We start from the raw sequence: 53,987 nt of genomic DNA on the forward strand, positions 1-53,987 counted from the left end.
CACTTTAGGATGGGAAGTTTTGATAAACGCTTCGGAGTTTCCGGTACAGTCGGAAAGTTCCAGCCAGATAATCGGGATTTTATTGAGCTGCGTCACCCCCTCTTCTACAACCTCCTCAAACTGAGGGTGCAGATGCATCGATGCGGTGATCATCGATACCCATCGGTTAAATTCGCGACTCATTTCAAATGATTCCAGCGCCTCGTGAAAATTCTCTACATTCAATTGATTGCGCGGATGGAGGCGGTTGTATTTTTCGATCCGTGCGCGCACTTTTTCGAGTTCCGCCGCTTGCGCCGCCGCTTCTTTTTCAGCACGCAAACGCGCTGCTTCTGCCGGATCGACAGGGGTTGCGGAGATGATCGCACACACATCCTGTTTACACCGTCCGCAGGTTCGCCCCGCTTTTGAGAACTCTTTGAGATCGGCGAACGAGGTGACGGCATTTTCGCGGATGATATCGACCAGTTCCAGCTCATGTACCCCTTCGCAGCTGCAAATGAGTTTCCCGTATTCTGACATCAGACGATTCGAGTAGAGATACGCCGCATCGATCGGCGAATCGGTTTCGATCAGGCGTTTGAGGGCGAGCAGGTCGATATTGGTATTGATCCCGATAAAGCGTTTGAGCCGATCATGATTGACGATGTACTGATCGATCCGATCCCCGTGAGAAATCAGGATATTTTCGTTCTCTTTGTCATTCGGATCAAAATCGGTCGCCGTAACGTCGGCAAACAAAAACGATCCCACTTTGAGTCCGTCGATAGAGACCTCTTCGGTGAAAATCCGATCTTCGCCGAAAAGGTTGGCAATAGCGACATCGGCCTCGATCGTACACTCTTTAACCCGTCCGGCGACGAATCCTCCCTCCCGCAATTGCGCCGCCTCGCCGACGCAATAGATGTTTTCATCGGACGTGCACATCCGCGCATCGACTAAAATCCCTCGGTCACATTCAAGTGTACCGCGTGCAAACGGGATATTCGGATCGATCCCGACTCCGAAAATCACAAACGGATCGTCGATTTCGCCCCCTTTAGTAACGATTTTGGAGATTCGGTTGCCCTGTATTTCTTTGTCCGTAATCTGGTCGTTAAACTGGATACGCACCCGCGGATCGGCTTCAAATATCCCCTGTATCAGTGCCAACCCCTCGCGGCTGATCGAAGCGGAATAGAGGTAGCTCTTCCGTACCAACAACGTGATACTCTTCGGAGCATCGCTGCGCATGAGGGTATCGAGCAGTTCGAGTGCGATCGGTCCCGCTCCGACGATCACGACGTTTTTGCCGATCATCCCCTGCGCGATCTGTTCACAATCTTTTTGGCTTCTGAACGTCGCGGCATTTTCGATGCCGGAGATGTCAAACAACGATTTCGGTCGCGAACCGGTCGCGATGATCAATTTGTCATAATGGTATGCGGCGTTCTCACTGAAAATCCGCTTTTGCTCCGTATCAATCGAATCGATTTTTTGGTTCAGTTCCAGTCTGACTTTCGGATGGAGCTCCAGCTCAATCGAATCGACGCAATTGCAGTCTTCCACCAGTTTGCACAGGTGGATCCGGTCATACGGAGGATGCTCTTCATCCGAAACGATCACGACCTCGGAAGTGCCGTCGCGTTCCATAAGAGTATTGGCAATATACACGGCGGCTATCCCGCCCCCTACGATTACGATTCGCACGTTTTACTCCTCACTCTTGTTTTGGATTTTGGCGGACGCTTTGGCCGCTTTATACGCTTCGCGGCTGGCTTTACATGCCGCTTCCCACTCAAACCACTCTGTATTGACCCCGTCTTCTTTGAATGCCGCAGACTGTTTCGTCTCGCTGTGCCACAATGCTTCATCGGGTTTGGGGCAGGCACGTACGCATTCGCCGCAGTAGATACAGACCCATGGATTATAGCGGTACTCTTTCTCTCCTTCGGGGTGCTGATAGAATACGATCGCCCCCGGCGGACACACTTTTTCGCATTTGTCGCAAAAGATACACGCCTCTTTGTCGTATTCGATCAATCCGCGATACCCCTGCGGCAGTGTTATATCCCGCGCAGGATAGTCGATCGTACGGATCGGTTTGAAGAGATTTTTAAACGCTTCGAGGAGTGCTTTTAGCATCGGTTCTCCCTACTTCGCCGTACACGACATGCACGGATCGAACGAGGCGAGGATAGCAGGGGCATCGGCATATTCGGAACCTTTAAATACCTCCATCATCGCAGGGATTCCCGAAAACGTCGGTGTTTTGATCCGTACTCTCTCGAGCATATTGCCGCCGTTGCCCCGCACCAGATAAAACAGCTCGCCGCGCGGCGCTTCGACACGGACCAGAGCTTCCCCTTTCGGTTTTCCCTTGGTCTTCTCCTGTATCTCACCTGCGGGGAGGTTATCCGCGATGTTGCGGCACATATCGATAGAGTTGACGATTTCACGCAGACGGACAAAATTACGGGCGTGAATATCTCCGCCCGATTCGAGGATCATTTTGTATCCTATCTCTTCATACGGGAAATCATTCGTCTCGGCACGCACGTCCGTCGCCAGACCTGTTGCACGGGCCAACGGACCCAGAGCATTATAGCTATAGGCCTCTTCGAGGCTCAACACCCCTACCCCTTTATATTTGAGCGAGAGCGACCAGTTGCTCTCAAACAAGACCATCAATGCATCGATTTTTTCGGAGAGTGCGGTAAGATTGTGACGAATCAGATCGGCCAGTTCAGGGGTCAAATCACGGTTCACCCCGCCGATGGCGATAAAATCGAACTGGACGCGGTTGCCGCTGATCGCTTCTTGAACATCCATAATCAATTCGCGATCTCCCATTATCTGCATAAAAAGCGCTTCAAAACCGGCATTTTCCGCCGTATGAGCCAGACACAGCATATGCGAATGGATACGGTCGAGTTCCACCATCAGCATCCGCAGGTATTTGATCCGATCATTAGCCTCGTATCCCAGCAATTTTTCGGCGGCGAGGGTATAGGAGAGAGAATGGGTAATAGCGCATAACCCGCAGACACGGGCGACGACATATCCCACCTGCTTGAACTCAAAATTTCGGGTACAGGCAAGCTCTACCCCACGGTGGACGAACCCCACATCGGCATCGACTCCGACAATCTTTTCGTTTTCACACTCGAATTTAAATCGAATCGGCTCGAGCAGGGAAATATGCTGAGAGCCCAGCGGAATATGAACCGTCTTTTTCATGATTCACCCCTTAGCGGATGTTCCAGAGAGTCCTTATCCAAATACAGTCCCCTTTCGGTCCCCTCGATCTTTAGTCCAAACATATCGACGATCTCCCGCTCACTCATAAATGCCGATGGGATCAGACTCACGATGGAAGGGACAGGAGTCTCATAATCGCTCTGCGTGTTATAAATCACGATATCGTCTTTGGCACCGTATCGTGAAAAGATCCATTGCAACTCAATTTTACCTTCTCCCAAATCGATCCCGTTTACAGTCAAGAAATGCCATTGACGTGCGTCGTAGAAAGCATTGATATCTTCCGCCAATGTTGATAATGTCGTCTCAATTTTCATCATGATCTACCCTTTGTGCCATAGAGAGGCGGCTGAGTTTGTGCCCGATCGTCGTGATCGAACCGAACAGTTTAAACGGTTTCTCGATCTCTTTGCTTTTACGCTCTAAAATCTCAATCGCCGACACCAGTGCATCGATAATGAGCTGAGGAGTCGAGGCACACCCCGGGACATAAACATCCACGGGAATATAACGGTCTATTCCGTCCTCGACATTGTACATTCCCCGAAATACTCCGCCCGTTGTCGTGCACGAACCTACCGCAACGACCACTTTGGGCTCGGGAATTTGGGAGTACAGTTCTACCAGACGCTCGCGGGAACGGTAGGTGACCGGCCCCGTCACCAAAAAGATATCCGATTGCTTCGGATTCCCCGTATTGATTACCCCAAAACGTTCCAAATCGAATTTCGGTCCCAGTGCCGCAAGAATCTCGATATCGCACCCGTTGCAGCTGCCGGCATTATAATGCAAAATCCACGGCGATTTTTTCCGAAAAGAGGTGAAAAACTTCATACGAGCATCCATAACAAATTGACGATAGCCAGCGGCAAGGCAATCGTATAGATCAGCTTGATCATCTGCGGCGGACGGACACGGGCCGTCGCATTATCGACCAGATTGACCATAAAAAACACCCCCGCCACCAGTACGGCTCCGAGCCACGCCGATGTTCCTCCGAACACAAACACAAAGCTGTAGATAAAAAGGTATTCGAGGAAACGGGACATATAAAGGAATTCATAAAATACCCCGCTGTACTCGATCTCTACTCCGCCGACGATCTCCTGATGAGCCTCGCCGACATCGAACGGCGATTTTTTCACTTTGATCGGAACGATCATCGCCAATGCGGCAAACAGCAGCGGCATCTGGATCAGATATCCCTCCCCCTGGAGAATCCGGGAAATTTCAAAACTTCCGCTGCAAAGATAAAACCCCACCGCAACCAACAGTAAAATCGGCTCATACGCGATCAGCATCAGCAACTCCCGATTCGCCCCCACGTGCGAATAAACCGACCGAACACTGTAACCGGCCAGTACCAGCATCATCTGGGCAAAAAGGTGGAGAAAAACGATGTATATCAGATTCCATCCCAGAAAAATCGCCGCCACGGTAAACCACAAAATCAGAAAATGGGCCACCGCCAACAGTGCGTGGGGAGCATGAATGATCAACGTACGTTTATCGAGAAGTTTAAACATATCGTAAAACGGCTGCAATAGCGGAGGCCCTTTGCGGCGTTGCATCCGGGCACGAAGCACCCGTTCTCCCCCGTACACTAATCCCCCGAAAACCGGGGCCAACGCAATCCATAACCAGATCATGAGAACGCCCCCACAAAAGCTACACCTACAAACAACAGACCGAAACTCCAATAAATGATCTGTTTGATCCGGGCTGAGGGTTCATAATAGACCAGTGCCGCGTCAAACGGTTCTTTTTCCCCGCAGTGGTACGGCTGTATCCGATCATACCGATCCATTTTTCGGATAAATCTCGGCAATAATAAGATCACGACCAACGGTAATAAAAACAGCATCAAAGCCGAATCGTCCTGTAGCAGCATAAACCATGCCGCCGTCAACACAGCTAAAATACTCAAGGCCATCATCGGAAACCGGAATCCGAGGGGAAGAATCTCTGTTTCTCTCTCTTCCACATCCGAGGAGTTTGAAATCAAAGCCGACGAAACTTTAAAATAGAGAAGAACCAGCAATGCACTCCCGATAATAATCCCGAGCAATACAATTAACAGTATCGGACGCTCCCGCAACAATGACGAAACGGATTCGATCGCAAACATTTTCCCCATAAAAAGACCGAACGGAGGGAGAGTCAGTGAAATAAATCCGAACATGACATAGCCAATCGTTTCAGGTGCGCGATGCGCTATCCCCGCCATATCTTCAACATTTTTGAGATGATAACGCTTTTCCAATACCCCCGCCGCCAAAAACAATAATGCTTTAGACAGAGCATGAAACACCATTAATACCGTTGCCAATGCCATGCTTTCCGTTGTTCCGATGGCTGCCAGTGCCATCATCAATCCCAACAGTGCCACCGTCGAATACCCCAATATCTCTTTGAACACCGATCGAGACAGCGCGAGATACGAGGCAGTAATAAAGACCAATGCTCCGATCGCCGAAAACGTATCACCCAGCGTTGTCTCAGCCCATGCCGGGGCCAGTTTCAAAATCAGATACGGAGCAATTTTCACCATCGTCGCCGAATGGAGCATCGCACTCACCGGTGTCGGTGCGACCATCGCCCCTAGCAGCCATCCGTCAAACGGAATCGAGGCCCCTTTAACCAAGGCCGCCATACTAAGCAATGCAACACTCAGTAACAACATCCCGCCGCTGTTTTGGACCAGTGCATCCAGCATCACCGTATCGAATCCGTATATCGATACAAGCGTTCCCAGCAAAATCACCACTCCTCCGATCTGATTCATCCAAAGGGCTCTAAGTGCATTGGTACGGCTGATCTCATCGTCTCGAAACGCTATCAGCAGATACGATGCCAGTGTCGTCATCTCGAACAGAAAGAAAAACAGCAAAAGCGAATTGGCACAGACTATCGCATTCATGACCGAGAGAAACAGCATCAATCCGATCGTCAAAAGACGCTTTTTAAACGGACTCGCCGATTCTTCTTCCATATAGCGGACGGAGTAAAAAACAATGATTCCGCCGACGATATTAATGATTAAAAACATCATTTTAGACAAGTCATCGACAATCATCTCTGCCGCACCCGCAGAAGGGGCTATCGATTCTGCCCAGCCGTACAACACCAACTGCAATAGAGAAAGGAAGATGATTAAGCGGTTTTTATATGCAATCCCCTGATAAAGGAAATAGAACAACAATACGACATCGGCGATGACGACCAGTATCTTAAGCCCATCGGAAAAATAAAAAGGGATATTCTCTGGAGAAACAAATAAAGAGATGGATACCAGACTCCCCACACCGAGGGCTATCGCACACAATAGATAAATGATTCTAGCGTATGGAGTTATTGCTAAAAAAGCGGCTGCTAAGATCGGTAAGAAAATAAGGGTTTGTACCATCTATTATGCACCCCTTTAAGGAGCTGATTTTGAAGATTATAACACATGATTAACATAGAAAAGTTACAAAATATTTTAAATTTAGATGCCTAATTTCTTAATCTTACCTATGCTAGATATCAAGGAGAGAATATGGAGATTTGATATAAAGAGATTTATGAAAACTTCATGATCGAAACATTGAGATACAGAAAGTGCTATTGCAAAATTCGGATTTTAAAAATCAAAGATTTTATTTTGAAGAAGATGGTGGCGGGGGGGACTACCACTACTAACTTATTTTAGGGATTTATTCAACTTCATCAAAAATAATACCCCTAAAAATACCCCTAAAAATCATTGCTTATGGAGTATTTTCCACTCTTTTTGCTTCCGATCGTCTTGATGGCTGAAACCTCGAAACATAAGGTTTTCAGCATCAAAAAAAGTTGAGAAAGTGTAACTATTATGCACTTAAGATTCAACTTATCGAATCAAATATGAAGCACTATTTTTGACTAATATTTTTTTCATACTTCGCAACAAACATATTCGGAAATTCGATATGTATGCGCGTATGTTCTTCACGATCACTGCTGACAAAAGAAGCGGATGCAATAAATAGGATGAAAAAAAGGATTTTGTGTTTCTTACGAAATTCATGATTCATTGTATATTTTCCTCATAATAATTTTTAGGTTGTGAATGCCGAATGCGGCAAAACGTAAAAACGGTTTATTGATTTCTAAAAATCAGGATGAGGAATGAATTAAGGGCGTGAAGTGAGGGTTTTGTAATAGGTAACTTGTGTGAGGATATTTTCGGTAATAAACTGACAGTTATGATCGAATTTGGTAAGTGCCGATCGTAATTTGATGAGTAAAGCTTTCCCTTGCTTTGCTATATTGAGTTTATCGATGATTCGATTCGCTTCTTTTGCACGAAGCAATAAATCTCTTGCCTCTCGATAATAGCGATAACGATTTAATTCGGCTTCCATGTATTCAAAGATGCTACGTATTTGGATTTCATCGAGACGTATTAATTTCATCCGACCAACTCCCATTGTAGATTTTCATTGATCCTGAGATCAATTCATCAAAATTATAGCGTACTTTTTACATAACTATTTTAAACTAAATATCATCCGATAAATTCAAAAGCAAACACGCTATAATCAAATAAAAATTTTACATTGGAAATTTATGGCTGACAAATTAGACTTATCAACGCTCGAATCATGGCTTTGGGATTCGGCAAACCTCCTGCGTGGGCATATTGACAGCAGTGATTTTAAAAACTATATTTTCGGACTCCTCTTTCTCAAACGTGCCAGCGACCAGTTTTTCGAAGAGGCGGAAATCGCCGCTCACAAAGAGGGAATCACGGTAGAGGAAGCGATAGAGGATGAAGACTTCCACCGCTTTTATATCCCCCAAGCCGCATGGTGGAAAGAGATCACCAAAAAGACGGAGAATATCGGGCAAGCTATTGACCAAGCATTTAGTGCAATCGAAGAGCACAACAGCTCACTAGAGGGGGTTATGACGGCGGTACATTTCGGCGACAGCGAAAAGCTCCCCGATAAGCTCCTCTCCCGTCTTTTGCAGCATTTCAACAAATATTCTCTCGCTAATTCCGCTTTGGAAAATCCCGATATTCTCGGAAACGCCTACGAATACCTGATCCGTGTATTCGCCGACGACGCTGGTAAAAAAGGGGGAGAGTTCTATACCCCCAAAGAGGTGGTGCAGCTCCTCGTTCAACTGATCAAACCTGAAGCGGGAAACACGATCTACGATCCTACCTGCGGAAGCGGCGGTATGCTGATCCAATCGGCGCACTATGTGGCGGATCATGGCGGCATGATCGGCGAGTATGTCAACTGTACCCTCAAAGGTCAGGAGAAAAATTTGGGGACATGGGCGATTTGCAAGATCAACATGATCGTCCATAACTTCAAAGACTCCGATATTCGCAAAGGTGATACTCTCGGTTCTCCGAAACACACGCTCAACGGCGAACTCGAAACGTTTGATCGTGTAATCGCCAATCCCCCGTTTAGCCTCAGTAACTGGTGGGAAGCCGCCGAAGTAGACGTAAAGACCGACGCAAAAGGTCAGCCGATAGCTCCGAAATACAACGACGTTGTAAGCGACGAATACGGACGGTTCCGTTACGGAATTCCTCCCCGTGGATATGGCGACATGGCGTTTTTACAGCACATGATCAGCGTCCTCAAACACAACGGGAAAATGGGGATCGTTCTACCGCATGGTGTCCTCTTCCGTAGCGGCACAGAGGGGAAAATTCGTGAAGGGCTTCTAAAAGACGATCTGATCGAAGCGATTGTGGGATTGCCCGAAAAACTCTTTTACAACACGGGAATCCCTGCGAGCATAATCCTGATCAACAAATCCAAACCCGACGCATTGAAGAATAAAGTAATCTTTATCGACGCTTCCAAAGAGTACAAAGACGGTAAAAACCAAAACTCTCTAACGCCTGAAAATATCGAAAAGGTCGTCAGTTCCTACGACGCTATGAGCGACATAGAGCAGTATATGAGAGTCGTCGATATATCTGAAATAGCCGACAACGACTACAACCTCAATATCGCCCGTTATATCGATATGAGCGAAGCCGAAGAAATCGTCGATATCGAAGAGACGCTGGGGAAAATCAGCGAGATCGAGGAGCGGGAACGGGAGATTGACGAAAAGCTGGGCGGATACCTCCGAGAGTTAGGGTTTGCTCTATGAGTATTCGAGAGGGGTACAAACAGACCGAAGTCGGGGTGATTCCCGAAGAGTGGAAAGTTGTACTATTGGAAGATATTGCTGCTTTTAAAAATGGTAAAGGTCATGAGCAGTTTATAGACGAAAATGGACAATTTATTGTCATAAATTCAAAATTTATTTCAACAGACGGTGAAGTTCATAAATCTTCAAATGAAAACTTATCTCCCCTAATTATTGGAGATATCGCAATGGTTATGAGTGATATTCCAAATGGTCGAGCACTTGCAAAATGTTTTTTAGTAAAAACAAATAACAAATACACTTTGAATCAAAGGATTTGTTCACTAACACCCAAAAAAGACGATTCATTATTTTTATATTATATGTTAAATCGAAATCCGTATTTTTTAAAATTTAATGACGGAGTCAATCAAACTAATCTTCGAAAAAATGAAGTTTTAGAATGTAAAATTCCCCTTCCCCCTCTCCCCGAACAGCAAAAAATCGCCGAAATCCTCAGCACCGTCGATCAAAAAATCGATTCTATCGACTCCAAAATCGAAGAGACCCAAACCCTCAAACGGGGGTTAATGCAGCGGCTTTTGAGTGAGGGGATCGGGCATAGTGAGTTTAAAGAGTCTGAGATCGGACGGATTCCGATGGGGTGGGAGGTTACTCGGATCAGTGACCTCGCTACTGTAAATCCTGAATCACTTTCAAATTCAACTGAACCAAATTTAGAAATCGAATATATTGACATTGCTTCAATTCAGCAGACAGGTACAATTGCCACAACCAATATGTTCCTCTTTTCTGAAGCACCTAGCAGAGCAAGACGGCTGGTTAAACAAAATGACGTTTTGCTTTCTACAGTTCGACCAAATTTAAAGTCATTTGCAATAGTTAAAGAGAAAAAAGAAAATTTAGTATGTTCAACTGGATACGCTGTCTTAAGGTCAAAGGAACAGACTTATTATGAATACATATATCAATTTTTATTAACAGACCTATTTATGGATCAAGTCAATAAAATGTTGGTTGGTTCAAACTATCCTGCAATTAATAATGACGACGTAAAAAAAATATTAATTCCGTTTCCCCCTCTCGACGAACAAAAACAAATCGCTGAAATCCTCTCCACCACCGACGAAAAACTCGAAACCCTGCGAACCAAGAAAGAGGCATTTGAAACTCTCAAAAAAGGGCTTATGCAGAAGCTATTGAGCGGGGAAGTGAGGGTGAATCCTTAATGCCAAGTTTACCTGCAACAAATGGTGTGAATGTTATAGCTCCACATGTAGTGATACTTGGAGCTGGTGCAAGCATTGCCATGACTAGATTAAATGAAGAGAAGTTTGGCAAAAAACTGCCTTCTATGGATAATTTAGTTGAAATTGTAGGTTTAGAAGCACTTTTGACAGAGCATGATATCGAGTATATGGGCAAAAACTTTGAAGTTTTATTTGCAGAATTGAAAGCTGATCAAAAATACAATCAACTTTGTGAAGATATTGAAAAACAGATATATGATTATTTTGCATGCATGAAAATTGCGAATGATCTAACAATCTACGATTATCTTGTCATGTCATTATCAGAAAATGATGCAATTGCAACGTTTAACTGGGATCCGTTTCTACTTCAAGCATTAGCCCGTTGTAGTAGATATACGCATAATCTACCTAGAATCATTCATTTGCACGGAAATACTGGAGTTGGTATATGTCGCCAAGATAGCGTCGTAGGTCATATTAATGCCTTATGCGGAACATGCAATGAAGCATTTGAACCTACACCTTTGCTTTATCCTATCGGAAAAAAAGATTACATTTCCGATCCATGGATAAAAAATGAGTGGGATATTTTAAAAAGCTTTTTGGAAGATGCTTTCTATGTTACAATCTTCGGATACAGTGCTCCGGTTTCTGACATTGAAGCTAAAGAGCTACTTTTAAGCGTTTGGAACAAAAATAAGTCACAGGAACTTGCGGAGATTGAAATTATTGATATCAAATCATCAGAAGAACTATATGAAACTTGGAAAGATTTTATAGTCAGATCACATTACGTTACCACCAAAGACATATTTGATAGTTATTTATTTAGCTTTCCAAGAAGGTCATGCGCAGCTTTTTTTGAAGCTATTTGTATGTGTCGCCCTCAACGAGAGAATCCATTTCCAAAATTTGACAACTTAGCCCAACTGTATTCATGGGTAAAACCTTTAATTGATGAAGAAGAAAGTGGAGAAAAATATAGTTTTCAGGTCTTGGAATGAATAGATCGATAATGCGTTCTCAACTCTTCTCTCGTCGTCTTCGAACCTTCGACCTTGGCAGAAGAATAGACAGCATTGACGATCATGTTTTCTTTTTTCTGTGGGGTATCAAAGTAGGGATTGGAATTAGCGATTGTTTTTTTCATGTGAAATACGTGCCGATTTTAAATTTTACACAATCGAGAGGACTATTAATCCCAAGCTCTTCACCGCATGAAAACGGGAGAGGATAACTTGGGCTACAATATCAGTATTATATTGGATTTGGCATTAGTCGTCCATGAAAGCGAGAGTGGATATGAATTATAAAATCTTTTGTGATGAGAGTAACCATCTCCTCAATGACAAATCAAATGTTATGGTCAATGGTGCTATTTTGATCGAGGCAGACCAAGTCGCTCAAACCAATATTGATATCAAAGCCCTCAAACACAAACACAAATATTACAACGAACTCAAATGGTCTAAATTAATCAAAAGCCGAAAAGATTTTTATATCGAACTGATCGACTATTTTTTCGACAGTGATATGAGATTTAAAGCGACATTCATCCCCAATAAAAAAGATGAAACGCATAAAGCCCTCGGAAAAACGCATGATGAGTTTTACTACATCGTCTATCACTATACCATTCGGAATTTTATCGAGAGTGGGAATGATTATAAAATTTATCTCGATTACAAGGACATTAACGGCGGTAAACGGGTCAAAAAACTCGGAGAAATTTTAAGTCATCGGGGTAAAACCGAAGCATTTATCATCAAATCTCAAGAGTCCCAAATTTTGCAACTTTGTGATCTGTTTATCGGGGCAATTGCCTATAAAAACAGAACCGATATTTCACATGAGAGTGAGATCAAAAACTTTGTGGTTGAGTATTTGGAACAAAAACTCGAATATGAATTGATAGAAACCACTCCTTGGATTGAGAAATTCAATATCTTCCGATGGTTTTTGGCAGGGCGTAAATAATGACCTTGTTGAATCATATTGAGATTAATACATTAACTACAGAGGGGATAGAACTTCTCTATCGCATATTTGAAAGTGATTTTATCCTCAATCGTACTTTTTTGACCAATGGAACACATACGTTTCAAATCGACGTTAAAGAGAGAAGTCTTTGCCCCTGCCCGTTTGGTAATACGGAAAAGCCTGAAAAATTTTGGCATGTTGTGACACGGGATAAAAAGAACTCTCAAAAGAGCAATAATCCCTGCCCTGATCCAAGAGAAAAACTAAGAGCGTATGACAAAGCACGAGCCAAAAGAATCCACTGGATCAAAATCCTAATCGATCAGTGGCAAAATGACCCTGAAATAGTCCATTTTTATCAAACAAGAAGCAGCAGAGAAGACAATCTATTGATTTGGCACAAAAAAGAGAAGTTTCTTGTCATCATTCGGAGAATTGGGAGAGCGCATAGCCGATATTTGGTTTCTTCATACGTGCTACACGATTCAGAAGAACATCGATACGAAAAACAGTTGCAAGAGTATTTGAAAAATGCACCGACGGGGGCAGAATGGTTTTGAGAGATTGGTCGCCCATACGGCAGGGCGAAACGCCACTTGTAAAAAGCATAGAGCTTTTTACTACCCCTATCCTTAAAGATAGCCTTGGTAGTTCAAGAAGTCTATTTATACACTATCTTTGGTAAAAAAAGTATAAATTTTACACCTTAAGGGAATAATTATGAGCCAAATGACCCCCGAATATCTACAAAGCGAACTTCCCGCACTGGAACTTTTTCAAAAGCTTGGGTATGACTATATCGACGCTTCGATAGACGATAGTCGTTCTTCGATCAGCGACGTGCTGCTATTGGATCGATTGGGATCGGCTCTGCAAAAAATCAACCCATGGCTCAGCGGGAACGTTCTTGAGAAGGTGATCCGAAATATCACGACAATCTCAGCAAGTTCTCTCATGGAAGCGAATCAACGAGCATTTGAGCTGATCACCAAAAGCGACGCTATCACCGAAAAGCCAACCCCCGATTCCAAGCCTCAGCCTGTTTTCCTGATCGATTATCAGAATATCGAAAACAACGATTTCCTCGTCGTCAACCAAATGAAGTTCCACGGACAGGGAAATAACTCGATCCCCGATATCGTTATCTATGTCAACGGCTTGCCGCTGGCAGTGATCGAAGCAAAATCCCCGAAGGTGAGTATCACCGACGCAATCAGCGATTTGGAGTATTACCAAACCAATTCCCCGAAGCTTTTCCACTACAATCAAATCTGTGTCGGGATCAATAAGGGCAAAGCCCTCTATGGGACTATCGGCGGAAGTTTTCCCCATTACGCTAAATACCGAGCCGACGACGCTACAGCAGTCCGTGAGCTGGTAGATCGGGAACCAACGGCTCAGGATATATTGATACACGCTTTGTTTCAAAAAGAGATATTTTTAGACATAGTGCGTAACTTCACGATCTTTGAAGTGGATCAAGGTCGAACGATCAAAAAACTCCCCCGCTATCAACAGCTCCGTGCGGTCAACAAAATCCTTGATCGGTTGCATACAACCAACAAAGGCGGTGTTGTATGGCACACCCAAGGATCGGGCAAATCGATCACCATAATCTACTTGGCGACGAAGCTGCGGCGGGAGGAAGCGGGATTTGATAACCCGACGATTTTGGTGGTGACGGATCGGATCGATCTCGATAATCAAATCAGCTCAACCTTTCGACGGGTGGGATTTGATAATCCGATTCAAACGGCAAGCATTGCCAATCTCAAGGAACTGTTAAAAGACACCTATGGTAAAACCCTTATGACGACGATTCATAAGTTCCAAGAACGTGCCGAAGAGCTGCGGGAGAATGTGGAAGTGCTATCGGATAAAGAGAATATCTTTGTCCTGATCGACGAAGCTCATAGAAGCCAATACGGCATGACAGCAGCGTATATGAGAAGCGCACTTCCCAAAGCTAAGTTTATCGCCTTTACGGGAACCCCTATCGATAAAGAGTCCAAATCGACATTGCGAGAGTTTTACGGCGGGGACTATATCGATAAGTACACGATCAAACAATCGGTCGAAGACGGCAATACACTGGCGATTCGGTATCAGACGGGAATGCCTGACTTTTTTATCGAAAAAGAGCTTATGAATGAAGTGTTCAGTGCCACGTTCGGGCATGAGAGCGAAGAGAAACAAGCCAAGTTCAAAGGCAAAGCGGCGAGTTTGGACACTTTCCTCATGGCAAAGCGTCGAGTCGAAGAGATCGCCAAACATTTGATCGGACATTTCAGAGATAAAATCTATCCTGACGGCTACAAAGCCATGCTGGTGTGTCACAACCGCTATCAGGCAATTGCCTATCAGAAAGCGTTTTTAAAACTCAAGGAGCAAGGGTTAAATACCTTTGAGACCAAAGTGATCATGAGTTTGGACACCAAAAAAGACCCTGCCGAGTTCAAAGAGTTGGCAATTCCCGAAGATCAGGTAAAAACAGTGATCGAGAATTTCAAACTCCCTTTTGGAAGTGAGAGCGATTTGAGCAGAGGGGGCAAAAAGCAGTTTGACAACACCGCTATTCTGATCGTCTCCGATATGCTCCTCACAGGGTATGACGCTCCGATTGTCCAATGTATGTATATCGATAAGCTACTCAAAGAGCATACCCTACTCCAAGCTATCGCACGGGTCAATCGTACCCGAAGCGGCAAAGAGTACGGATTGGTCGTCGATTATGCGGGAATCACCAACTATCTCACCGACGCTTTAAAAATATTCAGCGGCGATTTGGAAGCCAAAGACGTTATGAGCGATATTGAGAACGAGAAAACGGTACTGGAAAACCGTCATTCTAAAATGGTGGCGTATTTTAGTACGATCAAGATCGACCGTCATAAAGAACGGGCGAAATTTGTCGACGCGTGCGTGCTGTATCTCGAACCCGACGATCTGCGAGACAAATTTATCGAGCTGGTGAAGCTCTTTAACAAGTCTATGGATATTGTGCTGCCCGATCCGTTTGCCGTGGCGTATGAGTATGATTTAAAACTCTTCAATGACATAAAACTCGAAGCAGTCAATACCCATACCCCTGAAAAGCTCTTTATCACCAAGGAAGAGAGCAAAAAAATCCAAATGATTATCGACGAACACCTCCGTGCGACGGGGGTACATTATCTACTCTCCGAAGCGGTGGACATTACCGATTCCAAGCGGTTCGAAGAGGAGTTGGCACGCAAAGGCGGCAAGACAAAAGAGCTGACAATCGCCAATCGGATCAAACACACAATCCAAGCCAATAAAAAAGAGAATCCTGAGTTTTATGAAGATTTAGCCAAACGGTTGGAGCGGCTGATCCGTGATCGAGAAGAGGAGCGGATCGACCAAGCACAACTGCTGTTGGAGTTCAATAAAATCCAAGAAGAGATTCTAAACTCGAAAGAGGAGTGGAAGCGGTTGGGGCTTGCCTCACAGATTGAGTTCCCCGTCTATAAAAAACTCGAAAAACTCTTCCCTGATCCCAAAGGGCTGACGGTAGCTATATTCGAAAAAATCGGTCTTTATCTGCAAAAAGCCGATTGGAAAGATCACGACGATCTGAAGCGGGAAATCCGTAAAGAGATAAAATCCTTACTACGTGCAGCGGGTGCGGATAGCGAACTGCTCAAGTCGCTGCCGGTCGATATTGTGGATATTTTAGAGAACCAATGATCAGCATTCAATACGGCACCCGAACCATAGAGTTCGAAGTGCAGCGCAACAATCGTCTCAAGCACACCTATATCACCGTAGAGCGGGATTGTCCCGTGTTGGTGCGGGCGAATGATAAGGTCGATAATGACGAGATCAAAAAACTGGTTCGACAAAAAGCAGCGTGGATTTGTTCCAAGCTCGAAGAGTTGGGGCAATCCCCCATTCAAAACACCATAATCACAGGCTCACGCCTCTATTATCTCGGTAAGAGTTATTACGTCGAACTGATCAAAGAAGAGCGTGAAGGGATTGTAATCGACTTTATAAGCTCAAAATTCAGGATACACACTCCGCAAGGAGTAGATCAAGAAGCAATCAGCGAAGCCATAGAGATTTTTTACCTCGAAAAAGCGCATGAGAAGATTAAAAAACTGGTGCTCAAGTGGAGCAATAAAATGGAGCTTTTCCCCGATCATATCGATTTCAAGCTATCGAATACCAAATGGGGAAGCTGCAATCACAAGAATCAGATCACTTTCAATCCTGAACTTATGAAACTCTCCCCTTCACTGATTGAATACGCCGTGATTCATGAGTTGGCGCATATCGCCTATAAAAACCATTCGAAAGAGTTTTGGGGATTAATCAAAAAGCACCTGAGCGGCTATCAACACTGTGAAGAGCAGCTCAAGGCGTTTGAGAAGAAGATATAAGCTATCTTTCCATTCCTCGCCCTCTTTTACGTTCAAACGATATCTTTTCCTCTTTTGGCATTAAAATCGCTTTAAAGGCTAATTCCGTTCGTTTGACAATGAATTTTGCCCCTTCGATGATCGAGTCTTTAAATTTGAACAGCGCACTTATAATCTCAAAGCTTTTTTGATGGGCTGTGTTGTGTGCCTCTAATACTTTGTCAATATTGGTTTCGAGGGTTTTTTCATCGATTTTTTCTCCCATGATCCCTTTGATTTTGCTCGATTCGATGATTTTCGCTCCGGTGTATGTTCGCATTTGTCTGAGGGTGTCGCCGTGAGTATTGATCTGCTCTTTGGTCGGGGAGTTGTCCTCGATTTTATGTTCTTCGAGCTGTTTGATCGCCTCTTCGAGTTTGGCAAGCAGTTCGGATTTATCCTCAGATTTATTGACCTGAGTATTGAGTTTATGAAGTTCTTTTTTATCCTCGGTCGTGACATCCAATCCACTGATTCGCTGTTGCATATCTCGAAATTTATACGCTTCAATTTCACTGTTAAGCCGGTTGATAACTTTGGTCTGTTCGAGGAGTTCAATATCTTGTCGGTAATTTTGTTTGGCGAGTTGCGAGCGTTGAGATTCAAGGGTGTTGATCTGTTCTTGCAACATCTCTTTGGTCTTTTCGACCGCTTTGAATGCACGATGTTCCAATCGCACCGCTTGTGATCCTTTTTCTCCCCGCTTCATCATCAGAGAATCGGCGGTTATGTCTTGGAGTTTTTTCAGTCCATCACGTCCAACTGTCCGCTGTATCGTTGAGCCGTCCGGTCGCAAATTGCACATAACGATATGGGCATGGTAGTTTTTATCTTTAACACTTTTGCCCTCGTCACGATGGATTGCAATTTGAACAGAGCGGAAACCGAACTCTTTTTCGATTTCATCAGCCAATACCTGAACATCTTTTAGGGTGTGTCCGGCATTGAGATTAACTACTGCTTCCACTGCTTTGATCGTATCGGATTTTATTTTTCGTCCGACCCGTTCACAGTAGTTTTTTTCGGCTTCGGTAACGTATTCCTCCAACAGCCTTTTAGCTTCCTCAGCAGATCGATCGTATTCATTCTCTTTGGAGTCATCGACCAGATACGTCACTTTATCGGATCGATCATTATGAGAAAAACAATGTGCTTTTGCCGTTTGTATGTTGATAGATGAGATTGCCATTTTTATACCTCATTGAGCTTGCGATATGGGTATCGCGCAAGAAATAAGGAACTTATTGCGTAGTGCGCACTACGCAATAGCTATCGCTATTACCGTGCGGCTCACAAGTTCGCTTATTGAATGGTTGAAGTCATTTGACAAAACATTGAGTGATTTCATTCATATTTTTCAGTAGGTACGATTCGCGTTTTCGATCAAATCGAAAATAGTGTCGTAGCCGTTTTCTCGCATAAACGCTTGCAGGTTTTCACCCTCTCTGCGTTTTCTCCGATGAGCGGTGAGCCACGGTTTTTCATGCGCTGTTCTCATGCGAACCAGTCGAGCGCGAATATTGGTAACCGTCCGTCCTTGTCCTGAGAGGACTTCGTGAATCAGTGCATTTCGATATTTCTCAAAGTCTCCGCCCAACTCTGTTGCGATACGTTCAATTTCTTGGATCACGATCTCCCGTGCTAATCCATCGATGTGTTCGGGTAGTTTTTCATAGGGGTCAATCGTTGTAACGATCTCGCAATTTTTTTCCCTATCTTCCTCCGAAGAAGATGAAGTATTTTTAAGAGTTGAGTATTGTTTAGAGTTAGTATTTATATGTGTCATAGTTTTACCGCTACGGTTAGAACCCGCAACGGTTTTTTGCCGACACGGTAAATTTTTCTCATAGTCATCTTCTAAATCCCTATGATCGTGGCTTTTGTTCGGAAAGATAGAGAAAATTTTTGCACCAAACGTCCCATCTGAGGATCGTTCTTGCCCCACATCATCAATCCACCCTGCCTCATGTAACTCGACTATGACTTTACGGAGTGTCGGGGTAGATATTTGGAGAGCTTTTGCGATGTCTCGCATATAAAATTCCCATGAATCGGGTTTGACCGCCAAATAGCAAAACAAGGCGCGTGCAGTCGCCGAAAGGGTACGATCTTCTATCAGTGCATTGGGGATTTGTGAAAACTCGCTTCGTAGATGATTTCTGAGATAGTTTTTAGCCATTGTATACCCCCAAAGAAAGAGTGCTATAATGGCTCATGCTGATTGTACGCGGCTCAATGCAAACGCATTAAGCTCCGATTTTGCCCATACAGTCACGCGGTCTGAAAGCTTGATCGCTTTGAGCTTCCCTTGCTTTGTATAAAGCCAAATGGTCGATGTGCCGACACCTAAATATTCTGCCGCTTGTTTGTCCCGTAGAAATTCCATGTGTAACCTTTGGATATAGATTACTTAGCGCTAAGTTGGAGAAAATTATTGCGGATTAGAGGGGATTGGAGAAGGCACCAAATTTATATTTTAGTGTCTTGACAAAAGGGTTTAATGCTCGTACTGGAAATAATGCCCTGCGATGAATTCCTGATAGCGTCGCTGATCTATTAGTTCAAGCCCCAATTGCAAATACGCTTTGTAGGTATCTTTATGCATTTCGGATTTTTTAGGAAGATCTTTTGAGTTATTCCAATACAAATCTATCTGATCCATGACATATGTACGGGTTTTGGTCTCATGGCTCAACCCGACTTTATAGCAGTCGTATATGAACAATACATCTGCCAAACGTCCAAATAAATGTTTTTCGGATGGGTCAATGTACATCGCATGATCTTTGATAGCTGGCTGTATCGACACTTTCGGAGGTAGTGGTAAGTCGCATAGCTGATCCAAACTCTGTAGTTTTTCGGGATCGCGGTGATACTCTTCATGCAATTTGTAGATCAAATCCCTGTTGGCTTCCTTTGGCTCGTTTAAATCGATTTCGACAAGGATTTTTCCCGGATTGTAAACATCTATCCGCCCTTTTGGTTTGAGCATTGGCATATTAAAAAATGTGTCATTCAAAACGGTACTACCGGGTCCGTTCATCTCAAAAAATCTTCGAATTTCATTGGGATGAAAAATCTTCTCCGGGGGATCAAGCGGAAACAAATCATTTTTATCTTGGCGCGAAAAATGATATAGGTTACTGTAGCCGCTTTCATAGAGGAATGTAAGCAAAGGATAATCGACACTGAAATATTGATGAAAATCCGTTTCTTGTTCTATAACCGTATGGGAGTCTCGTTTATTCTCAGCATTGCCAAGATCAATATATTCACACCAACCCTTGATGGATTCGAAAAGATTTTCTTCATCCTGACGCCAAATACATTCAGGTGTAAAGGCATGAATGGCCATATACACGGAATTGAAATATTTTTGTGCCCGTTCACATCGCTTTTCAAACTCGACATAAATGGACGCATCGCGTCTCATCACTTTTTTCAGTTCGTCTATGTGTTCACTTTTTGATGATGCCATCTTATTTGCTCTTCTTTGTTTTATCCAAAAAGTCTGCCCACCATTGCAAAAGTTCTCGCATTTGTTCGGTGTAATCTGCTTTATGGGTGTAGGCTCTGACAACTTTATTTTCCTCATGGTGATCCAAAGCACGTTCCCGCACTTCAAAACTCACTCCATGCTCTTTGGCATATGTTTCACTCAATGATCGAAATGTTCCTCTAAAACTATGAAGCGTCTGTTTACGTTCTTTAACTTCATCTACGAATCCCATAATACGTAAAGCTTTATTTCCGGCTTCTTTGTTCACGTGTTCAAAGTTTTTTCGGACGCCATGAAAAACCCATTGCCCCCATCCGGTAACTTCTCTCACTTCTTTTAGAATATTGACTGCTTGTACTGGGAGCGGTAATACAAAATCCGGAAGATTGTGATCTTTGACTTTCATCTCGGATCGGGGGATCGTAATGATCGCTTTGTCAAAATCGATTTGATCCCAACGTAATTTACATAGATTATCGGCACGTAAAGGCATGATAGAGACAAAACGGAGAACATTTCGTACAATCACCCCACCTTCCCCCTTGTACTGCTCTATCGCCCTTAAAAGCTCTCCTAAAATTTTTTCATCCGTGATCTTTGGAATATGCTTTTCTTTATGCGGTAAAAATGCATCATTTGTGATACGATCGGGAACATTCATTTCGGTATGACCGTGATTAATCGCATATCTCCAAAGCCGTTTACAATCTCGAAATCGACGTTTGGCAACTTCGGGAGCCGTTTTCTCTTTAATTTTGAGGATTCTCAATAATTCGGGATGGGTGACCTCTTTGATATGCTTCGAGGAAATGATGATGTGCCGTTCGTTGTAGGTGCATAGATAAGGGAAAATATCTTTTTCAAACGATGAAACACGCTTGGTATGTGTACTATCATCATTGTTGAGCGTTGCAAGCCATTCATATGCGACACGGTGGAACTGTCCATGAACGGCCTCTTGTTCTTCGATCGCTTTTTCTTCAATTATTGCTTTGGATTCTTTGCGCTCTGCGGATGGGTCTATCCCTTTGGAGATTTCTCGTTTGTACTCGTCTCGTTTGGCTCTCGCTTCTGCCAACGTCGTTTCGGGGTAGGTTCCTAATGAGATGAGTTTTTCTTTCCCTTCAAAGAGATATTTCAAACGCCATAATTTGCCACCGGCCGGTTTAATCAGCAAAAATAGCCCGCCTCCGTCGAAGAGTTTATAATCTTTTTCGGTCGATTTTGCTTTTTTTATCTCGGTATCGGTTAGGGGTACTGCTTTGCGAGCCATAGGGGTATTCTCACTTTTTAGGGGTATCTTTTTAGGAGTTTTAATACCCCTAAAGCAAAGTACCCCTAAATGTACCCCTAAAAATCTTAGTTTATGTTGAAGTCTATAAATCGGTATTAGAGGCTAAAAAGCATTAAAAGTGGCTATTTTGTGAAGTTTTATAAGGATTTTGTGAATGAAATTAAAGGAGATTATTTTGTAAGATGGTGGCGGGGGGGGGACTCGAACCCCCGACCTCCGGCTTATGAGACCAGCGCTCTAACCAGCTGAGCTACCCAGCCATCTTTGGGAAGACCGGAATTATAGTAATGAATAGCTTATTAAAACCTTTAAAACACAATCATTTAAGTATAAATTTTATCTGCTCATTTTTATAGATTCAATATGACTCATAAACATTGAGTCATATTGACTAAGACTATTGACATATTAGGGAAACTCGTGTACAATCCCCGCTATAAAAATCTTACTATAAAGGAAATGCTATGAACTTCCAACCACTTGGAAAACGCGTATTGGTTCAACGTCTCGAAGAGGCTACCAAAACCGCTTCGGGAATCATCATCCCCGACAACGCAAAAGAAAAACCTTCACAAGGTACCGTCGTTGCCGTAAGTAACGAGGTAGAAAATGTAGCAACGGGCGACACGGTTGTTTTCGGGAAATATGCCGGAAATGAGCTAACCCTTGATGGAAAAGCCTATTTGGTCATCGAGACCGACGATCTTCTGGGCATTATCAAATAATTCATTTATATTAAGGAACACACTATGGCAAAAGAGATCCATTTTTCAGACGACGCACGCAACAAGTTGGCCGCAGGGGTACAAAAACTGACCGATGCGGTAAAAGTAACCATGGGACCGCGCGGACGTAATGTCCTGATCCAACGCAGCTACGGCGCTCCGTTAATTACCAAAGACGGTGTGTCGGTCGCAAAAGAAGTCGAACTCAAAGACGCTTTGGAAAACATGGGAGCACAACTCGTTAAAGAGGTAGCATCCAACACGGCGGATGAGGCAGGTGACGGTACGACGACGGCGACAATCCTTGCCAACTCTATTTTCAAAGAAGGGCTTCGCAATATCACGGCAGGTGCTAACCCTGTCGAAGTAAAACGCGGTATGGACAAAGCGCTTGAAGCAATTTTGGAAAATCTAAAAGCCGCTTCACGTGTCATCAACGATAAAAAAGAGATTGCGCAAGTAGCAACGATCTCTGCAAACTCGGATGAGCGTATCGGTGCGATGATCGCCGAAGCGATGGATAAAGTAGGCCGTGACGGCGTCATCACCGTCGAAGAAGCCAAAGGGATCAATGACGAACTCGACGTCGTCGAAGGCATGCAGTTCGATCGCGGCTACCTCAGTCCGTATTTCATCAACAACTCGGAAAAAATGACCGTTGAGTTGGATCATCCGTTTATCCTCCTCTTCGATCAAAAAATCTCGAATCTCAAAGATTTGCTTCCAGTATTGGAACAAGTCCAAAAAAGTTCACGCCCGCTTCTCATCATTGCAGAAGACGTCGAAGGTGAAGCGTTGGCAACCTTGGTCGTCAACAAATTGCGCGGTATCCTGAACATCACTGCGGTTAAAGCTCCGGGATTCGGCGACCGCCGCAAAGCGATGCTCCAAGACATCGCTATTCTTACCCGTGCACAAGTGATCTCCGAAGAGATCGGACGCACCTTGGAAAGTGCTACGGTCGCAGACCTCGGGCAAGCGGCTCGCGTCGTTATCAGTAAAGACAATACGACCATCGTAGACGGTGCCGGTGAAAAAGAGATGGTAGAAATGCGTGTCAAAGAGATCCGTACCCAAATCGAAACAACCACCAGCGAATACGACAAAGAAAAACTCCAAGAGCGTCTTGCTAAACTTGCCGGCGGTGTCGCAGTTATCAAAGTCGGTGCGGCGACAGAAACCGAAATGAAAGAGAAAAAAGACCGTGTCGACGATGCTCTCTCCGCAACCAAAGCGGCTGTTGAAGAGGGAATCGTTATCGGCGGCGGTGCGGCATTGATCCGTGCGGCGGCAAAAGTGAAACTCGATCTTAGCGGCGATCAAAAAATCGGATGCGAAATCATCCTCCGCGCGATCACCGCACCGGTTAAACAAATCGCTGAAAATGCGGGATACGATGCGGGTGTCGTTGTGAATACCATCGTTACCGCAGCCAATGAAAATATCGGGTTCAATGCTGCTACCGGAGAATACGTCGATATGTACGAAGCGGGAATCATCGATCCTCTCAAAGTAGAGCGTGTCGCATTGACTAACGCAACATCCGTATCAAGTATGCTTTTGACAACCGAAGCGACAATCCACGAGATTAAAGAAGACAAACCGGCTCCGATGCCGGATATGGGCGGAATGGGCGGAATGCCGGGGATGATGTAAGTTCGGACAAGCAAGGGTGACTTACGTCACGCTTGCCCGAACGAAACCTCTTTTTTACTCCCCCTTCGATACACTTTCTCAAACCATCAACGGAACACAACCCATGGAACTCTCCCTAACTGACGTCATCGGCATTTTCGGTGTCGGCATTATTGTCTTTGCCTATATACTGTTACAAATGGAAAAAATGGATCCCAAAGCACTCACTTTTTCCGTTCTTAATTCGCTCGGAGCTTTTTTAATTATCGTCTCTTTACTCTATGACTGGAATTTCGCATCGTTTTTAATGGAGTTTATTTGGCTGCTGATCAGCCTTTATGGAGTCTTGAAATATTTTAAATCACGGAGAATTGCCGCCGTGAATGACGGCAAAGAGGATTAAAGACTTTCTTCGTTCGCTTTTTTGTTTTCCCAGAGTGAATGCAAGAAAGCGATCAAGATGAGCCCGATACCGATAGTACCGGTGACCATTTCACTGATATGGGTCGTGATTTTCATCAACATGATAATCGCTAAAATCCCGATTGCGTAATGGGCGCCGTGTTCGAGATAGCGGAAAGCCGACAAGGTTTGATGTTCGACGAAATAGAGGGTGATACTCCGCACAAACATCGCTCCGACACCTAAACCGATCATAATAATAAATATATTGCTGGTGAGGGCAAATGCTCCGATCACCCCGTCGAAACTGAAACTTGCATCCAATACTTCCAAATAGATAAAACCCGCTATCCCGCTTTTAACGGTATCTGAAGAGAGAAAATGATCCACCATTCCCAGCAAGGAATGCAGCAAAACCCCATACATGAATGCCAAAACGATTGCAAAATCCTGAGTGATATGCCCCAAAGCGATTCCAACCATAATTGCGGTAATCAGCTCGATATTAGCAACACCCGAAACCCTCTCGACGATTCGAGAACCTTCTACGAAAGTAACCCATTTGATATCGTGTTCCTGAAAAAAGAAGTCCAGAAATACCATTAACAAAAAAGCTCCTCCGAAAGCGAAAATCGTCGTTTCGGTACTTTTGAGAATCATCTCGTAACGATGCGGTTCATCAATAGCGACTTGAAGCGTTTCAAACAATCCCAATCCCGTTACAATCGAGACAATAGCCAACGGAAATACCAACCTCATCCCGAAAACGGCAATCGGAAGACCGAAAACAATGAAGCGCTTTTGCCAGATGGGATCAAGAGTTTCGAGAACCTTGGCGTTAACGACGGCATTATCAAAAGAGAGAGAGATTTCTAAAACGATCAACAAAAAGGTGATGTAGATAGCGCCCGTTCCACCTAAATAAAAGGCGGCAATCAGACCCAAAATCATCAACGCAAAAGAACTATAAAAATAACGCATAACACACCCTTTTGCACGAAATACGAAATTATAGCGGATTATTCAGTCACACTCAAAGGAGAGAAGTCCGTTATGCGTGGGCGTTATGCCATTGCACCAGACTCAAACGGTATCCCTCTGTGACGGGAAGTACCTCATGCGAAAAATAGGGGTTGCTTAAAAAAACCACCATATCTCCCGCTTCGGGACGCAGTGTAATCGTATTGCCATGCTCATCGCACAGATAGTTAAAGAGGAGCTCGCCTCCGCTAAAATGATCGGTATCGCTCGGATGAGGAGTATACGATGTCGTAAAAAGAACCGTGGTAAGTTTTCGCTCCGGCGCTACCGTAGCAAATCCGACGATATTTCCTTCACGATCACGCAGTTCGCTCGCATCGTCGCTATGCTTGACATAAAATGATCCGCTTTTATATCCCAGTACCTGCACATCGGTCGAATGTCCCAACGAGAGGGCAAAAAAACGCTCGATTTCCGCCCTGACCGCCGCAAAACGGCTCTCATAAATCTCACGATGCTCGGGATGCAGCAGATGGATATCCGTTTTGCGGATAGCCGTATCTACAGCTTTTCCGCGCAATTGAGCTTCCACTGTTTCCCTATCGGCCAATGCCGCCTGCGTAATAGCACGGCACTCGGCAGGGCTTAAAACCCCCTCCAAAACCATATAAGGAAAATCGTGATAAGGATTCGGAAGCCGTTTCGTAGGGATATCCCATGAGAGCAACTCATCTCTGGCGTAAACGTAGTTACTGATCTGATGCACGGTTATTTTTGCTTGTCGGTGACGATGTAGAGCTGTTCATGCCCTAAACGTTTTAGGACATCCATCACTCCCACAAAGTTTTGGAATGCCGCTTCTTTATCGCTGTAAAGGACGACCGTCATCTCTTTGCCCCCTTGAGTCACTTTTTGTTCAAACTGATCCAAAGTCACCTGCGTTTTTTCATCGATCCAAAGCGTCCCGTCTTTTTTGATCGTGAGCTTTAATTCGCTGGGTTTGTGTTCCGCAGCACTCCCTTTTGCTTCAGGAAGATTCACGGGAATCAACCCTGTCTTGATAAAGGTAGCCGTAGTAAGCACCATAACCAATAGTACCAGCATAATATCGATGAAAGGGATAACATTGATCGTATCGATCCGTTTCATTTTCATCGCGTTATCCTCTCTGTTTGTAAGCGTTGATATCCCACTGGGCTAAGAGACGCTCCATTTTACGAAGCAAAATATTGTAAAACACGATCGAAGGGATCGCAACTACCAGTCCCATCGCCGTCGCTTTCAGTGCCAAGGCCAGACCCGTCATAATTTTCTTCGGATCGACGGCACCGACGTCGCCGAGACTGTAAAACGTAATCATGATCCCGAGAACCGTTCCCAAAAGTCCCACATACGGGGCATTTGATCCGATTGTCGCAATCGTAGAGAGGTTATTTCCTAAATCGATTTCCAACTCGTCTTTCGTCTCATAGTCGCTGATACGGACTGCTCCGTATGCCATCATCCGTTCGATAAACAACCACAACGACACGATGCTCATCAGCAATAAAATTCCGACAACCCCGTAATCCAATACGCTCTCTGCCCAGCCTAACCAGCTATTTTCCATCTAGTTCTCCTTTTTTAAATTCAAGTTTGACGCATGTTCCCTCACCCGGTCGTGAAACGACATGCAAATTAATCCGGTGTCGGTCGCAATAGCGCTTGACTAAACTCAAACCGATTCCGTACCCCGCCATCGTAGCATCATTTTGGAAATAACGATCATATATTTGCATTAAAGTGATCTCATCCATCCCGATTCCGCGGTCGCAGATACTCAATGTATGCCCACTGAAACGGATAGCAATATTCGGATCATTCGGTGAATATTTCACCCCGTTCTCCACCAGATTATCGATCACTTTACACAATCCGATCCGATCGAGCGCCACCCGATACGATTCCACCGAGATTTCCCACGTAACGGCAGGATAGAGAGATTTTAAAAATCTCAACCGATCCTCAATCACTTCGTGTACGTCGATATACTCGATTTTTTCCCGTTCAGTCTGTTTTTTGATCAAATAATCAAGCTCATTATACCGCTCTTTCAACATCCCCGCAGCCGATTCTATCCGTTCCAGACGTTTAATACTTTTCTCGTCGTTATGTGTTTTTCGAAGCATCTGCACATTAGCCGTTATTGTATTAATGGGCAGGTTCAGCTCATGTAGCGTCTCTTTGGAGAAACGTTCCAAATGCTCAAAATGCTCCCGTAAAGGGGTAATCGCGATTTTTGCCAAAATCCCCCCCGCGACAAGGGTAAGAAGCAACGACACAAAAGCGATTATTCCCCACTGCTGAATTCCGAGGACATCATGGACGTAATAAATCCCGGCAATCAATAAAGCGGTCGTCGTTACGTACAGCGATGCCAGCGCAATCTCAACACTACGGAACAAGACGGTACCCCAATCCCCGTATATTAACGATTTTGTCACTGCCGATCTCTTGCTTAAGACGGTTGATATAAACCCGTATCGCCCCGTCACTGATCATTTCCGAAGGGTTCCACAATGCATCCATGATCATCTCTTTCGTTACGATCTCTCCCGCATTTTGGATAAACAGGGCCATCAGCTGATACTCTTTGAGAGAAAAAGGGATCTCTTCACCTCCAAGCAAAACGCATTTATGCAGTTCATCGAGGCACAATTCGCCGACACATTGACGGCTATTCCCTTTGGTGCGGCGTAAAAGAGCATTGATCCGGATAATCAATTCATGGGTATCGAAAGGTTTTTTGAGATAATCGTCCGCGCCGATTTCAAACGCCTTGGAGAGGGTTTCAAGTTCCTGATGCGACGTCAGATAAATCGTCGGCGTCGTATCGTTGGCGCGACGCAGTTCCTGAAGCAAAGAGAGCCCGTCGATCAACGGGACATTGATATCGAGCAGATAGAGATCGAAATGATTTTTGTAGGTTTCATCGAGAGCCTCCTGTCCGTTTCGGCATAATACGACGCTAAAGTCCTCTTCTTCCAAAACATCGGCAATCGATTCGCCGAACAGCAAATCATCTTCGAGCAATAAGATATTAGTCGACACGCTCAATGGCCCATTGGAGGGTTTCCCCCGCTTTCATCGGTACAACGGTGCCGTACATCTCCGGAACGACGAAATCGTGTCGGGAAAGCATTACCTCTTTATATTCGGCACAAATACCGTAAATCTGTTGAGCGTTGTCACTGACAAAAGCCTGGAGATTATCGAGTTTATCATGCGCGTCAAATACTTCACACAGCAGCTGTAAAGCGATAGGCGCGGTAAATACCCCGGCTCCGCAGCCGCACGATTCTTTCGTATGTTTCGGGTGGGGAGCGCTGTCAGAACCGAACATCACTTTCGGATGGGCTTCCAAAGCCACTTTTAAGAGTGCCGCACGATCCTCGGGACGTTTGGCGATCGGTTTGCAAAACAGATGCGGGCGGAGCATCCCTCCCGCAACGTCGTCAAGCGTGATAATCAAATGATGTACTGTAATCGTAGCGTACAGATTCTCATACCGATCCAGCATAGCCACCGCCTCCGCCGTCGTAATATGTTCCATAATGATCTTCAGCTTCGGGAAATTCGTCGCCAGCATCTCATACACCGACATAAATTCGGCTTCGCGGTCCATCACGAAACCGTTTGTCTCGCCGTGCACGGAGAGGATGATCCCCAAATCGGACATCGCCTGGAGCGTTTCGCGCATCGATTCGATATCAAACGATGCGACACCCCCTTCCGAATTGGTCGTCACTCCGCTCGGATAGAGTTTGATTGCCGTAATTTCGTCTGCAACCTCTTCCAAAAAAGTGCGGCTGTAATTTTGGTAAAACAGAGTCATATACGGTTCGAAATCATCTCTTCCGATCGCATGTTTAATCCGTTCTTTGTATCCTCTTACCATCTCTTTGGTCGTTACAGGAGGGACAAGATTCGGCATCACCAGCGCACCGCTGAAACTGTACGAAGTCAACGGTGCAACCGTTTCCAGCATTTCGCCGTCACGCAAATGCAGATGCATATCCAACGGCATCGTAAGGGTAATCGTTTTCATCCCTTATACCTTCAACTGCATTTGGGCTTCTTGGATCAACGCATTCAAAGCCTTTTCGTAACGTATTGCTTCAGCTTCGTCAGTCGATTCGAATCGGGTGACCAAAACCGGAGTGGTATTGCTGGCACGCACTAATCCCCATCCTTGATCAAAAATAACCCGAACGCCGTCAACATCGATAATCTCTTTGATAGCAGGAAACGATTCGGGCGGAGTTTGTAGCAGCTCTTTCAATTTCGCCATTAACGGAAATTTCTCCTGCTCAGTAGTTTTGACCTTGATCTCTTCGGTCGAAAACACCTGCGGAAGTTTCGCAATTTCGGCATCCAGATCGATCCCTTCGTACACCAACTCCAACATCCGTAGCGTTGCATAAATCGCATCGTCATATCCGAAGTAGCGGTCGGCAAAGAAGACGTGCCCGCTCACTTCGCACGCCAGATCGGCATGAAGCTCTTTCATTTTGACTTTGAGATTCGAGTGCCCCGTCTTATACATGACGGCAGTCGCACCCCGTTCTCGCAACGTATCGTACATCACCTGTGAACATTTGACCTCTCCGATTACGGTCGGATTTTTCATCTTCAGGGCGAACAAGATTGCCATCATGTCCCCTTTGATATTGTTCTTATGGGTCAATACCGCAATACGATCCGCATCGCCGTCATAGGCGAATGCGATATCCCCCTCTTTCGACAACAACTCTTTAATATCTTCGAGATTATGCTCTTCACTCGGGTCCGGATGGTGATTCGGAAACGTTCCGTCGGGATTCACGTATATCCCTTTTGTATTCAGTTCCAATTCGTTGAAAATCTCTTCAATCGCCAATCCCGCGACACCGTTTCCGCAGTCATAAACGATCTTCTCTTTCATTCCGCGCAGATGTCCGAACGATTCGACCATAAAATTTTTGTAACGGCTCAGCGCGTCAATTTCGATCACTTGACGTTCCGCCTTCGGAGGAAACGCCATTCCCTCGATTTTACGACCGAGGGCGTAGATCGATTCGCCGAAAAACGGAGCTTTGTTGATAGTGATCTTAAAACCGTTATACTCACTCGGATTATGCGATCCGGTTATCATGACCGAGGCACATGGCGTTACCCCCTCAAAACTCTGATAATTGCAAAAATAGTTTACCGGAGTAGGAACCATTCCCATCCCCAATACTTTCATACCGCCGGCATTAAGCCCGGCACTGAGATACTCGAACAAAACAGGAGAATGAGAACGGGCGTCGTATCCCACCGCAACATACTCACCGTGAACTTTCATCTCTTCGGCCAAGGCATATCCCAAACGGGTGATACTCTCTTCGTTCAACTCTTTTTCATAAATCCCACGGATATCGTATTCACGATAAATACTCATAAAACTCCTTCAATTTAAACAATAACCGATTATACAACGAGGTTGGTAAAAGAGTCTTTTTAAATAGGGCAAAAGCCCCGAAGAAAAGTAACCAAAAAGTGTTACAAAAGTGTTAAGAAGGCTTATATTTAGCACGGGTTCTGCGCGTGAGCACTCTGCTGAAGAGAACTCAGCGTTAGCATGAGAACCGAAATCGAAGTGAGTAACCTCACATCGATAGGTTCGGAACCGTAGGCAAAGAGTTTACCCTGCCGAAGGCTATTCCGGGACGAGTTCCGATGGCGTGATAAATCAAATGGCGCGTTTGAACTCAGGATAAGCTTCGAGACCGCATTCACTAACGTCCAGCCCCTGCAGCTGATCTTCATCCGTTGCCCGAAAAGGAACCATTTTATTGATCGTATAGATAACGATCGACGAAACGGTAAAGACGAAAACGGCAATCTCTCCGACCCCTTTGAGCTGGTTAATAATAGTGATCCCCTTCGCTGGATCCGCGGCAAAAATCCCAACTGCCAATGTCCCCCAAATCCCGTTTACCAGATGCACCGACAACGCCCCGACAGGGTCGTCGATACGAAAACGGTCAAACAACGGAATAGCCAAAACGACTAAAATTCCGCCGATTCCGCCGATAAGGATCGAATCCGTCACACTATAAAGGTGCGGTCCGGCGGTTATCGCGACCAAACCGCCCAAAGCGCCGTTGAGAATCATAGTGATATCGAACAGACGGTAGCGTATATAGATAAAAATCCCTGCACTCAGCGCTCCGGCCAATCCGGCGGCATTCGTATTAAAAATTGTCAATGCGACGGAATCCGCGGCCTCTTTGGTAGCGATAGAACCGACCGATCCGCCGTTAAAACCAAACCATCCGATCCATAGTAACATAGCCCCTAAAACGACCAAAGGGATATTCGATGCCGGAATAACGCGGATTTGATCCCCGACATAACGCCCTTTACGCGGCCCGATAATCAAAATTGCGGCAAGCAGCGCCCATCCGCCGGTCGAATGGATCACGGTCGAACCGGCTAAATCGACAAAATTTAAGTCAAAAACAGTATCTTTAATCCAATCGCTTCCCCAACTGATATTCACGGCGGTCGGATAGATCAATGCGCCCATAATAATGGTAAAAAGAGTCAATGGAAACAATTTCGCCCGTTCACCGACTCCACCGCTCATAATATTGATTGCTTTACCGACGAACGCCATTTGAAACATGAAAAAAGCCCATTTGCTCATCGTCTCATTCTGAACTTCGCCAAAAGCGAGCGAATATCCGATTAAAATAAATGCCATCGAAGCTACCGCATAGATCATGACATTGACCGTCAAGACACTGGAGACGTTTTTGGTACGTACAAGACCTGCTTCGAGCATAGCAAATCCGGGAACCATTAAGATAATTAAAGTGATTGAAAATAAGGCAAAGAAGGTGTTAATAACGTAGGCTGTATCCATGCAGCACCTTTAATTTAAGATAAAGGTGTGCATTATATATCCAATTACACTAATTGGAGAGGAGAAGTTGATTATATTTTAATCAATTGGGACAAATCGTACGCAGTATACTGCACGACTCACCAAAATGATTCGGCGAAATACAGCTCAGGGGATTTGTCCCCTTTCGCTTAGATAGCTTCTACGTCTGTCTCACCCGTACGGATACGGACGATTTTACTAATGTCACTGACGAAGATTTTGCCGTCGCCGATTTTTCCGGTGCGAGCCGATTCAACAACGGTGTTGACCACTTGATCTACCATTGCGTCATCGACTACCATCTCCATTTTGATCTTCGGTAAAAAGTCTACGACATACTCGGCACCGCGATATAGCTCGCTGTGCCCTTTTTGACGTCCGTACCCTTTTACTTCACTGACCGTCATACCGGTAATACCGATCTCAGCCAATGCATCTTTCACATCTTCGAGTTTAAAAGGTTTGATAACCGCTTCAATTTTTTTCATTGTTCATTCCTTCTTAAAGATTAAATCCACGTTCACCGTGTACTGATTCATCCAAACCTTGGCTCTCTTGTTCTTCGTTGATACGTGAACCGCCGGTCAATGCCATCGCGATATAGTAAACGATGATCGTACCGATCAAAGTGACCAATCCGACTACCAATACAGACTCGGCTTGAACCATGATTTGTCCCATACGGTCACCTGAAGCTTTAAGCGGGCCGTCCCATAGTAATCCTTGATCGTTAAGAGCAAAGATACCGGTAGCGATCGCACCCCAAAGACCTGCAAGGAAGTGAACTCCGAACGCATCCAAAGAATCATCGTAACCCAATTTTTTCTTCAATGCGGTTACACCGAAGAAAGCGATCAACGCTCCCATGATACCGATAATAAACGCACCCGATACACCGACGAATCCTGCTGCGGGAGTAATCGCAACCAAACCGGCGATAGCACCAGAAGCCGCACCGAGCAAAGTAGGTTTTTTGAATACCGCATACTCAATGACGATCCAAGTGATCGTTGCAACCGCTGCAGCGATTGTTGTTGTCAAATACGCAAGACCGGCAATAGCGTTTGCACCGAAAGCAGATCCGCCGTTGAATCCATACCAACCGAACCAAAGAAGACCGGCACCGGCAGCTGTCAAGACAACGCTCGCAGGTTTCATAGCAACTTTAGGATATCCCGCACGTTTACCGAGCAATACCGCCAATACAAGACCGGCCAAACCGCCGTTCATATGAACAACCGTACCACCCGCGAAGTCAAGAGCACCCTCGTTAAAGAGGTAACCGCCACCCCATACCATATGCGTGATCGGAGCATAAACAACGATCGTCCAAATCGCGACGAAAACCATCCACGTCGAAAACTTCATACGCTCGATAACCGAACCTGCAGCAATCGCAACGGTAATAGCAGCGAATGTCCCTTGGAATACGACAAATACATATTTAGGATAAAGTTGACCGAGATCAACACTTGCAAATTCTGTCCAACTGATTCCGTTAAGCATTACATTGCCGAAACCGCCGATCACTTGGTTCATCGAACCGTCCATTGTTCCAAACGCAACCGAGAAACCGGCAACGATCCATGCGATAAATGCAACGACAAATGCACCGAATACCATTGCATAGGTGTTCAATACGTTTTTCGCACGGGTCATTCCGCCGTAAAACAATGCCAATCCGATCGGAGTCATCAACATTACCAATGCTGTTGACATCATCATCCATGCGGTATCTCCAGAGTTGAGTACCGGTTCGACAGCGTCATCCGCAAATGCCGATACGCCAAGTAGCGATAGAGCTAAAAGCCACTTTTTCATTATCCTCTCCTTTTTTGGACCTTTCAAATTGTCCGTATTAACTTAAACGTCGAATACCATTGTACAAAGTAATCGAAAGTTAAGAGTGCAGATTATTGATTAATTTTTAATCACTTTAAGAAATAACTATAGAACGGAGAAAAATTAGAAGATTATAAGAAGAAGAAATATCCGAAAGAGAAAAGATCCCGTCCGGATAATGCCGGGTTTTTAGATAGCCTCGCTATCAGTCTCTCCGGTACGGATACGGATAATCCGATCGATATCGCTGATAAAGATTTTGCCGTCGCCGATTTTTCCGGTCCGAGCCGATTCTACAACCGTATTGACCACTTGATCTACCATTGCGTCATCGACTACCATCTCCATTTTGATCTTCGGTAAAAAGTCTACGACATACTCGGCACCGCGATATAGCTCGCTGTGCCCTTTTTGACGTCCGTACCCTTTTACTTCACTGACCGTCATACCGGTAATACCGATCTCAGCCAATGCTTCTTTCACATCTTCGAGTTTAAAAGGTTTGATAACTGCTTCAATTTTTTTCATTTGATAAAACTCCCTGCGCATATTGATGTAATTGTAGCTTCTTTTACCCTCAGATACAAATCATCCGTTTTCATACACTAATATGCCTATAACTATAATATATAGCATTTTTTCACCTTTTAGCATTCTTAAGGGGTGATAAGATATAATCAGCGACTTTATCTTCACTTTCCGGGGGCGAAATGAACGATCTGCTTGACAACAGCGAAATCAATGACATTAATATAGAAGACACCCTTAAGAGTAGTTATCTCGACTACTCCATGAGCGTTATCATCGGACGGGCACTTCCTGACGTTCGAGACGGTCTAAAACCGGTACATCGCCGTATCCTGTATGCTATGGATAAACTCAACCTCTCTGCGGGTGCCAAATACAAAAAATCGGCCCGTATCGTCGGGGATGTCATCGGTCAATACCATCCGCACGGCGATACTTCGGTATATGATGCACTTGTCCGTATGGCTCAGCCGTTTTCGATGCGCGCACCGCTAGTCGACGGTCAGGGGAACTTCGGTTCGGTTGACGGCGATAACGCGGCAGCAATGCGTTATACCGAAGCACGTATGACCCGTTATGCCGGAGAACTCCTTAAAGACCTTGACAAAGATACCGTCGATATGGTCGACAACTATGACGGCACGACGCAAGAGCCCGACGTCCTCCCGACCCGTGTACCGAACCTTCTTATCAACGGTTCAAGCGGTATTGCCGTCGGTATGGCGACGAATATTCCTCCCCATAATCCGCAAGAAGTCCTTCAGTCGCTTGTGTATCTTATTGATAACCCGCAAGCGACCTTACATGACATTATGCAGTTTATCAAAGCGCCCGATTTTCCGACAGGCGGAACTATTTACGGGAAAAAAGGGATATTGGACGCTTACGAAACGGGACGCGGACGGATTCGTGTCCGTGCCAAAACCCACATCGAGAAAAAATCGAACAAAGACGTCATCGTTATCGACGAGCTGCCGTACCAAGTCAACAAAGCCCGTCTGATCGAAACGATTGCCGATTTGGTCAAAGACAAGTTCATCGAAGGGATTTCCGAAATTCGCGACGAATCCGACCGTGAAGGTATCCGTGTCGTCATCGAGCTCAAACGCGATGCCATGAGTGAAATCGTCCTCAACAACCTCTACAAATCGACCAATATGGAGACGACGTTCGGGATCATCATGCTTTCGGTTTTCAATCAGGAACCGCGGGTTTTCACCCTTTTGGAAACCTTGGGACACTTCATTAACCACCGCAAAACCGTTATTATCCGCCGTACGATCTTCGATCTTGAAAAAGCTAAAGCCCGTGCCCATATTTTAGAAGGTTTGAAAAAAGCGCTTGACCATATCGAAGCAATTATCAAACTGATCCGTGCCAGTGCCGACGGCGAAACCGCTAAAAACGGTTTGATCTCTGAATTCGGGTTTTCACCGATTCAGGCTCAAGCGATTTTGGACATGCGGCTCCAACGCCTTACCGGGTTGGAACGCGATAAAATCGAAAATGAGCTGAAAGAAATTTTGGCGCATATCGAATATCTCGAAAGTATTTTACGCAGCGAAGAAGTTCTCAAAACGATTATCAAAGACGAATTTATTGAACTCGTAGAGCAATACAATATTCCGCGTATGACCGATATAGAAGACAATTACGACGATATCAATATTGAAGACTTGATTCCGAACGAACCGATGGTCGTCACAATCTCGCATCGCGGATATATCAAACGGGTACCTCTTGCCGCCTACGAAAAACAGATCCGAGGCGGAAAAGGAAAAGTTGCCGTTACAACCTACGATGATGACTTCATTGAAAAATTCTATACCTGCAATACCCATGATACCTTGATGTTTGTCACCGATCGCGGACAGCTCCACTGGCTCAAAGTGTATAAAATCCCTGAAGGTTCACGTACGGCAAAAGGGAAAGCGGTTGTCAACCTCATTAATCTCGAAGCAGATGAAAAAATCCGTTCCATCATCCCGACGACCGATTTCGACGAAAACAAATCTCTTGTTTTCTTTACCCAAAACGGTATCGTCAAACGTACTGCCCTTAACGAATTCTCCAATATCCGAAGCAACGGTGTCCGTGCGATCGTCCTCGATGAAGACGATACCCTCATCACCGCCCATATCGCTAACGAAGAGACCAAATATCTCTTTATCGTTACCAAATTTGCTCAATGTATCAAATTTGAAATCGATAAAACCCGCGATCAGGGACGTAGTACCCGTGGGGTTCGCGGTATCAAATTCAAAATTGAAGGCGATGTCGTTGTCGATGCCAACATCATTAAAAGCGATGAAGAAGAAATCCTTATGGTGAGTGAAAAAGGGATCGGAAAACGGACAACCGCTGAAGAATACCGCCTGACGAATCGTGCAGGTTCGGGTGTCATTGCGATGAAACTAAACGCTAAAACCGGAACAACCGTCGTAGGATGTGTTATGGTCGATGAGACAATGGATCTAATGGCCCTTACCAAAGCGGGTAAAATGATTCGTGTCGATATGCAAAGTATCGCAAAATCGGGACGTAACACCAGCGGTGTCTATATCGTCAAAGGTGACGACGTCGCCAGCATCTCGCGCTGTCCGAAAAAAGAAGAGGAAGAAGAGGAGAACGAAGGGAGCGGTGAAGCTTCGGAAGGGACATTAGAGTTGGAATAGTATTTGCTGATAAGCCATAACTATTCACCCTCTTTAAGGAAGAAGAATGAAACTATCAGCAGCCCTTGCAATCGCACTGAGCGTCTCCGCACTTCATGCGGGATTTTTTTCGCCTGACGGGACTGACGAACCAAAAATTAAATGTGTTTATAGCGGAACCGACGGAAGTTGTGTCGAGCCGATTTTAAAAGCTGAAAACGAGTTGGTCATCACCGTCACAGGCCAAGGTGTCGCCCCATCGGTAACATCATCTCCGGCGCAAGCATATGCGTTGGCAAAACGCGCCGCTATGGCCGATGGCTATCGCCAAATTGCCGAGCGGGTCAAAGGGGTACAAGTCGAAGGGCAAGATACGATCAAAAATATGATGCTTCAACAATCGAGTACCAAAACTTCCGTCGAAGCTATTGTTCGCGGTGCGAATCTTCTTAACACTACATTTAAAGAGGGTCTGTGCGAAGTCGAAATGGAAATTGCCCTTTCATACTCCCGAGTCTTGCACTAATCTGCACGCTCTCGTATGGAACCGATAACTATTATATCGGATATCGGTTCACTGCCCAAAACGTCCAAGCCATTAACGAAACACTCACTATTTCAAAAGCGATGCAACCGTGTCCTACACGTGCTGCTTCTGTTTTAGAGTTGAAATACAATGGATACGAGCCGCTGGAAGCCCTTCTAAATCGGGAACGTGACCGCTTTGTCGAATTTGCGGCCGTTCAGGAACTCCGGATCAAAAATAACGATACCGTAACACTCAATGCAATCAAGAGTCAAGAGACGTTTACTCTCCCGACACGGTGCTATGCAGTCGAGTTTAATCGAGACTTTGTTACAATCACCTTATTACAATAAGAGGTGAAAGGTTCCAATGAAAATCGCGATTGTCGAAGACGATATCAATATGCGCAAATCTTTAGAGATAGCGATGGGCGAATACAGCGCTTATGAAGTGCATACGTTTAAAAACCCTCGTGATGCCCTTAAAAAACTGGACGATTCCTACGAGCTGATTATCAGTGACATCAACATGCCCGGGATGGACGGACTTGAGTTCGTCAAAACTCTAGGGGGTAAATTCGAAGTCATTATCATTACCGGCAATGCGACCCTGACCCGTGCCATCGAATCGATTCAGCTTGGGGTCAAAGATTTTCTCCTGAAACCTTTCGAAATCGAAACCTTGGTCGCTGCCATCGAGCGAAGCGCTACCGTCGTCAAAAAAAGCTCTAAAAATACACCGATATCGACCTCGCCATCCAATGCGTTTTTAGGCAATTCTCCGGCACTAGAGAAATTATTGAATCGTATTTCGAAAGCGGCCGCAACGGATGCGAGCGTCATGCTACTCGGAGAAAGCGGTGTCGGTAAAGAGCTTTTTTCCCGCCACATTCATGAAAACTCACCGCGCGCATCAAAACCTTTCATCGCCATCAATATGGCGGCAATTCCCGACAATCTTATTGAAAGTGAACTTTTCGGATTCGAAAAAGGGGCGTTTACCGATGCGACGGAGGCTAAAGCCGGACAATTCGAACTGGCGGAGGGGGGAACCCTTTTCCTCGATGAAATCGCCGAAATGCCTTATCCTTTGCAGGCCAAACTGCTGCGTGTCTTGCAAGAACGCGAAATCCGTCGGCTCGGTTCTTCCAAAAATACCAAAATCGATGTACGGATCATTTGCGCTACCAATGCCGATCTGCATCAAAAAATCACTGAGGGAAAATTTCGCGAAGATCTCTATTACCGGCTCAATACGATACCGTTAAATATTCCTCCTCTGCGCGAACGGCGCGAAGAGATCCTCTCAATAGCCGAAGCGGCATTGGAACGGTATTGTTCTCAATACGGATTTGAATCCAAAGCATTCACATCCTCAGCCGTTCAGGCTCTCCAAGGCTATAATTGGCCCGGTAACATCCGTGAGTTGATCTCCGTAGTGGAGCGTTCGGCGATATTAAGTGACGGGAATGTCATCGATACCGAAGATCTCTTTTTAGAAGCGCGGGGCTTGGGACGAATTTAAATCTTTTAATCCCCTCCAAGCCTTGATTCGCTATAATCGCGGAAAAATTATTCAAGGGTGATTCGCTCATCCCCAAGGAAAGCTTCCCATGAAACGTTATAACGTTGCTATCGTCGGCGCCAGCGGTGCCGTCGGAGAAGAAATTTTACGCATTTTCGAAGAAATCGATTTTCCTCTTGCCAAGCTTGTTCCGCTTGCCAGTGCCCGCAGTGCGGGAAACACCGTCACATTCAATGATCAAGAACTGGTGATTAAAGAACTGACGCCGACGGTTTTTGACGAAGAAGCTATCGAAATCGCTTTGTTTAGTGCGGGAGGAAGTGTTTCTGCAGAGTTCGCCCCTTATGCGGCAAAAGCCGGGGCAGTCGTTATCGATAACACCAGCCACTTCCGTATGTTTCCGGACGTTCCTCTCGTCGTACCGGAAGTTAATCCCGAAGATATCGCCGAATGGAAAAATACCGGTATTATCGCTAATCCGAACTGCTCGACGATTCAAATGGTACAAGCGCTCAAACCCTTGGACGATGCGTATGATCTTGTCCGTATCGATGTCAGCACCTATCAGGCAACATCCGGTGCCGGGAAATCGGCTATGGAAGAGCTTGTCGAGCAAATGCAGGCATTTTTTGCGTTTACACTCGACGATGTCGAGCCGAAAAAGTTTCCGCATCGAATCGCATTGAACGCTATCCCTCAAATCGACTCGTTTACCGATAACGGCTACACCAAAGAAGAGCTCAAAATGGTCAACGAAACGCAAAAAATCATGCACAAAGAGATCGAGGTCAGCGCTACTTGTGTCCGTATTCCGACACTACGTGGGCATGCCGAAACTCTGACCCTCACATTCGACGGTGCCGTGGATGCGAATGAAGCTCGTGAACTGTTGCGCAAAGCACCGAACATCATCGTTCTGGATGAGCCGAAAGAGAGTATCTATCCGATGCCGTCATTGTGTATGGATCAAAACGAGACATTCGTCGGACGCATCCGCAATGACATCTACCGCAACAATGTTCTGCATCTTTGGATCGTTGCCGATAATCTTCGAGTAGGAGCGGCAACGAACGCCGTCAGAATTGCCCAAAAATGGGTTGAAATGCAAGGGAACTGATCATGAATATGATTGAAAAATTCTTTGAGCACGGGCTTTGGAGTTCACGTTTTATTATTTTATTGGCAGTCGTATTCGGTTTGATCGGAGCAATATTGCTTTTCGCCGTAGCCAGTTTTGATATCTATAATACTGCTGTTTACGTGATCAATACCTACTCTACCCATGCCCACCCCGAACATTTTCATGATGACGTCGTCGGAGGGATCATCGGGGCGGTCGATCTGTATTTGATCGGTGTTATCATGCTGATTTTTTCATTCGGAATTTATGAACTCTTTATCTCCGATATCGATCCGGCCAAAGATACCGAAGGGAATGAGAATCAACTTCTCGCCGTCCACTCTCTCGATCAATTGAAAGATAAAATCTCCAAAGTCATCGTGATGGTTTTGGTCGTCGGTTTTTTCCAAAAAGTGGGACATACCGTATTTAGCGGCGCATTAGAGCTGCTTTATCTTGCGCTTTCCATCACTGCCGTATCCGTCGGGCTTTACTTTTTGAGTAAAGTCGGACATCATGAACATTAATAGATAGATCGAAGGAATAGTAATGAGTAAAATTTTTGTTGATGCCTGCTTTCGCCGCCCTACCCCGCACACTCCTATCTGGATGATGCGTCAGGCGGGACGTTATCTTCCCGAATATATGGAAGTACGTAAACGTGCGGGCAATTTTTTAAATCTTTGCCATGCTCCGGATATGGCCTGTGAAGTAACGATCCAGCCGGTTGAAAGGTTGAATGTCGATGCCGCTATTTTGTTCAGCGACATCCTCGTCGTTCCGAACGAGATGGGAATGGAATTAGAGTTCATCAAAGGTTTCGGCCCAAAATTTCCCTCACCGCTTGAAACCCAGGAAGATTTAGACGCATTGGATATCGATGCGGCGGAAAAGTTGACCTATGTGTACGAAACGATCCGAATGGTACGTGCCCGTCTTGCCGATGACAAAGCGCTTATCGGCTTTACGGGAAGTCCTTGGACACTAGCTACCTATATGATCGAAGGACAAGGGACCAAAACCTACGCTATCGTCAAAAAACTTTTATATACAAATCCTGGATATATGCATGCTTTGTTAGCCAAATTGACCCACGTCATCAAAGGATATTTGGAACGTCAAATCCTTGCCGGAGCCGATGCCGTACAAATATTCGATTCATGGGCAAGCGCCCTGGAAGAGCCGGCATTTTTTGAATTCAGCTGGAACTATATGAAAGAGATCGCCGATTACATCAAAACCAAATACCCACATGTTCCCGTCTTGCTCTTCCCAAAAGGGATTTCGGGCTTTTTAGACAAAATCGACGGTAACTTTGATGTTTTCTGCGTCGACTGGTCGACTCCGATCGAGCTTGCAAAAGAGAAACTGGGCGATCGCTACGTCTTGCAAGGCAATATGGAACCGACACGTCTATACAGCCGCGAAGCTACATTAGAAGGTGTCAAACACATCATTGACGTCATGGGGATTACAGAAGGGCATATTTTCAATCTCGGCCACGGGATGCTTCCCGATCTGGAACCTGAAAATGCCAAATATCTGGTTGATCTCGTCCATGAGATAACCGCACGCTGATGCCTTCTTGCATCTTCGGTCCCGTCCGTTCACGCCGTTTCGGCGTATCGCTCGGAATCGACCTCTCTCCTTCTATAAAACAATGCAATTTTGACTGCCTCTACTGTGAACTCTCACCTGCAAAAGCTATAGCCGCACAACATGAGATCATCCCGGTCGAAACGGTTATTCGCGAGTTGCAAGAGGCACTCTCCGCACATCCGGATATTGACGTCATTACCATTACGGCAAACGGCGAGCCGACGATGTATCCTGATTTGGAACCGTTAATCGAACAAATCAATACCTTTAAAGGTTCCAAAGAGACCTTAATTCTTTCTAACAGCGCTTCTTTAAGCGATGAGAAAGTCTCGCATACTCTTTTGAAGTTCGATCAGGTCAAACTTTCTCTTGATGCTGCGTCACCGGAAATTTTTGCCAAAATAGATCGCCCTGCGGAAGGGATAGAGATCGCAACGATCATCCAAAGTATCATCCGTTTTTCACATCGGTTTAGCGGCAAACTCTTTTTGGAAGTCCTGTTTGTCAAAGGGGTCAACGATGCCCCTACCGAGATAGCCGCACTCAACCATGCTCTATTGCAAATCAAATGCGACCGCATCGATATCGGAACTGTCGACCGTCCCCCGGCATACGCCGTCCAAGCGCTCAGCTATGATGAACTCTATTCTCTTTCGCATCTTTTTGATCCCCAATTGCCGATTCATATCGTCACCCGTTCGCATACATCGACAAAAGTCGGCAAATACACTGAAGAAGAGATTTTAACGACTCTCGACAAACGTCCTCTTACGGCAGAAGACATTGAAGCCCTTTTCGATTCAGCGTCTAAAAAGCGGTTCCAAATCCTGAAAGATCAAGGAAAAATCGTTCAAATCGAACGTTCAAACATCCATTTTTTTATTCCAAGCACGAATCTTCATCGAAAACGCTCTAAATAGAGCCATTTTTATTGACATTTATCCCTTCATACCGTATAATTACGCCCTCATAAACATTCCGGATTAGCTCAGCGGTAGAGTAGGTGACTGTTAATCACTTGGTCGCTGGTTCGAATCCAGCATTCGGAGCCATTTGTGAACCTTTTCTTTCTTTTACATTCCGAATTAGCTCAGCGGTAGAGTAGGTGACTGTTAATCACTTGGTCACTGGTTCGAATCCAGTATTCGGAGCCATCCCCCTTCATTCACTGTCATCATACAATCATCCGAAATCTAACTACTAAATTTTATACTTGTTCCTCTGTTATTTCAGCCCATCTCGTTTACATCTGTTCATTTTTTTAACACCGACTTCGATGAAATATTTACTTTTTAGTAATAATTTTCATTAGTTTATATGATATATTTTCGCGCTTTAACTATATTCGAGATAAAGGAACTTCGTGAAAAAAATACTTACCCTCTCATTATTGGCATCTTCCTTATTGGTTCCCCATGCATTTGCTGAGACTTCATTGGTCGAACGATTCGATCAACTTGAAAAAGAGATGAATGCCCTTCGTGCCGAGCTTCAATCCCTCAAAGCCGAAAATACAAAACTGGCGACTCAGCTCGCACAGCCCGTTTCATTGGAGAAAAGAAACGAAGCGATTGAAGAACTTCAAGAGCAAATCAGCACAATCAATAAAAAGACAAACAGCAACAACCTCAAATGGGGTGTCGACTTTAGAACCAGTATCGACAATCTCAATTACAAGATGGCAAACGGCACTACTCAGAAAAACGATGCCCTTTTCAGCAACCGTTTATGGCTCAATATGAGCTATCAGGCAAATCAACACGTAAAATTCGGCGGACAGCTCTCCTATAACAAACTGTTCGGCGAACGTTCGATGATCAATCCGCAAAACGGAGCCATGGACAGTTTTGACTGGGTGAGTTCGGAAAACAAACAAGACGATTCGATTCGCGTCCGTTCAGCCTATATGGATTATACAGACGAGACGTTTTTCGGCATGAACCTTCCGTGGTCGTTCGGAATCGGCCGAAGACCTTCCACAAACGGTAAATTAATCAACTATCGAGAAGACGATTTATCAACGTCGCCGCTCGCTCACATCAGCAATGCCGAGTTTGACGGCGGAAACATCAAATTTCATCTCGATACTGTGATCGGGTTGGAAGGTTCATCCGTTAAATTTGCCGCAGGACGTGGAATGAGTAATGCGGAACCGCGCTTTAGTTCAGCACCGTACAGTGATGCCGACGGAACCGATACCGGCAACATTACAATGTACGCACTCAATTTCGTCCCCTACAAAAATTCCAAGATCGCAACCGAACTGCAATATACTCATGCCAACAATCTCATCGATATCAAAAATTCCGGTTTCGATCAAACAGGGGCATTCACATTAGCCAACTACGATCCGTCCATGGAAACCGTCGGATCACTCCATCTGGCATCTGCATTTATTGCATTTACCGGCATCGGAGACGGAATCAGCCATTATTTGGATAACACCACCGTTTTTGTTAGCGGTGCCATGTCAAAAACAGATCCTCAAGGGGGAAAAATGATGCTAGGCTCCTACGATAGCCAAACAGGATACAGCTACTGGATCGGGACGCAAATGCCTTCGCTCATTTCGGAAAAAGGAAAATGGGGGATCGAGTTTAACCACGGCAGCCGTTATTGGAGACCGTTCACCTATGGAGAAGATACTGCGATAGGATCAAAGATTGCCGTACGAGGTGATGCCTATGAGCTCTACTTCACGGAACCGATCGTCGATGCACTCAGTTTTCAACTGCGCTATACCTACATCGATTATGATTACAGCGGAAGCAACGGCTTCTTCGGAGGACAAAGCGGAGCGCCGATGAAAATCAGTGATATCCCCTCTTCTACCGATCTTTCCGGTATCGTTGTGGACAAGGCCCAAGACATACGGGCGTATCTACGCTATAAATTTTAATCACTCTGGCAATCTCTGCACAGCAGAGATTCGCCTTCTCAATTATGAAGCGAATTTGTCTCCTCGTCATAATGATCACATTCGTACCGTTTAAATCCGTCTACCATCCGAACAATATTTTTGATCGGCGTCGGATTATTCAAACGTCGGATTTGATGTTTCTTTACACAATCGCCACACCGTCTGATAACGCAATGAATAGCGTCACTAATTACCAGCATCGGCTGCATAGGATCGATTTGCAGAATATGGTCAACGTACTGTTGGGCATTTTCGATCGTGTTATCGATCAATACAACATCAAACGTATGCTTTTGAAATGCAATATAGGCATCGCCGAGCGACGAGGCGGTTGCAATATCGCATTTTAACTGTTCTTCGAGCAACATTTTTCGGGTTTGCAGCTGAAAACCGCTACGGTCTATGATTAATAATTTCATGGAGGAATTATCCCCTATTATCCGTTAAAATTGATTAAAGAGTTTATAAAAGCAACTTAATAACCCATACGCTATAATAACATCGAAGTTATAGTCAGGATTCTACACATTTTGAGATCAATTAAATATTTTATCCACTTCCTTTTAAGCATACTCCGCCATCGACAGTTACTGACGGACCTCATAAAAAATGATTTTAAATCTCGTTATCTTCAAAACTATTTAGGTGTTCTTTGGGCTTTTATTCAACCGACGGTAACCATATTGATTTTTTGGTTTGTATTCCAAGTCGGCTTCAAATCTGCACCCGTACAAAACACCCCTTTCATCCTTTGGCTTATTGCAGGTATTATTCCGTGGTTTTTCTTTAGCGAAGCGTTACTCTCGGCCACTAATGCGGTACTCGACAATACATTTTTAGTAAAAAAAATTGTCTTTCGCGTCAGTTTGCTCCCTATAGTAAAAATCGTTTCTGCACTTATTATTCATCTCTTTTTCTTGCTTTTCATATTTGGCATGTTTGTTTTTTATGGCTATTCTCCAAATATTTATTGGATTCAAATCGGATATTATCTGATATCTACCATCATTCTTGTACTCGGACTTTCCTGGATCACTAGTTCCGTAATCGTTTTTTTTCGAGATTTAGGACAACTCGTCAATATGATAATTCAATTTGGATTTTGGCTGACGCCTATTTTTTGGATGATTTCGATGGTTCCCGCACAATATCAATGGATTTTTAAACTTAATCCGATTTATTACATTACACAAGGATATCGTGATTCATTAATTGACCATATTTGGTTCTGGGAAAAATCAAAAGAAACACTCTGTTTCTGGATTATTACGACTGTTTTATTTTTTCTAGGAGCACTTATATTTCGTAAACTTCGACCCCATTTCGCGGATATTTTATGAAAATTATTCTATTTTTGATAGTAGTGGCGGCTTCGTTATTTGGAGACGATGCTAACGATCTTATCAATAAAATAAATAACCGTTTTAGTAAGGATCCCAACAGTGTTATCATTGCCAGTATCGATAGAAATTTTCTAGTCCCCCAAAAAACGGCGTCAGAATCTAAAAAAATCAAAAAAACGCCCGTTAAACAAGTTTCTATTTCAAATCATGATACCGTTCCGACTCCGACAACCTTTATCCAATATCCATCATCGGAAACCATCAAACCGGTTGTAGGCGATGTCGCATCGCGTTATAATGTCGACCCCAATATTCTCCAAGCCTTGATTATAAACGAAAGCAACTTCGAACCGTTAACTTTCAACCTAAATTCTATAAGCGCTTCGGGAATGTCAATTCTAGCTCAACTAAAAGAACGCTTCCCCGACCTCCGCATAAAAATGTATGAGCGTTGGGGGAAACAGTTTGCATCTCTTTATCTCGTACATACTGAAGAAAATATTGAAAAAGCCAAATCTATTTTCGAAACATTGCGTTCCAGTCAAATCAACTTTGACAGTTCTTACATGCAAATAAATTCAATTCATTATGAAAGACTGGGATTATCAAGCATCAATATTTTTGATCCTGCGACTAATATTGATGCAGGAGCAAAAATTTACAAAGATTGTGAAACACGATATAACGGCGATATTCTGAGAAGTATTGAGTGTTATAACAAAGGCTCTTTTAAAGGTCAAACCTCTTATTTCAACAACGTGTATAAAACCTACCAACAGCTCGCGACCACAATTATTAATCCAAATTTTGATACAATATCGAACTAAATTAAGAATAGAGATTATTATGCTGAAACGTTCGGGATTTACACTGATTGAGCTCCTTGTTGTTATCGTTATTATCGGGCTTCTTGCTTCACTCGTCGCTCCAAAGTTTTTCGGAAAACTTGAAACGGCAAAAGGCAAAACTGCTATAGCCCAAATACAAATGTTGTCTACCGCTCTTGACAGCTTCAAATTAGACACCAACCGCTATCCGACTACTGAAGAAGGATTGGCAATTTTATGGGCGAACTCTGTTTCTGTAGATGGGGCTAGCGGTCCGTATCTTCCCAAACCGGTAGAAAAAGATCCATGGGGATTTCCTTATCAATATAAAGCTCCAGGAAGCGATAATCACCCTTACGATCTGCGTTCCCTAGGTGCAGATGGACAAGAAGGCGGTGATGGTGAAAATCAAGATGTCTCGGTTTGGAAATGACACTTATAGGGCATCTTTTAACACAGGCAAATGCGTGTACAGCAGCTGAAATCGAACAAGCTCTCACGTTACAGAAAGATTATGGCGGTCGGATAGGATCTATCCTTTTAAACACCGGCGCAATTACAGAAACACAATTAATAGAGGCATTAGCACAGCAATTATCTATCGGAAAATTTTCTGATTATAAATCTTCGGAAAATATCAAACCGTCAGAAATAGGCATCAGTCTGGTTTTTTTAACCGAAAATAAAATTTTCCCTTTTAGTGAAGAATCCAGCACGCTAAGTGTCGCGATCGCAGATCCTCTGAAAGTGGAAGAACTAGCATTTCTCGAACGTCAAATCGGCAAAAAAGTTCTCCCTTATATCGCAACTTCCGAAGAGATTCGAACGCTTCAGTCACAGTACGAAGAAACTATCTATACCGATACGGCTTTTGATATTGCGGGAGAAGATGAAGTTGACAAACTCAAGGAACTCGCGTCAGAAGCTCCGGTCATTAAACTTGTCAATCATTTATTTTCCAAAGCGGTTAGTATGCGTGCAAGCGATATCCATTTTGAAGCTTTTAAAACAAGCATGTCGGTACGTTTCCGAATCGACGGAATGCTCCGTGTTATCGAAAATATCCCTCAACCATTTAAGCTTCCGGTGGTTGCACGTCTTAAACTTCTCTCAAAAATGGACATTGCCGAAAACCGTCTTCCGCAAGACGGCCGTATCAGTATCAAAACGGGCGGGCAAGAAATTGACATCCGTGCGTCCTCTGTCCCGACCGGATTCGGCGAGAGTTTTGTATTGCGTTTATTAGGCAAACAAAATGTCAGCTATTCGCTTGAATATCTGGAGTTTTATCCCGATCATCTCAAAACATTGCGCGACATTATTAGCAAACCGAATGGAATATTTTTGACGACCGGCCCTACGGGAAGTGGTAAAACGACTACACTTTACGCACTTCTCAATGAGCTCAATGAAGAAAGAACAAAAATTATAACGGTCGAAGACCCTGTAGAATATGAGTTGTCGGGAATTAGCCAAATTCAAGTCAAGTCTGAAATAGATTTCACCTTTGCCAATGCACTCCGCTCTATTTTACGTCAGGATCCCGACATTATTATGATCGGGGAAATACGGGATGCCGAAACCGCGCAAATCGCTATACAATCGTCGTTAACCGGACATATGGTACTCTCTACACTCCATACCAATTCCGCATTAGGTTCAATTACCCGTCTTCTCGACATGGGAATGGAGTTTTTTTTACTCAAATCTTCTATTATCGGTTTAATGGCACAAAGACTCGTTCGTCGTCTTTGCCCTCATTGTAAAGAATCTTATACGCTCTCTCCCGAATATTATGCGGCATGGGATTTACACTCTTTACTTGCAAAGTACCCCGATATCAATCTCAATCCTTGCCGAAATGTCGGATGTAAAGAGTGCAATTTCACAGGCTTTACAGGGCGTATCCCAATTGCGGAAATCGCCCCGTTCACACTCGAAATTCAACAAGCGTTTGAAAAAGAGAGCAATCTCGACTCACTTAGCCGATTCGGTTATCGTACCCTCCTTGAAGATGGACTGTTAAAAGCGCTTGAGGGGCATACTACTATTGATGAAGTCATTCGAGCTGCTGGATGAAAAGTGAATTCCGTTACGAGGCTTTAACAAAAAACGGAGACACCATACGTTCCGTATTTATCGGAACCCGTAACGAATTTCAAAACTTGTTTAAAGACAGGAATCTTATCCTGCTACAGTACAAGGAAAATACTAAGAAACTTAAAAGCGGACGATTTACAGCGGACGATTTTAAAAGTACTATCGAAGAGCTATCCTATCTCATGGGTGCACGGATTCCGATAGATGCCAGCCTTAAACAAATGCTCTCGTCCGTTTCGAAAGAATCTCAGCGTGACTTCTTGGAGAATTTTTTAAATCGAATAAAATCGGGTACGCCCGTTTCACTCTCTCTCAAAGAAGCTTCCGAACATGTCAATTATTCTATCGATAACCTGTCGATTCAAATCATTGCCAGCGGGGAAGAAATCGGTGAACTTGCCAGTGCTTTGGACAAACTCAAAGAACGCCTCATCTTTACGCAAAAACTGAGTTCTGATATTAAATCGGCTATGACCTATCCCGCATTTTTGCTTATACTCAGTTTTGTAATGATTTTCTTTGTCTTTTTCTTCATTGTTCCAAAATTTTCAACGCTATTCTCACCGAAAGAATTTGAAAAACTCCCCGCTCTATCCAAATCCATTCTTACCTTTGGGCAGTTTCTCTCAGACAATACGCAAAGCGTTCTTTTCTTTCTTGCCGCTCTCGTTGTAGTAGTTCTTTTATTCGCAAAAACACTTCGCGGCCACTTTCAGAATATTTTCTTCCGCCTCCCCGTTTTAGGACGTTTTTTGACTTTAATACAGTTATCTTATGTTTTTAACTCTCTCGGAATTATGATTACCGGCGGTATCGAACTTGACCGCGCATTGCGCCAATCTGCCAAACTCGCGACGATTGCCGATTTACGGGCACTTTTCGACAATGCTCTTGCTGAGATCAAAAAAGGGCACAAACTCAGTGATACGCTTAGTTCCAGCCCCTACATTCCGCCTTCGGCTATCTCTATGATCGCGGTTGGCGAAAGTACCGCTCGTTTGGGTGATGTATGTATTCTGCTTGGAGAACGTTTTAGCGAAAACTTCCAAAAAGAAGTCAAACGTCTTTTACTCCTCTTAGAACCTGCAATTATCGTTTTAATGGGAGCCATGATAGCCGTTGTCGTTATTTCGATTATGCTTGCAGTCCTATCAGTCAGTGATATCGTCGGATGAGCCGTTCAGCATTTACGCTTATTGAAATGTTGGTTGTTATCGCACTCATTGCATTTATCTCATCCGTTGTTGCACCGAAAGGATTTGGGATGCTAGATTCCATGAATCGCTTTATCGATCGCAAACGTGCAGATTTGGAGCTAGATCGTCTCCGGATGATTGCATTTTCAACTCAAAAAAACGCAATTATTTCACATCAAACCGTTCGGTGGGACAACAATACTTCATCCCCTTTTCCTTATGATTTCGAAGGTAATATCACGGCAAAAGGGATATTGATTCACCCATGAAGCGAACGGCATTTTTAACTATCGAAGTCTTAATATCGCTTGTTATCATTTCGATGGGGGTATTAACCGTCACTTCAGCACTGAAAACATTGTACGGCGCTGCCGACAAACAAAAACATTACGAAGCGGCGGCGACAACTCTCCTCTCCCTGAAAGATATGCTAAGCAGTATCGATTTTGAAAAACAACAACACAAAGAAGGTAAATTAAACGGTTGGGAATACGCTGTACACATAGAACGCATTGCATCACAACGTACCTACGTTATTAGTGATATTACCGAATTTACAGGTAATAAAGGACGTTACGAAATACAATTGTACAAAGTCACCCTTACACTACACGATGAGAGTTTATCCAAAACATATACGATCTATCAAACCCGCTATAAACCGGTTCAGGGAACGAATAATGTCTAAAAATCGTCCTGCTTTCACTCTGATCGAAGTTTTAGTGACATTAGCAATTTCATCGATGATTTTACTGATTGGCACCGTTGCGATGAAATTTATGGTTACCTCTCTGGCTAAAAATATGTCGACGCTGCCTGCGCGCGGGCTTATTTATTCCCAGATACGAAGCGTTGTGGCTTCCACATTCCCTTATGTTATATATTCTAAAAAAACTTTTGACCCGAATCGATACGATTACCGCTTTTTCTATGAAGGCGATGAAAAAAAAGTCCTCTTCGCAACCGAATCTCCACTTTTTTCCAACCGTTTGTCTATCGTCGAACTTACCCTGGATAACCATCGTCTTATATACAAAGAATCCCCGTTATACGGTGATTCTTCCAACTATCTGGCTCCGAGCATAGGAAATGATGCACAAACCGTTGTCCTTATGGATAATCTTGATTCGGCCTCCTTTAGCTATGAAACGGATCAATCCTCTGCATCAAAAATCTCGGGAGAAATTCCCAATCGGATAAAACTCACGTATACCCGGGATCACCAAAATATCGAATACTATTTCGGAATTCAAAACGACTACAAACACTATATACTCCATGTGAGAAGACGCCTTGAAAACATATAATCTTTCTACATCCGGCTATGTTTTGCCTATCGTCTTATTCCTCGTCATTATCTTGACGGGAGGAGGAGTATTTGCTCTGCACATCGCGAAACAAGAGATTGCCAATACCGCCGACTTGTTTGATACTGCCGAAGCCGAGCTTGAAGCTGAATCTCAACTCGAAATCGTTAAATTTTATGCCGCGTCAGGACACTTTACCCTCAACTATATTGAAAATACCGCATTGCTAAACGGTCCCGTAACCTATCCCGAAAAACTTTATATTGACGGTCGCGATCAAAATGTGACAAAAACCCTCGCGGTACGTCTTCAAGACACTGCCGGAATGTTAAATGCGATGTATCCCGATGCCCAGGCAATCACCGATTTGCTTGCCGTAGATGGCGATTTTGGCTACAGCGATACGATCCGCGACAGTATCGCCGACTGGTTTGATAAAGATGATTTGCATCGACTAAACGGCGCTGAAGAAGCCTATTACCAACAGCGAAAATTTCCTTTTTCTCCACGGAATGTCCCTATCTCCTTATATCGCGACGAGTTGCGTCTCATACACGGACTTCATGAACTCACAAACGAGCAGTGGGATTATGTCAACCGTTTTCTCATACTCTCTCCCGTCAGCGCGTTTAATTATACGACGGCTCCGCCGGAATTACTGGCAGCGAAACTGCATGTTTCCGTCAAAGAATTAGCCGGACTTACCGATCTGCGGGAGAAAGATATCTATCTTTTTCTAAACCGTATCCGTGAAATCGGTACCGGATACAATCCTGAAACCACCAATACGTTTCCTTCCGGAGTTATTGCCGTAGAGATTCTGTCTCAGCGAAATAACGCGCAGGTGACCTTACATGCGATCCTCGATTGTAACGATTACGATGATGCTCCGGTCCACACAATTAGCCGTTATTAACACTCAATATGCTATAATCGCGAAAAATCGGGGGAATTCTAATTGGTAGCATCAATCATGCATTTTTTAGTGCGGATCGGGAAAATACAGATTGTGCCGATTGCCGATTCCTATCTGCTCCGCAACACCTTTAAAAAACCTCCCCGTATGTCACGTGAAGTGGTACAGACCAACTATGCTTCGCTTTCGCCTTTCGCAGAATCAGACATCACCGCTCTCTCCGACGAAAACGATCTGTTGGTGTGGTTCTCACCTTCAAAATCCGATACCATCCGCATTCCTGAAGCGTATCTCCTTTTCAGTGCGCTTATGGCACGTGACAAAAGCGATCGTATCTCTATTTTTAATACCGATCCCTCCCTTCTGATCGTTATCAAAAACAATCGTTTGATTGCGCAAAGCACCCTGAAATCGGATGACACGATTTTCCTCGACCGTCTGAAACGAGAACATTCCCTCGAAACCGTAGAACGTTATAACTCCGACGAATATGCCGCTTTGCTCGATGCCGGATACGCATCATTGACGTTTAATCACTATAAACAATTTTTTTCTCTGGATATACCCGATTTTTCTTCGTTCAAATCCACCCTGGAAGCTGTTGCGACCCCTCTGAGCATACTCATTCTATCGGCTCTTGGCTATCATTATGCCGTTAATTACCATCTTACGCAAAAGCTCGAAGAATCACGTCAAATTTACCAAGAAGGGAGAGGTGCGATGATTCCGATTAAACATCGGCAGGAGACCATCGCTCAGCATAAACAGGCATGGAACAGCTTTATCGATGAGACGCTGGTCCGTCCCGATGCTTTGAGTGCGGCATATCCCTTGCTGCACGTAGCACACGAAACCAATACGACCGTTAAGTACGTCAAAGTTTCCGGGGGTAAAATTGAAACCGTCGTCGAAACACCGATATCAACCACCTTTTTGAAAGCCATCATTGCAACCCGCCAATTCGAAAACGTCAAACTTGAATTTTCAAAAACCGATCCTATCCGTCATATCGATAATGCTAAGATGACCGCACGTATTATCCCTTTTGACATCAAT

55 protein-coding genes and 3 tRNA genes are annotated in these 53,987 nt (G+C 44.5%); 31 read left to right on the forward strand and 27 right to left on the reverse strand.

Annotated features, from left to right (window positions below):
* From Q0389_RS02100 to Q0389_RS02135, 8 genes are all read right to left on the reverse strand, one after another.
* The coding region (locus Q0389_RS02100) for an FAD-dependent oxidoreductase (RefSeq protein WP_298691143.1) at nt 1–1,689 on the reverse strand (1,689 nt) is incomplete at its 3' end.
* Nucleotides 1,690–1,692: 3 nt separating this feature from the next.
* Nucleotides 1,693–2,124 carry a 4Fe-4S dicluster domain-containing protein gene (locus tag Q0389_RS02105; RefSeq protein WP_298691145.1) on the reverse strand — a complete coding sequence of 144 codons (432 nt, stop codon included), beginning with the start codon at nt 2,122–2,124 and terminating at the stop codon, nt 1,693–1,695.
* A gap of 9 nt (nt 2,125–2,133) precedes the next feature.
* Nucleotides 2,134–3,219: a nickel-dependent hydrogenase large subunit gene (locus tag Q0389_RS02110; protein WP_298691147.1), complete on the reverse strand. Its 1,086-nt coding sequence runs from the start codon at nt 3,217–3,219 to the stop codon at nt 2,134–2,136.
* Complete coding sequence (locus Q0389_RS02115; protein WP_298691149.1) at nt 3,216–3,560, reverse strand: NADH-quinone oxidoreductase subunit C; 345 nt, start codon at nt 3,558–3,560, stop codon at nt 3,216–3,218. Before Q0389_RS02115 ends, Q0389_RS02110 begins: the two co-directional genes overlap by 4 nt.
* On the reverse strand, nt 3,547–4,074 hold the full coding sequence (nuoB, locus tag Q0389_RS02120) for an NADH-quinone oxidoreductase subunit NuoB (RefSeq protein WP_298691151.1): 528 nt from the start codon (nt 4,072–4,074) through the stop codon (nt 3,547–3,549). Before nuoB ends, Q0389_RS02115 begins: the two co-directional genes overlap by 14 nt.
* Entirely contained in the window at nt 4,071–4,889 is an 819-nt protein-coding gene (locus Q0389_RS02125) for a complex I subunit 1 family protein (RefSeq protein WP_298691153.1), read from the reverse strand. The genes nuoB and Q0389_RS02125 overlap by 4 nt, the downstream gene beginning before the upstream one ends.
* Nucleotides 4,886–6,646, reverse strand: coding sequence for a proton-conducting transporter membrane subunit (locus Q0389_RS02130; RefSeq protein WP_298691155.1), 1,761 nt, complete (start codon nt 6,644–6,646; stop codon nt 4,886–4,888). The genes Q0389_RS02125 and Q0389_RS02130 overlap by 4 nt, the downstream gene beginning before the upstream one ends.
* A 748-nt stretch (nt 6,647–7,394) precedes the next feature.
* On the reverse strand, nt 7,395–7,676 hold the full coding sequence (locus tag Q0389_RS02135) for a hypothetical protein (RefSeq protein ID WP_298691157.1): 282 nt from the start codon (nt 7,674–7,676) through the stop codon (nt 7,395–7,397).
* A gap of 154 nt (nt 7,677–7,830) precedes the next feature.
* Between Q0389_RS02135 and Q0389_RS02140 the strand changes: the two genes are divergently transcribed.
* The 7 genes from Q0389_RS02140 (at nt 7,831) to Q0389_RS02170 (ending at nt 17,023) form a co-directional block, all read left to right on the forward strand.
* Entirely contained in the window at nt 7,831–9,387 is a 1,557-nt protein-coding gene (locus tag Q0389_RS02140) for a type I restriction-modification system subunit M (RefSeq protein WP_298691159.1), read from the forward strand.
* Entirely contained in the window at nt 9,384–10,616 is a 1,233-nt protein-coding gene (locus Q0389_RS02145; RefSeq protein WP_298691161.1) for a restriction endonuclease subunit S, read from the forward strand. The genes Q0389_RS02140 and Q0389_RS02145 overlap by 4 nt, the downstream gene beginning before the upstream one ends.
* Nucleotides 10,616–11,644: a hypothetical protein gene (locus Q0389_RS02150; protein WP_298691163.1), complete on the forward strand. Its 1,029-nt coding sequence runs from the start codon at nt 10,616–10,618 to the stop codon at nt 11,642–11,644. The genes Q0389_RS02145 and Q0389_RS02150 overlap by 1 nt, the downstream gene beginning before the upstream one ends.
* A gap of 298 nt (nt 11,645–11,942) precedes the next feature.
* A complete protein-coding gene (locus Q0389_RS02155; RefSeq protein WP_298691164.1) occupies nt 11,943–12,617 on the forward strand; it encodes a DUF3800 domain-containing protein in 675 nt (224 codons plus the stop codon).
* Nucleotides 12,617–13,180, forward strand: coding sequence for a hypothetical protein (locus Q0389_RS02160; protein ID WP_298691166.1), 564 nt, complete (start codon nt 12,617–12,619; stop codon nt 13,178–13,180). The genes Q0389_RS02155 and Q0389_RS02160 overlap by 1 nt, the downstream gene beginning before the upstream one ends.
* 160 nt (nt 13,181–13,340) lie before the next feature.
* Nucleotides 13,341–16,328: a type I restriction endonuclease subunit R gene (locus tag Q0389_RS02165; protein WP_298691169.1), complete on the forward strand. Its 2,988-nt coding sequence runs from the start codon at nt 13,341–13,343 to the stop codon at nt 16,326–16,328.
* On the forward strand, nt 16,325–17,023 hold the full coding sequence (locus Q0389_RS02170; protein WP_298691171.1) for a SprT family zinc-dependent metalloprotease: 699 nt from the start codon (nt 16,325–16,327) through the stop codon (nt 17,021–17,023). Before Q0389_RS02165 ends, Q0389_RS02170 begins: the two co-directional genes overlap by 4 nt.
* A gap of 1 nt (nt 17,024) precedes the next feature.
* On the opposite strand, the gene Q0389_RS02175 is transcribed toward Q0389_RS02170, so the two are convergent.
* The 6 genes from Q0389_RS02175 to Q0389_RS02200 all read right to left on the reverse strand — a co-directional run bounded on the left by Q0389_RS02175 (nt 17,025) and on the right by Q0389_RS02200 (nt 22,094).
* The gene (locus tag Q0389_RS02175) at nt 17,025–18,230 is read right to left on the reverse strand and encodes a hypothetical protein (RefSeq protein ID WP_298691173.1); all 1,206 of its coding nucleotides are present in this window, start codon (nt 18,228–18,230) and stop codon (nt 17,025–17,027) included.
* 168 nt (nt 18,231–18,398) lie between these two features.
* Nucleotides 18,399–19,220 carry a hypothetical protein gene (locus Q0389_RS02180; RefSeq protein ID WP_298691175.1) on the reverse strand — a complete coding sequence of 274 codons (822 nt, stop codon included), beginning with the start codon at nt 19,218–19,220 and terminating at the stop codon, nt 18,399–18,401.
* A gap of 33 nt (nt 19,221–19,253) precedes the next feature.
* Nucleotides 19,254–19,427, reverse strand: a complete 174-nt coding sequence (locus Q0389_RS02185; protein ID WP_298691177.1) for a helix-turn-helix domain-containing protein — start codon at nt 19,425–19,427, stop codon at nt 19,254–19,256.
* A gap of 111 nt (nt 19,428–19,538) precedes the next feature.
* Nucleotides 19,539–20,519, reverse strand: a complete 981-nt coding sequence (locus tag Q0389_RS02190) for a hypothetical protein (RefSeq protein WP_298691179.1) — start codon at nt 20,517–20,519, stop codon at nt 19,539–19,541.
* Nucleotide 20,520: 1 nt separating this feature from the next.
* A complete protein-coding gene (locus Q0389_RS02195) occupies nt 20,521–21,813 on the reverse strand; it encodes an integrase arm-type DNA-binding domain-containing protein (protein WP_298691181.1) in 1,293 nt (430 codons plus the stop codon).
* Between the two features lie 204 nt (nt 21,814–22,017).
* Nucleotides 22,018–22,094 (reverse strand) — tRNA-Met (locus tag Q0389_RS02200).
* 204 nt (nt 22,095–22,298) lie between these two features.
* Here Q0389_RS02200 and groES point away from each other — a divergent pair.
* The 3 genes from groES to Q0389_RS02215 all read left to right on the forward strand — a co-directional run bounded on the left by groES (nt 22,299) and on the right by Q0389_RS02215 (nt 24,597).
* On the forward strand, nt 22,299–22,559 hold the full coding sequence (gene groES, locus Q0389_RS02205) for a co-chaperone GroES (protein ID WP_298691183.1): 261 nt from the start codon (nt 22,299–22,301) through the stop codon (nt 22,557–22,559).
* A 24-nt stretch (nt 22,560–22,583) separates the two neighbouring features.
* On the forward strand, nt 22,584–24,215 hold the full coding sequence (gene groL, locus Q0389_RS02210) for a chaperonin GroEL (RefSeq protein WP_298691185.1): 1,632 nt from the start codon (nt 22,584–22,586) through the stop codon (nt 24,213–24,215).
* Between the two features lie 103 nt (nt 24,216–24,318).
* On the forward strand, nt 24,319–24,597 hold the full coding sequence (locus tag Q0389_RS02215) for a hypothetical protein (RefSeq protein WP_298691187.1): 279 nt from the start codon (nt 24,319–24,321) through the stop codon (nt 24,595–24,597).
* Here the strand turns inward: Q0389_RS02215 and Q0389_RS02220 are convergent.
* From Q0389_RS02220 to Q0389_RS02275, 12 genes are all read right to left on the reverse strand, one after another.
* Nucleotides 24,594–25,577 carry a DUF475 domain-containing protein gene (locus Q0389_RS02220; protein ID WP_298691189.1) on the reverse strand — a complete coding sequence of 328 codons (984 nt, stop codon included), beginning with the start codon at nt 25,575–25,577 and terminating at the stop codon, nt 24,594–24,596. The genes Q0389_RS02215 and Q0389_RS02220 overlap by 4 nt on opposite strands.
* 70 nt (nt 25,578–25,647) lie before the next feature.
* Complete coding sequence (locus Q0389_RS02225) at nt 25,648–26,343, reverse strand: 2OG-Fe(II) oxygenase (RefSeq protein WP_298691191.1); 696 nt, start codon at nt 26,341–26,343, stop codon at nt 25,648–25,650.
* Nucleotides 26,344–26,345: 2 nt separating this feature from the next.
* Nucleotides 26,346–26,732 carry a biopolymer transporter ExbD gene (locus Q0389_RS02230; protein WP_298691193.1) on the reverse strand — a complete coding sequence of 129 codons (387 nt, stop codon included), beginning with the start codon at nt 26,730–26,732 and terminating at the stop codon, nt 26,346–26,348.
* A gap of 4 nt (nt 26,733–26,736) precedes the next feature.
* Nucleotides 26,737–27,186 (reverse strand): TonB-system energizer ExbB, encoded by a 450-nt coding sequence (gene exbB / locus Q0389_RS02235; RefSeq protein ID WP_298691195.1) that lies wholly within the window; start codon nt 27,184–27,186, stop codon nt 26,737–26,739.
* Entirely contained in the window at nt 27,176–28,021 is an 846-nt protein-coding gene (locus Q0389_RS02240) for a HAMP domain-containing sensor histidine kinase (protein WP_298691197.1), read from the reverse strand. The genes exbB and Q0389_RS02240 overlap by 11 nt, the downstream gene beginning before the upstream one ends.
* Entirely contained in the window at nt 28,011–28,667 is a 657-nt protein-coding gene (locus Q0389_RS02245) for a response regulator transcription factor (RefSeq protein WP_298691199.1), read from the reverse strand. Before Q0389_RS02245 ends, Q0389_RS02240 begins: the two co-directional genes overlap by 11 nt.
* Nucleotides 28,657–29,664 carry a dihydroorotase gene (gene pyrC, locus Q0389_RS02250; protein WP_298691201.1) on the reverse strand — a complete coding sequence of 336 codons (1,008 nt, stop codon included), beginning with the start codon at nt 29,662–29,664 and terminating at the stop codon, nt 28,657–28,659. Before pyrC ends, Q0389_RS02245 begins: the two co-directional genes overlap by 11 nt.
* A gap of 3 nt (nt 29,665–29,667) precedes the next feature.
* Nucleotides 29,668–31,038, reverse strand: a complete 1,371-nt coding sequence (locus tag Q0389_RS02255; RefSeq protein ID WP_298691203.1) for a phosphomannomutase/phosphoglucomutase — start codon at nt 31,036–31,038, stop codon at nt 29,668–29,670.
* Between the two features lie 291 nt (nt 31,039–31,329).
* Nucleotides 31,330–32,508: an ammonium transporter gene (locus tag Q0389_RS02260; protein WP_298691204.1), complete on the reverse strand. Its 1,179-nt coding sequence runs from the start codon at nt 32,506–32,508 to the stop codon at nt 31,330–31,332.
* Between the two features lie 170 nt (nt 32,509–32,678).
* Nucleotides 32,679–33,017: a P-II family nitrogen regulator gene (locus tag Q0389_RS02265; RefSeq protein WP_298691206.1), complete on the reverse strand. Its 339-nt coding sequence runs from the start codon at nt 33,015–33,017 to the stop codon at nt 32,679–32,681.
* Nucleotides 33,018–33,030: 13 nt separating this feature from the next.
* Nucleotides 33,031–34,350 (reverse strand): ammonium transporter, encoded by a 1,320-nt coding sequence (locus Q0389_RS02270; RefSeq protein WP_298691208.1) that lies wholly within the window; start codon nt 34,348–34,350, stop codon nt 33,031–33,033.
* A gap of 210 nt (nt 34,351–34,560) precedes the next feature.
* Nucleotides 34,561–34,899, reverse strand: a complete 339-nt coding sequence (locus tag Q0389_RS02275; RefSeq protein ID WP_298691210.1) for a P-II family nitrogen regulator — start codon at nt 34,897–34,899, stop codon at nt 34,561–34,563.
* A gap of 182 nt (nt 34,900–35,081) precedes the next feature.
* Here Q0389_RS02275 and gyrA point away from each other — a divergent pair, with 182 nt between their 5' ends.
* From gyrA to Q0389_RS02330, 11 genes are all read left to right on the forward strand, one after another.
* Entirely contained in the window at nt 35,082–37,574 is a 2,493-nt protein-coding gene (gyrA, locus tag Q0389_RS02280) for a DNA gyrase subunit A (RefSeq protein WP_298691212.1), read from the forward strand.
* Between the two features lie 46 nt (nt 37,575–37,620).
* Nucleotides 37,621–38,079, forward strand: coding sequence for an LPP20 family lipoprotein (locus Q0389_RS02285; RefSeq protein ID WP_298691214.1), 459 nt, complete (start codon nt 37,621–37,623; stop codon nt 38,077–38,079).
* Entirely contained in the window at nt 38,028–38,432 is a 405-nt protein-coding gene (locus tag Q0389_RS02290) for a hypothetical protein (RefSeq protein ID WP_298691216.1), read from the forward strand. Before Q0389_RS02285 ends, Q0389_RS02290 begins: the two co-directional genes overlap by 52 nt.
* Nucleotides 38,433–38,448: 16 nt before the next feature.
* Complete coding sequence (locus Q0389_RS02295) at nt 38,449–39,603, forward strand: sigma-54 dependent transcriptional regulator (protein WP_298691218.1); 1,155 nt, start codon at nt 38,449–38,451, stop codon at nt 39,601–39,603.
* Nucleotides 39,604–39,691: 88 nt separating this feature from the next.
* Entirely contained in the window at nt 39,692–40,720 is a 1,029-nt protein-coding gene (locus Q0389_RS02300; RefSeq protein ID WP_298691220.1) for an aspartate-semialdehyde dehydrogenase, read from the forward strand.
* An 8-nt stretch (nt 40,721–40,728) separates the two neighbouring features.
* Complete coding sequence (locus Q0389_RS02305; RefSeq protein WP_298691249.1) at nt 40,729–41,250, forward strand: YqhA family protein; 522 nt, start codon at nt 40,729–40,731, stop codon at nt 41,248–41,250.
* Between the two features lie 22 nt (nt 41,251–41,272).
* Nucleotides 41,273–42,301 carry a uroporphyrinogen decarboxylase gene (gene hemE, locus Q0389_RS02310; protein ID WP_298691222.1) on the forward strand — a complete coding sequence of 343 codons (1,029 nt, stop codon included), beginning with the start codon at nt 41,273–41,275 and terminating at the stop codon, nt 42,299–42,301.
* Nucleotides 42,301–43,242, forward strand: a complete 942-nt coding sequence (locus tag Q0389_RS02315) for a radical SAM protein (RefSeq protein WP_298691223.1) — start codon at nt 42,301–42,303, stop codon at nt 43,240–43,242. The genes hemE and Q0389_RS02315 overlap by 1 nt, the downstream gene beginning before the upstream one ends.
* Nucleotides 43,243–43,299: 57 nt before the next feature.
* Nucleotides 43,300–43,374: transfer RNA gene (locus tag Q0389_RS02320), tRNA-Asn, on the forward strand.
* A gap of 27 nt (nt 43,375–43,401) precedes the next feature.
* A tRNA-Asn gene (locus Q0389_RS02325) sits at nt 43,402–43,476 on the forward strand.
* A gap of 209 nt (nt 43,477–43,685) precedes the next feature.
* Complete coding sequence (locus tag Q0389_RS02330) at nt 43,686–45,221, forward strand: DUF3373 family protein (protein ID WP_298691225.1); 1,536 nt, start codon at nt 43,686–43,688, stop codon at nt 45,219–45,221.
* 38 nt (nt 45,222–45,259) lie between these two features.
* On the opposite strand, the gene Q0389_RS02335 is transcribed toward Q0389_RS02330, so the two are convergent.
* Entirely contained in the window at nt 45,260–45,661 is a 402-nt protein-coding gene (locus Q0389_RS02335; protein WP_298691227.1) for a hypothetical protein, read from the reverse strand.
* A 111-nt stretch (nt 45,662–45,772) separates the two neighbouring features.
* Between Q0389_RS02335 and Q0389_RS02340 the strand changes: the two genes are divergently transcribed.
* The 10 genes from Q0389_RS02340 to Q0389_RS02385 all read left to right on the forward strand — a co-directional run.
* Nucleotides 45,773–46,582, forward strand: coding sequence for an ABC transporter permease (locus tag Q0389_RS02340; protein ID WP_298691229.1), 810 nt, complete (start codon nt 45,773–45,775; stop codon nt 46,580–46,582).
* A complete protein-coding gene (locus Q0389_RS02345; RefSeq protein ID WP_298691231.1) occupies nt 46,579–47,412 on the forward strand; it encodes a transglycosylase SLT domain-containing protein in 834 nt (277 codons plus the stop codon). Before Q0389_RS02340 ends, Q0389_RS02345 begins: the two co-directional genes overlap by 4 nt.
* A 19-nt stretch (nt 47,413–47,431) precedes the next feature.
* Nucleotides 47,432–47,845, forward strand: coding sequence for a type II secretion system major pseudopilin GspG (gene gspG / locus Q0389_RS02350; RefSeq protein WP_298691233.1), 414 nt, complete (start codon nt 47,432–47,434; stop codon nt 47,843–47,845).
* Nucleotides 47,842–49,491 (forward strand): ATPase, T2SS/T4P/T4SS family, encoded by a 1,650-nt coding sequence (locus Q0389_RS02355; protein WP_298691235.1) that lies wholly within the window; start codon nt 47,842–47,844, stop codon nt 49,489–49,491. The genes gspG and Q0389_RS02355 overlap by 4 nt, the downstream gene beginning before the upstream one ends.
* On the forward strand, nt 49,488–50,687 hold the full coding sequence (locus Q0389_RS02360; RefSeq protein ID WP_298691237.1) for a type II secretion system F family protein: 1,200 nt from the start codon (nt 49,488–49,490) through the stop codon (nt 50,685–50,687). The genes Q0389_RS02355 and Q0389_RS02360 overlap by 4 nt, the downstream gene beginning before the upstream one ends.
* On the forward strand, nt 50,684–50,977 hold the full coding sequence (locus Q0389_RS02365; RefSeq protein WP_298691239.1) for a type II secretion system protein: 294 nt from the start codon (nt 50,684–50,686) through the stop codon (nt 50,975–50,977). The genes Q0389_RS02360 and Q0389_RS02365 overlap by 4 nt, the downstream gene beginning before the upstream one ends.
* A complete protein-coding gene (locus tag Q0389_RS02370) occupies nt 50,974–51,396 on the forward strand; it encodes a hypothetical protein (protein WP_298691241.1) in 423 nt (140 codons plus the stop codon). The genes Q0389_RS02365 and Q0389_RS02370 overlap by 4 nt, the downstream gene beginning before the upstream one ends.
* On the forward strand, nt 51,389–52,015 hold the full coding sequence (locus Q0389_RS02375; protein ID WP_298691243.1) for a type II secretion system protein J: 627 nt from the start codon (nt 51,389–51,391) through the stop codon (nt 52,013–52,015). The genes Q0389_RS02370 and Q0389_RS02375 overlap by 8 nt, the downstream gene beginning before the upstream one ends.
* Nucleotides 52,002–52,931: a type II secretion system protein GspK gene (locus Q0389_RS02380; RefSeq protein ID WP_298691245.1), complete on the forward strand. Its 930-nt coding sequence runs from the start codon at nt 52,002–52,004 to the stop codon at nt 52,929–52,931. Before Q0389_RS02375 ends, Q0389_RS02380 begins: the two co-directional genes overlap by 14 nt.
* A 42-nt stretch (nt 52,932–52,973) precedes the next feature.
* Nucleotides 52,974–53,987, forward strand: a 1,014-nt coding sequence (locus Q0389_RS02385) for a hypothetical protein (RefSeq protein ID WP_298691247.1), incomplete at its 3' end; no start/stop codon positions are given.

This window comes from uncultured Sulfuricurvum sp., from assembly GCF_937936435.1.
Taxonomy (GTDB): domain Bacteria; phylum Campylobacterota; class Campylobacteria; order Campylobacterales; family Sulfurimonadaceae; genus Sulfuricurvum.

What these genes read in the sequence shown, in the direction of transcription:
- Q0389_RS02105 (WP_298691145.1), bottom strand. Translation starts at nt 2,124, where the DNA reads ATGCTAAAAGCACTCCTCGAAGCGTTTAAAAATCTCTTCAAACCGATC.
- Q0389_RS02110 (WP_298691147.1), bottom strand. Translation starts at nt 3,219, where the DNA reads ATGAAAAAGACGGTTCATATTCCGCTGGGCTCTCAGCATATTTCCCTG.
- Q0389_RS02115 (WP_298691149.1), bottom strand. Translation starts at nt 3,560, where the DNA reads ATGATGAAAATTGAGACGACATTATCAACATTGGCGGAAGATATCAAT.
- nuoB (WP_298691151.1), bottom strand. Translation starts at nt 4,074, where the DNA reads ATGAAGTTTTTCACCTCTTTTCGGAAAAAATCGCCGTGGATTTTGCAT.
- Q0389_RS02125 (WP_298691153.1), bottom strand. Translation starts at nt 4,889, where the DNA reads ATGATCTGGTTATGGATTGCGTTGGCCCCGGTTTTCGGGGGATTAGTG.
- Q0389_RS02130 (WP_298691155.1), bottom strand. Translation starts at nt 6,646, where the DNA reads ATGGTACAAACCCTTATTTTCTTACCGATCTTAGCAGCCGCTTTTTTA.
- Q0389_RS02135 (WP_298691157.1), bottom strand. Translation starts at nt 7,676, where the DNA reads ATGAAATTAATACGTCTCGATGAAATCCAAATACGTAGCATCTTTGAA.
- Q0389_RS02140 (WP_298691159.1), top strand. Translation starts at nt 7,831, where the DNA reads ATGGCTGACAAATTAGACTTATCAACGCTCGAATCATGGCTTTGGGAT.
- Q0389_RS02145 (WP_298691161.1), top strand. Translation starts at nt 9,384, where the DNA reads ATGAGTATTCGAGAGGGGTACAAACAGACCGAAGTCGGGGTGATTCCC.
- Q0389_RS02150 (WP_298691163.1), top strand. Translation starts at nt 10,616, where the DNA reads ATGCCAAGTTTACCTGCAACAAATGGTGTGAATGTTATAGCTCCACAT.
- Q0389_RS02155 (WP_298691164.1), top strand. Translation starts at nt 11,943, where the DNA reads ATGAATTATAAAATCTTTTGTGATGAGAGTAACCATCTCCTCAATGAC.
- Q0389_RS02160 (WP_298691166.1), top strand. Translation starts at nt 12,617, where the DNA reads ATGACCTTGTTGAATCATATTGAGATTAATACATTAACTACAGAGGGG.
- Q0389_RS02165 (WP_298691169.1), top strand. Translation starts at nt 13,341, where the DNA reads ATGAGCCAAATGACCCCCGAATATCTACAAAGCGAACTTCCCGCACTG.
- Q0389_RS02170 (WP_298691171.1), top strand. Translation starts at nt 16,325, where the DNA reads ATGATCAGCATTCAATACGGCACCCGAACCATAGAGTTCGAAGTGCAG.
- Q0389_RS02175 (WP_298691173.1), bottom strand. Translation starts at nt 18,230, where the DNA reads ATGGCAATCTCATCTATCAACATACAAACGGCAAAAGCACATTGTTTT.
- Q0389_RS02180 (WP_298691175.1), bottom strand. Translation starts at nt 19,220, where the DNA reads ATGGCTAAAAACTATCTCAGAAATCATCTACGAAGCGAGTTTTCACAA.
- Q0389_RS02185 (WP_298691177.1), bottom strand. Translation starts at nt 19,427, where the DNA reads ATGGAATTTCTACGGGACAAACAAGCGGCAGAATATTTAGGTGTCGGC.
- Q0389_RS02190 (WP_298691179.1), bottom strand. Translation starts at nt 20,519, where the DNA reads ATGGCATCATCAAAAAGTGAACACATAGACGAACTGAAAAAAGTGATG.
- Q0389_RS02195 (WP_298691181.1), bottom strand. Translation starts at nt 21,813, where the DNA reads ATGGCTCGCAAAGCAGTACCCCTAACCGATACCGAGATAAAAAAAGCA.
- groES (WP_298691183.1), top strand. Translation starts at nt 22,299, where the DNA reads ATGAACTTCCAACCACTTGGAAAACGCGTATTGGTTCAACGTCTCGAA.
- groL (WP_298691185.1), top strand. Translation starts at nt 22,584, where the DNA reads ATGGCAAAAGAGATCCATTTTTCAGACGACGCACGCAACAAGTTGGCC.
- Q0389_RS02215 (WP_298691187.1), top strand. Translation starts at nt 24,319, where the DNA reads ATGGAACTCTCCCTAACTGACGTCATCGGCATTTTCGGTGTCGGCATT.
- Q0389_RS02220 (WP_298691189.1), bottom strand. Translation starts at nt 25,577, where the DNA reads ATGCGTTATTTTTATAGTTCTTTTGCGTTGATGATTTTGGGTCTGATT.
- Q0389_RS02230 (WP_298691193.1), bottom strand. Translation starts at nt 26,732, where the DNA reads ATGAAAATGAAACGGATCGATACGATCAATGTTATCCCTTTCATCGAT.
- exbB (WP_298691195.1), bottom strand. Translation starts at nt 27,186, where the DNA reads ATGGAAAATAGCTGGTTAGGCTGGGCAGAGAGCGTATTGGATTACGGG.
- pyrC (WP_298691201.1), bottom strand. Translation starts at nt 29,664, where the DNA reads ATGAAAACGATTACCCTTACGATGCCGTTGGATATGCATCTGCATTTG.
- Q0389_RS02255 (WP_298691203.1), bottom strand. Translation starts at nt 31,038, where the DNA reads ATGAGTATTTATCGTGAATACGATATCCGTGGGATTTATGAAAAAGAG.
- Q0389_RS02260 (WP_298691204.1), bottom strand. Translation starts at nt 32,508, where the DNA reads ATGGATACAGCCTACGTTATTAACACCTTCTTTGCCTTATTTTCAATC.
- Q0389_RS02265 (WP_298691206.1), bottom strand. Translation starts at nt 33,017, where the DNA reads ATGAAAAAAATTGAAGCGGTTATCAAACCTTTTAAACTCGAAGATGTG.
- Q0389_RS02270 (WP_298691208.1), bottom strand. Translation starts at nt 34,350, where the DNA reads ATGAAAAAGTGGCTTTTAGCTCTATCGCTACTTGGCGTATCGGCATTT.
- Q0389_RS02275 (WP_298691210.1), bottom strand. Translation starts at nt 34,899, where the DNA reads ATGAAAAAAATTGAAGCAGTTATCAAACCTTTTAAACTCGAAGATGTG.
- gyrA (WP_298691212.1), top strand. Translation starts at nt 35,082, where the DNA reads ATGAACGATCTGCTTGACAACAGCGAAATCAATGACATTAATATAGAA.
- Q0389_RS02285 (WP_298691214.1), top strand. Translation starts at nt 37,621, where the DNA reads ATGAAACTATCAGCAGCCCTTGCAATCGCACTGAGCGTCTCCGCACTT.
- Q0389_RS02295 (WP_298691218.1), top strand. Translation starts at nt 38,449, where the DNA reads ATGAAAATCGCGATTGTCGAAGACGATATCAATATGCGCAAATCTTTA.
- Q0389_RS02300 (WP_298691220.1), top strand. Translation starts at nt 39,692, where the DNA reads ATGAAACGTTATAACGTTGCTATCGTCGGCGCCAGCGGTGCCGTCGGA.
- Q0389_RS02305 (WP_298691249.1), top strand. Translation starts at nt 40,729, where the DNA reads ATGATTGAAAAATTCTTTGAGCACGGGCTTTGGAGTTCACGTTTTATT.
- hemE (WP_298691222.1), top strand. Translation starts at nt 41,273, where the DNA reads ATGAGTAAAATTTTTGTTGATGCCTGCTTTCGCCGCCCTACCCCGCAC.
- Q0389_RS02315 (WP_298691223.1), top strand. Translation starts at nt 42,301, where the DNA reads ATGCCTTCTTGCATCTTCGGTCCCGTCCGTTCACGCCGTTTCGGCGTA.
- Q0389_RS02335 (WP_298691227.1), bottom strand. Translation starts at nt 45,661, where the DNA reads ATGAAATTATTAATCATAGACCGTAGCGGTTTTCAGCTGCAAACCCGA.
- Q0389_RS02345 (WP_298691231.1), top strand. Translation starts at nt 46,579, where the DNA reads ATGAAAATTATTCTATTTTTGATAGTAGTGGCGGCTTCGTTATTTGGA.
- gspG (WP_298691233.1), top strand. Translation starts at nt 47,432, where the DNA reads ATGCTGAAACGTTCGGGATTTACACTGATTGAGCTCCTTGTTGTTATC.
- Q0389_RS02355 (WP_298691235.1), top strand. Translation starts at nt 47,842, where the DNA reads ATGACACTTATAGGGCATCTTTTAACACAGGCAAATGCGTGTACAGCA.
- Q0389_RS02360 (WP_298691237.1), top strand. Translation starts at nt 49,488, where the DNA reads ATGAAAAGTGAATTCCGTTACGAGGCTTTAACAAAAAACGGAGACACC.
- Q0389_RS02365 (WP_298691239.1), top strand. Translation starts at nt 50,684, where the DNA reads ATGAGCCGTTCAGCATTTACGCTTATTGAAATGTTGGTTGTTATCGCA.
- Q0389_RS02370 (WP_298691241.1), top strand. Translation starts at nt 50,974, where the DNA reads ATGAAGCGAACGGCATTTTTAACTATCGAAGTCTTAATATCGCTTGTT.
- Q0389_RS02375 (WP_298691243.1), top strand. Translation starts at nt 51,389, where the DNA reads ATGTCTAAAAATCGTCCTGCTTTCACTCTGATCGAAGTTTTAGTGACA.